This is a genomic window from Rhodanobacter sp. PCA2 (assembly GCF_013620825.1).
GTDB lineage: Bacteria > Pseudomonadota > Gammaproteobacteria > Xanthomonadales > Rhodanobacteraceae > Rhodanobacter_A.
The window spans coordinates 54,694-110,207 of record NZ_NJIC01000033.1; the positions used below are offsets into that span (position 1 = coordinate 54,694).

Here is a 55,514-nt window from a genome sequence, read left to right on the forward strand (position 1 = left end):
GGCCGAGGCCCACGCCGGTGCCGGCATGGAACTGGGTGCCGCGCTGACGCACGATGATGTTGCCGGCCTCGACGGCCTGGCCGCCGTACACCTTCACGCCCAGGTACTTCGGGTTGGAGTCGCGACCGTTGCGGGACGAACCTACGCCTTTTTTGTGTGCCATGACTGTTTACTCCGGCTGTATCAGGCGTTGATGCCCGTGATCTCGACTTCGGTGAAGTGCTGGCGATGGCCCTGCTGCTTCTTGAAGTGCTTGCGGCGGCGGAACTTGACGATGCGGATCTTGTCGGCGCGGCCGTGCTTGCGCACGGTGGCGGACACGGTGGCGCCAGACACGGTCGGCGCACCGACGGTGATCGACCCGCCTTCGCCAACCAGCAGCACCTGGTCGAAGCTGACCGCGGCGCCTTCCTCGGCGTCCAGCAGCTCCACGCGCAGGACGTCGCCCTGCTGCACGCGGTACTGCTTGCCGCCGGTCTTGATGACTGCGTAACTCATGGGAATGGCCCTTCTGTCGTTATTCTCTTGGGTTCCGTCACGACCTTTCGGGCCGGACGAACCGCGGATTGTAGCCGGCCGGCGGCGCGCTGGTCAAATCCTGACCAGCCGGAAACCCGGCGCGCCGAGATCCGGGTTCCATCGGGCAATAACTAACCTGCCCAGTTTGGTATAGTTCACTTTTTCCCCGTTGCGACCCACGCATGGACACCATCCGCATCCGCGGCGCACGTACGCACAACCTCAAGAACATCGATCTCGACCTGCCGCGCGACCGGTTGATCGTGATCACCGGCCTGTCCGGCTCGGGCAAGAGCTCGCTGGCCTTCGACACGATCTATGCGGAGGGCCAGCGCCGCTACGTGGAATCGCTGTCGGCCTACGCGCGGCAATTCCTGTCGATGATGGAAAAGCCGGACGTCGACCACATCGAGGGTCTGTCGCCGGCGATTTCCATCGAGCAGAAATCCACCTCGCACAACCCGCGCTCCACCGTGGGCACGATCACCGAGGTGTACGACTACCTGCGCCTGCTCTACGCCCGCGTGGGCACGCCGCGCTGCCCCGACCACGGCATCCCGCTGGAGGCGCAGACGGTGAGCCAGATGGTGGACGCCACGCTCGCGCTCGATCCCGAGAAGCGCTGGATGCTGCTGGCCCCGGTGGTGCGCGAGCGCAAGGGCGAACACGTGCAGGTGTTCGAGCAATTGCGCGCGCAGGGCTTCGTGCGCGCCCGCGTGGATGGCGCCGTGTACGACCTCGACGCGGTGCCACCGCTGGGCCTGCGCATCAAGCACACCATCGAGGCGGTGATCGACCGCTTCCGCCCGCGCGACGACATCAAGCAGCGCCTCGCCGAATCCTTCGAGACCGCGCTGCGGCTGGGCGACGGCCTGGTGATCCTGGCCGACATGGACGATCCGTCCGCGAAGGAACAGCTGTTCTCCTCGCGCTATTCCTGCCCGGTGTGCGACTACTCGCTGCCGGAGCTGGAGCCGCGGCTGTTCTCGTTCAACTCGCCGATCGGCGCCTGCCCTTCCTGCGACGGCCTCGGCGTGACCCAGGTGTTCGACCCCGCGCGCGTGGTGGGCCATCCGGAACTGCCGCTGTCCGGCGGCGCGATCCGCGGCTGGGACCGGCGCAATCCGCACTACTTCCAGATGCTGCAGTCGCTGGCCGCGCACTACGGCTTCGACGTGGACACGCCCTGGACCGGCCTGCCCAAGGCCACCCAGCAGGCGATCCTCAACGGCAGCGGCAAGGAGAAGATCGCCTTCCGCTACCTCACCGAGCGCGGCGGCCGGGTGACCCGCGAGCACGCCTTCGAAGGCATCCTGCCGAACCTGGAACGGCGCTACAAGGAAACCGAATCCGCCGCGGTGCGCGAGGAGCTGGCGAAGTACATCAGCGACCATCCCTGCCCCGAGTGCGGAGGCCAGCGCCTGAACCGCTCGGCCCGCAACGTGTTCGTGGCCGACCACGCGCTGCCCGCGCTCACCAACCGCTCCATCGACGACGCGCTGGCGTTCTTCGCGGAACTCACGCTCACCGGCTGGCGCGGCGAGATCGCGGCGAAGATCGTGAAGGAGATCCGCGAGCGCCTCACCTTCCTCAACGACGTGGGCCTCAACTACCTCACGCTGGACCGCCAGGCCGACTCGCTGTCCGGCGGCGAGGCGCAGCGCATCCGTCTCGCCTCGCAGATCGGCGCCGGCCTGGTCGGCGTGATGTACGTGCTGGACGAACCCTCCATCGGCCTGCACCAGCGCGACAACGAGCGCCTGCTCGGCACGCTCACCCGCCTGCGCGACCTCGGCAACACGGTGATCGTGGTCGAGCACGACGAGGACGCCATCCGCATGGCCGACCACGTGCTCGACATCGGCCCCGGCGCCGGCGTGCACGGCGGCGAGGTGGTGGCGCAGGGCACGGTGAAGGACATCCTCGCCTCCAGGCGCTCCGTCACCGGCCAGTTCCTCACCGGCGAGCGCGCCATCGAAGTGCCGAAGCAGCGCCGCCAGCCCAACGACGACGCATACTGGCTGCGCCTGCACGGCGCCAGCGGCAACAACCTCAAGAACGTGGACCTGGACATTCCCGCCGGCCTGTTCACCTGCGTCACCGGCGTCTCCGGCTCGGGCAAGTCGACGCTCGTCAACGACACCTTGTTCCGCCTTGCCGCCAGCGAACTCAACGGCGCCAGCGCGCAGGCCGCGCCGTTCAAGTCGGTGGAAGGCCTGAACCTGTTCGACAAGGTGGTCGACATCGACCAGTCGCCGATCGGCCGCACGCCGCGCTCCAACCCCGCCACCTACACCGGCCTGTTCACGCCGCTGCGCGAACTGTTCGCCCAGGTGCCCGAGGCGCGCGCGCGCGGCTACGAGCCGGGCCGCTTCAGCTTCAACGTGCGCGGCGGCCGCTGCGAGGCCTGCGAGGGCGACGGCATGCTGAAGGTGGAGATGCACTTCCTGCCGGACGTCTACGTGCCCTGCGACGTCTGCCACGGCAAGCGCTACAACCGCGAGACGCTGGAGATCCACTACAAGGGCCACACCATCGCCGACGTCCTCGACATGACGGTGGAGGATGCGCTGAAACTGTTCGAGAACGTGCCCACCATCGCACGCAAGCTCGACACCCTGCGCGCCGTGGGCCTGGACTACATCAAGCTCGGCCAGAGCGCGACCACGCTGTCCGGCGGCGAGGCGCAGCGCGTGAAGCTCTCCAAGGAACTGAGCAAGCGCGACACCGGCAACACGCTGTACATCCTCGACGAGCCCACCACCGGCCTGCACTTCCACGACATCGAGCAACTGCTGGACGTGCTGCACCAGCTCGTCGACCAGGGCAACACCGTGGTGGTGATCGAGCACAACCTCGACGTGATCAAGACCGCCGACTGGATCGTCGACCTCGGCCCCGAAGGCGGCGCCGGCGGCGGCCGCATCCTGGTCGCCGGCACGCCGGAAACCGTGGCCGCCACTCCGGGCTCGCACACCGGGCATTTCCTCGCGCCGCACCTCAAGCCGGCGCGTCCCGCCAAGACCGCCGCCAGGCGCGACAAGACCACCCTCAAGCACATCGCCTCGGCCGACAAGCACAAGCCGATGCGCGGAAAGAAAAAGGCCTCATGAGCAAGATCGAAAACGAATCGCCCAAGCCCGCGCGCCGCAGCAGGAAGGCCGAACCCGCCGCTGCGCCGGCAGCCAGCGATGCTGCGCAAACCGCGCCGCAACCGCTGTTCACCGCCGACATCACCGCGCGCTGGCGCGACCTCGACGCCTTCAACCACGTCAACAACTCCAACTACCTCACCTACCTGGAGGAAGCGCGGCTGCAATGGCTGACGCAGGTGCCCGGCCCGTGGTTCGACGAGCACAGCATGCCGGTGATGGCCGCCGTCCAGCTCAACTACCGCCGCCCCATCGAGTGGCCGGCGCAACTGCACGTGCAGCTCTACTGCGAACGCATCGGCAACAGCTCCATGACCATCGCCCACCGCATCGTGGATGCCGGCGACGCCGGGCGCCTGTACTGCGACGGCAACGTGGTGATGGTGTGGATGGACCCGGCCAACGGCAAACCGGTGCAGCTGCCGCAGGCGATCCGCGACGCGGTGGGCTGAGCCCGAGTCCCGGCAACACGAAAGCACCCGCCGCATCATCTATCGTCTTGCCGACAAGCTGAAACAGCTCCAATGGCGCGGCCATGACCTGTTCCTTGTCGGCCGTCTGTGCGGGCGGCCTCTTGCCGAACGTTGGCGGCTCGGCCCGGATGTCGTCGCTGGATGCCCAGATGCCTGCGTCGATTTCGTTCTGACGCCGCGCCTGGATTTGGTCTTGGGCGTCAGCCATCATCTGACAGGGCTGCAGCTTCGTCTGTTCGTTCCGGATCGCGGCCTGTTCGGTCGCTATGCGGCCCGGCTGCTCCGCAACGGACTTTGGACGATCCGTGCCCAGGCAATAAAACGGAACCGGGTCAGTTGGCTGTCGACGCATGATCAAAACCGGCCCGCTCTACGGGCCAGGACGGATTCACGCCTGCGGCAGCGTTTCAATTGCCGTGCGGCGGCGACGGCAACACACGGTACTCCGCACCCAGGCCCTCGACCGCCAGACGAAGCTGTTCGGCTTGTTGAATATTGCCGATCAACGCCAGGTGCAGCAGCGGCAGGAACTGGCCCTTGAAGGTATCCAGTGCCTTGGCCACCGCGGCACAGGTGACGGAATCATTCTCGCCCCCTACCACCAGATAGGTAGGCGACCGCGCTCCCCGTGCCATGAAGTCGGCGATCTGGCGGGTCGCCAGCGACGTGCCCCTGAACGTCCACGTCGGCGTGTCGCTGAGGGCGTCGTCGGTCGCCGGAACCTCGACATACAGGCTCATCTCCTGGTCGGGAAAAGCTTCGGGCAGCAGCGCTTTTCGTTTCCGGGCGTCATCGGGACCCGGTGACTGCCCGAAAACCGCCAGGGCAAGCAGGCCAAACACGATTGCAATGAAAACGCGTCCCCTCATCAATCATTTCTCCATGACGATCATTGCAATCGAAAACCTGCAAACCATGCAAACAACGCAAACCACGCAAACCAGACAGCAATAGATATTCCCGGGAATGCAGCCACTGCACCGTCGGCGTACAAACTCCCGATGGATCGGGAAAATATCGACAACCGCCGGCGACGCATGAGGCGCCCCAATGAAACGGGAAACGGCCCCGGTTGCTCCCACCGCCCATTATTTCGACGAAAAAAAGCCGACCCGGCTTCCGGAATGAAAATCACATTCCCTTTCGGAGAGAAACGGGGCCCATGATTCGAGCGTGCGACTCATGGAATGACGCTATCGGGCCACTTGTCGACGGAATATCGGACAAGGCCTAAATCTCGGGGAAAGTGCCGTGGCAATCGTGACCCGGGCGGGCGACCACGATCGAGCCGGTGCCGAGCGTGCGCCCCTGTCGAGGCGAGCGCCTCCGTGGCCGTCGCTCATTGCATCGTGGATGCAGGCGGCCGCGAACCGTCGCACTGCGGCAGTCAGGCGGGCCGGGGTGGATGACCCCGGCTCGCAAACCGGTTTCGCCTACTTCACCAGGATCTCGTCCGCGAACAGCCAGGTGTCGGCGGCTCCGCCGGGGAAATCGGCCGGCACGGCAAGGTAGCGAGTCGCGACGACACGAACATAGCGCGCGCTCAGCGGCCTGGTCGCCTTGTACGAGAGGTGGTAATCCAGCGGCGCCGCATCCGAAAAATCGGCTTGCGGCTTATCGACCTGCAGCGTGGTCCAGTGTTGGCCGTCGATGGAGGCGAGGAAGCTCACCTGGCGCGGCGGGAGGATGCGCGATCCGGTGTCGCGCAGGAAGTTCATGCTGATCGAATGGATCGTGGTGGGCTGCTGCAGGTCGACGGTGGCGTCGATGTCGCGGTCGTTCCAGCCCGCCCACCGCCCATCGTGGAAATCGCTGCCGCCCAGCACGCCGTCGATCAGCGCGTCGGCGGCGGCATAGCTTGGCGAAGGCGGCTGGGCGAGGTTCAACGGCTTGCCGGCGGCGAGGTTTTCGACCAAGGCGAAACCGGACGGATCGTCGTAGCGCAGCCCCCGGCGGAACGGCACCACCTTCAGGGTGCCGGCATGCGGCACGGCGACCGTGTCGGTGAACGATGGCGAGTCTGCACCGGGCGTGCTGCCGTCCAGCGTGTAGTGGTTCACCAGGTCGTCGAAGCCGCGTTGCGCCTGCAGCTGCCAGCCACCCTGCGCGTTCGGCGCGATCATGTATTTCACCACGCGACGGTCTTCCGGACCGTAGGCCACCCGCCACGCATCCAGCCGCGGGTACTGCGCCTGCAACCGCTGGTGGAAATCCGCCCAGGCCGCGTCGTCGTGCGCGTCGCCGCGCCACAGGTTCTCGGCCAGCGCGAGCACGCGCGGGTACAGCCTGGACTCGGCGTTGTACGGGTTCGCGCGCTCGCTCCACAACGGCGCCTCGGCGCCCAGCAGTTGCGCGCGGTGCGCCGCGAACACCGCGCGGTTCGCCTCGCGCGACTTCGCACCGTCGCCGCCATCGCCTGCGATGTCGGTGCGGAACACCTGCTGCACGCCCAACCGGTCGGGCAGGCGATCCAGGTAGAACGGGCCGGCGACCACCACGCGGTTGCCGTTCGCCAGCGCCTTGGCCTGCTCGTCCGCACCACGCCAGGCCTCGACGACCGCGTGCGTGTCGGCGCCGCCTTCGAGTATCTCGTCCCAGCCGACCAGGGTCTTGCCCTTGCTTTCGAGATAATGCTGGATGCGCTTGATGAAGTAGCTCTGCAGCCCTTCCTCGTCCTTCAGTCCGAGCTTGCGCATCAGCGCCTGGCAGGATGCGCATTCGTGCCAGTTGCCCTTCGGCACCTCGTCGCCGCCGATGTGCACGTAGGGCGACGGGAACAGCGGCAGCACCTCGCCCAGCACGTTCTCGAGGAAGGTGAAGGTGCCCTCGTTGCCCACGCAGTCGATGTTGCCGTGCACGCCCCAGGCAGTCGTCACCGGCACCTGCTTCTTGCTGCAGGACAGCTCCGGGTAGGCGGCGATCGCCGCCACGCTGTGCCCCGGCATCTCGATCTCGGGAATCACTGTGATGTTGCGCCGGCGCGCGTAGTCCACCACGTCGCGGATCTGCGCCTGCGTGTAGAAACCGCCGTAGCGCGTGCCGTCCATCTCGGTGCGCCACGCGCCCACGCTGGTGAGCTTGGGATAGCGCTTGATCTCGATGCGCCAGCCCTGGTCGTCGGTGAGATGCCAGTGGAAGGTGTTGATCTTGTAGTAGCTCAGCAGGTCGAGCTGCTTCTCGATGAAGTCCACCGGGTAGAAATGCCGGCTGACGTCCAGCATCACGCCGCGCCAGGCATAGGCGGGCGCGTCCTCGATGCGCACGGCCGGAATCTCCACCTGCGCGGCCTTCGCCACCGGCAGCAGCTGGCGCAGCGTCTGCACGCCCCAGAACAGGCCCTTGTCGGTGGATGCGCTGATCGTGACCTGCTGCGGCGTCACCGCGAGCCGGTACGCCTCATCGCCCTGCACGGCGGGATCGAGCTTCAGCACGATGCCGTGCGCGGCGCCGCCCTCGTGCACTGCGATGCCAGTCTGCGCGCGGATCGCCTCGCGCAGGAAGGCGGCGATCTCGCCGCTGCGGGCGTCCTTCGGCGCCTCCACGCGGGTGTGCGCGTCCAGCGTGTAACTGCCTTGTTCTTGTTGCAGGTGCCGGGGTTGGGGAATGATCGCGATGCCGGCCGCCAGGGCCGCCACGGGGAGTAGCGCGGACAAGCCGAGCAGGCATCGCACAAGGACCTTCGACATCAATGCATCCCCTCGCATCTGGACGGAGTCCGCCGCCTTGCACATGCCACGCGCCAGGCAGCGGTCGTGAATCAGGGCAGCCAGTTGCTTGCCGGGGCGTGAACCCTTTGCACCAGCCCGCATAATCACTTGTAAATTATCGTTTCATATGTGCACACTAACGTGCAAGGTCTGATACGCCATGCTGCGCGCGAGCAAGCGGCCACGGTCCCATCGCCCGCCAGACCAACGGCATCCGGCAAGCACCCCGCAATTCAGAGTGAAAACATGACGCATGCCAGCGCAAACGCCGCATTGCATCGCTCCGCGGGAATGCCGCGACGCGAGGCCACCCGGCGGTTGCCGCGGCTGTCCTTCGGCGGCGCGCCGATCGGCAACCTGTATGCGGGCGTGACGGAAAGCGACGCCATCGAGACCGTGCAGCACGCCTTGCAATCGGGCGTCCGCCACTTCGACACGGCCCCGTATTACGGCTATGGCCTGAGCGAAACCCGCCTAGGCGCGGCGCTGGCGGGCACTCCACGCAGCGACTACAGCCTGTCGACCAAGGTCGGCCGCCTGCTGCTGGATGCCGACGCCAGCCAGCCGGCGCCCGACGACGGCTTCGCGGTAAGCGGGCGCCGGGCCGTGTTCGACTACAGCCGCGACGGCGTGATGCGCTCGCTGGAATCCAGCCTGCGCCGGCTCGGCACCGACCACGTCGAGATCCTGCTGCTGCACGACATCGGCGCGCTGACCCATGGCGTGCGCCATCCCGCCGTCCTGCGCCAGGCCCTGGACGAGGCGCTGCCGGCGATGGCCGAGCTGCGCAGCCAGGGCGTCTGCAAGGCGATCGGCCTGGGCGTCAACGAGCAGGACGTGTGCCTGCAGGTGATGCCGGAATTCGCGCTGGACGTGATCATGCTGGCCGGCCGCTACACCTTGTTCGAGCAGCGCCACAGCGCGCCGCTGATGGCCGAGGCGGTGCAGCGCAACGTCGCCGTGATGGCGGCCGGCCCCTACAACTCCGGCCTGCTCGGCGCAGACGACGCACCGGGCGCCACCTACAACTACGCCCCGGCCGACGCCGCCACCCGCGCCCGCGCGCAGCGCTACTACGACCTGTGCAGCCGTCTGGGCACCACGGTCGGCGCCGCCGCACTGCAGTTCCCGCTGGCGCATCCCGCGGTCGCCACCGTGGTCTGCGGCCTGCGTTCGCCGGACGAGGTCGACAGCGCCGTGCGACGCATGCAGGCGCCCTTGCCGCCGGCGTTGTGGGACGAGCTGCGCCAGTCCGATCTGCTCGATGCCAGCGCGAGCACGCCGTGAAGTGCGCGCCATGCACCTGATCGACGCCCATCGGCACTACTGGCGCACGGATCGCGGCGACTACGCATGGCTGCGCGACGCGGACCCCGCGCTGCAGCGCGACTTCCTGCCCGCCGACCTGGCGGCGCAGCAGGCGGCCGCGGGCGTGACCGGCAGCGTGCTGGTGCAGGCGGCGGCGACCGAGGCGGAAACGCGCTACCTGTTCGAGCTGGCGCGCGCCGACCCCGGCATCCTGGGCGTGGTCGGCTGGGTCGATTTCGAGGCGCCCGATGCCGCCCTGCGCATCCGCGCGCTGGCCCGCGACGGCGAGGGCCTGCTGCTGGGCTTGCGGCCGATGGCGCAGGACCACCCCGATCCGGGCTGGCTGGCGCGTCCGGCGCTGGACGCGGCGTTCGGCTGCCTGCAGGAACTGGAGCTGGGCTTCGACGCCCTGGTCCGGCCGGCGCAATTGCCGGCATTGCGGCGACGGCTGCAGCGCGAACCGGAGCTGCGCGCCGTGCTCGACCACGCCGGCAAGCCCGACATCGTGCACGACGGTTTCGACGACTGGGCCGCCCGCATCCACGAGCTGGCCGAGTTGCCCAAGATCTGCTGCAAGTTCTCCGGCCTGCTCACCGAACTCGCCCCCGGCATGTCGCCCGATGCGCTCGATCGCTGGGTCGCCCATCTGTTCGCATGCTTCGGCCCCGCACGATTGATCTGGGGCAGCGACTGGCCGGTGCTCACGCTGCGCGGCAGCTACGCGGAGTGGCTGGAGCTGGCCCGCGCGCTGGTGCAGCGGCATGCGCCACATGCGCTGGAACGCGTGTTCAGCCGCAACGCGCTGGCGTTCTACCGGCCGCGCCGCACCCATGCCCAACGCGAGGCAGCCGGAAGCCACCCATGAACCCGCCGACCACACCGGAACCACGCACATGAACGGACGACTCCACGGCAAGCACGCCCTCGTCACCGCAGCCGGCGCCGGCATCGGCCGCGCCACCGCCCTGGCGTTCGCACGCGAAGGCGCGCAGGTGATCGCCACCGACATCGACGACGCCGCGCTGGCCAGCCTCGCGCATGAACACCCGGCGATCGCCGCGCAGCGGCTGGACGTCACCCGCGCCGAGGACATCCGTGCCGTGATCGAAGCCCACCCGGTGATCGACGCGCTGTTCAACTGTGCCGGCTACGTGCACGCCGGCACCATCCTGGACACCGACGAGGCGAGCTGGCAGCGCTCGTTCCGCATCAACGTGGACAGCATGTACTGGCTGTGCCGCGCGGTGCTGCCGGGCATGCTGGAACGCGGCGGCGGCAGCATCATCAACATGTCCTCGGTGGCGTCCAGCATCAAGGGCGTGCCGAACCGCTTCGCCTACGGCGCCACCAAGGCGGCGGTGATCGGCCTGACCCGCTCCGTCGCCGCGGATTTCGTGGGACGCGGCGTGCGCTGCAATGCGATTTGTCCCGGCACGGTGAAGACGCCGTCGCTGGGCGAGCGCGTGCGCGCGCTGGGCGGCGACGAGCAGGCGGTGTGGCGAAGCTTCGCCGACCGCCAGCGCGGCGATCTCTTCGGGCGTGCCCAGGCGCCCCATCGGCTGGCGGTCTACCTCGCCTCGGACGAGTCCTCCTTCACCACCGGCACCGTCCACGTGGTGGACGGCGGCTGGTCCAATTGATGCCAGGGGAAACAACACCGCCATGAAACTGGTTCGTTACGGAGCCGCCGGCCGCGAGCGGCCCGGCCTGATCGACGCGCAGGGCAAGCTGCGCGACCTCTCCGGCCACGTCGGCGACATCGACGCCGCAACCCTGGTCCGCACCGGTCGCGCACGGCTCGCCGCGATCGATCCGGCCAGCCTCCCGCAGGTCGCCGGCACGCCCCGCCACGGCGCGCCGGTGGCGCACACCGGCAAGATGATCTGCGTGGGCCTGAACTACTCCGACCACGCCGCCGAAACCGGCGCGGAGCCGCCCGAGCAACCCATCCTGTTCATGAAGGCGACCAGCGCCATCATGGGGCCGAACGACGACGTGATCATCCCGAAGGGTTCGGTGAAGACCGACTGGGAAGTCGAGCTCGGCGTGGTGATCGGCGACACCGCGCGCAACGTGGCGGTGGAGGATGCGCTGGCCCACGTCGCGGGCTACCTGGTGGTGAACGACCTGTCCGAGCGCGCGTTCCAGCTCGAACACGGCGGCCAGTGGATGAAGGGCAAGTGCTGCGACACGTTCGGCCCGGTCGGCCCGTGGCTGGTCACCGCCGACGAGGTGCCCGACCCGCAGAACCTTGGGCTGTGGCTGGAGGTCAACGGCCATCGCCACCAGCACAGCAACACCCGCAACATGATCTTCGGCGTGGCCGAGCTGGTGAGCTACATCAGCCGCTACATGAGCCTGCAGCCCGGCGACATCATCAGCACCGGCACCCCGCCGGGCGTGGGTCTGGGCCAGAAGCCGCCGCTGTACCTGCGTCCCGGCGACACCATGGAGCTGGGCATCGACGGCCTCGGCCGGCAACGCCAGCGCACCGTCGCCTTCGACGCCGGGGCGTCCGCATGAACCAGCCCGCCTCGTTCCCCGGCCCGCGTCCCGCGCGCATCGTGGCGCTGGACACGCTCGACGTGCGCTTTCCGACCTCGCGCGACCTGGACGGCTCGGATGCGATGAACCCCGACCCGGACTACTCGGCCGCCTGCGTCACGCTGCGCACCGACGATCCGGCGCTGTGCGGCTACGGCTTCGTGTTCACCATCGGCCGCGGCAACGAGGTGCAGACGGCCGCGCTGGCCGCGCTGGCCGGGCACGTCGCGGGCCTGTCCGTCGACGCGCTGGTGCACGACCTCGGCGGCTTCGCCCGCCGCCTCGCCGGCGACTCGCAGCTGCGCTGGCTGGGCCCCGAGAAGGGCGTGATGCACATGGCGATAGGCGCGGTGGTCAACGCGGCCTGGGACCTGGCCGCGCGCCACGCCGGCAAGCCGCTGTGGCGCTTCATCGCGGAGCTGCCGCCGGAGGACATCGTCGCCGCCGTCGACTTCCGCTACCTCAGCGACGCGCTCACCCCGGACGAGGCGCTGCAGCTGCTGCGCGCCGCCGCGCCGGAGCGGCAACGGCGCATCGAGCAGTTGCTGGCCGAAGGCTACCCCGCCTACACCACCTCGCCGGGCTGGCTGGGCTACGGCGACGAGAAAATGCAGCGGCTGGCCCGCGAGGCGGTCGCCGAAGGCTTCCACACGATCAAGCTCAAGGTGGGCCTGGACGCGGCGGACGACGTGCGGCGCTGCCGCCTGGCGCGCGAGGCGGTCGGCCCCGACATCGCGATCGCGATCGACGCGAACCAGCGCTGGGACGTGCCGGACGCGATCGGCTGGCTGCAGCAGCTCGCCGCGTTCGACATCGCCTGGATCGAGGAGCCGACCAGCCCCGACGACATCCTCGGCCACGCGGCGATCCGGCGCGCGGTCGCGCCGATGCCGGTCTCCACCGGCGAACACACCCAGAACCGGGTGATGTTCAAGCAGCTGTTCCAGGCCGGCGCCGTCGACCTGGTGCAGATCGACGCGGCCCGCGTGGGCGGCGTCAACGAGAACCTGGCGATCCTGCTGCTGGCGGCCAAGTTCGGCGTACGCGTGTTCCCCCACGCCGGCGGCGTGGGCCTGTGCGAACTGGTGCAGCACCTGGCGATGGCCGACTTCGTGGCGATCAGCGGCAGCAAGGAAGACCGCGCCATCGAGTTCGTCGACCACCTGCACGAGCACTTCGTCGATCCGGTGGTGGTGCGCGATGGCCGCTACCGCGCGCCGCTCGCGCCGGGCTTTTCCGCGCAGATGAAGCCCGCGTCGTTGCGCGACTATGCATTCCCGCACGGCCGGGCGTGGCAAACCTGACAGACCGGAGCAAGGCGATGAAGATGCCGCGTCGATTCGTGAAATCCGCCTTCGCCTGCGCGCTCGTCGCGGCATGCCACATGGCGTACGCTGCGACGCCGACGGGCACCGGCGCGCATCCCGTCGCGTCCATACAGGACACCGAAACGCCGGCGCAGCGCGACGCGCGCATGGCCTGGTGGCGCGCGGCGCGCTACGGCATGTTCATCCACTGGGGCGTGTACGCGGTCCCGGCCGGCGTCTGGCACGGCAAGCCGGTCGACGGCGCGGGCGAATGGATCATGCACGACGCGCGCATCCCGGTGGCCGACTACCAGCAACTCCCCGCGCAATTCGACCCCACGCGGTTCGACGCGCACGCTTGGGTGTCGCTCGCCAAGGCCGCGGGCATGAAGTACATCGTGATCACCGCCAAGCACCACGACGGTTTCGCGATGTTCGACTCGAAGGCGAGCGCGTTCAACATCGTCGACGCCACGCCGTTCAAGCGCGATCCGCTGCGCGAGCTGGCCGACGAGGCGCAGCGGCAGGGCATCAGGTTCGGCCTCTACTACTCGCAGGACCAGGACTGGACCGCGCCGGGCGGCGCCGCGTTCGGCGGCCACTGGGACAAGGCGCAGGACGGCGACTTCGCCACCTACCTGCACACCAAGGCGATCCCGCAGATCAGGGAACTGCTGGAGAAGTACCACCCGGCCGTACTGTGGTTCGACACGCCCACCCCCGACATGACCCCGCAACTGGCGGCGGAGATCGTGAAGCTGCTCGACCGCTATCCGCAGCTGATCTGGAACAACCGGCTCGGCGGCGGCTACCCGGGCGACACCGAGACGCCCGAGCAGCACATCCCGCCGCAGGGCTTTCCCGGCAAGGACTGGGAAACCTGCATGACGATCAACGGCACCTGGGGCTACAAGTCGAACGACACCGACTTCAAGTCCACCACCGTGCTGCTGCACAACCTGGTCGACATCGCCAGCAAGGGCGGCAACTACCTGCTCAACGTGGGCCCCGATGCGCAGGGCGTGATCCCGCCGCCCGAGGCGGAGCGTCTGCAGGCCATCGGCCAGTGGCTCAAGGTCAACGGCGAGTCGATCTACGGGACCGGCCCCACGCCGTTCGCCGATCCGCATGGCCGCTATTCGGCCACGCAGAAGGATGCCAGCGGCAAGCCCGCGTGGGTGCCGACCTGGGATTGGCGCGCCACGCGCCGGCCGGGCAAGGTCTACATCCACCTGTTCGAATGGCCCACCGGTGCGTTCCACCTCGCCGACGCGAAGCTCCACGCCACCGGTGCCTACCTGCTCGCCGATCCGCGGCACACGCCGCTCGCGTTCGCGCAACACGGCGCGCAGCTGGACGTGCAGTTGCCGGCGAAGCCGCTGGACCCCATCGACACCGTGCTGGTCATCACGACCGCGGACCCGGTCCCGCGCTGACGTTCAGCCGTCGGCGCCACCGCTCCGTGGTGTCGTGCTGCTGCCGGCCAGCGCTTCCTTGAGCGAGAAGATCCCGCGCATGGGCACCCACTTCTCGCCGGGCCGCGCCCACGGCAGGCGCTGCTGGTAGCGGTCCATCAGCCCCTCCCACGCCTGCACGCGCGGATTGTCCGCATCGGTCGCCCGCCGGCTCCCGGCGTCGTAGCCGTCGGGCACCTGCACCACCATCACCAGCCGGTTGCCGGTGCGGAAGATCTCCATGTCCTCGATCCCCGCGGCGCGGATCGAGGCGACGACCTCGGGCCAGACCACGCCGGGCCGGTGCCAGTCCTCGTACTCGGCGATGGCCGCCGGGTCGTCGCGCAGGTCCAGGGCGTAGTAGAGGCGCGGCATCAGGTTCGCGCCCCGCGCGCGTGCGGCAGGCGCCGCCAGGCGAACCACAGCACCACCGCGAAGCTCAGCGCCGGCACCGCCAGCGCGCGCGCGATGCCGGCGACGTCCGACACCGCGCCCATCGCCGCGGTCAGCACCGCGCCGCCGATGATGGTCATCACCAGCAGGGCCGAGCCTAGCTTGCGCTCGTCGTCGTCGCGACCCTCCACGCCCAGCGCGAAGATGGTCGGGTACATCACCGACATGAAGAAGCTGCAGGCCACCAGCGCGCAGGCGCCGTCGCGGCCGGGGTACAGCAGCGCGCACAGGGTGAGCACGATGTTGATCGCGGCGAACGCCAGCAGCAGCCGCACCGGCGCCAGGTATTTCATCAGCGCGGTGCCCACGAAACGCCCGCCCATGAAGCACACCAGTCCCGCAGTGAGGAAGTTCGCCGCCGCCTGCGCCGAGGTGCCGGGCATGCTCGCCTGCACGTAGCGGATGGTGTAGCTCCACACGCCGACCTGGGCGCCCACGTAGAAGAACTGCGCCGCCATCGCGCTGGTGAAATTCCGGTCGCGCAGCAGCCGCGCCAGCGCGCCGTCGCGCCCGGTGACCCGCGTGGCCAGTTCGTGCGGCGCAGCCACCGCGGGGAAGCGCGCCAGCAGCACCAGCGCCGCCCAGCCCAGCACCACCAGACCTATGCACAGGTACGGCCACTGCACCGCGTGCGTCGCCTCCGCGTAGTACGCGGCGCGTTCCGCGGCGCCCATCGCCGCCAGTCGCTGCGGCGTGTGTTCCACGCCCGACAGGATGAAGTGCTGGCCGATCAGGATGCCGGCGATCGAGCCCAGCGGGTTGAAGGCCTGCGCGAAGTTGAGCCGGCGCGCGGCGCTTTCGCGCGGTCCCAGCATGGTCATCAGCGGATTCGCCGAGGTCTCCAGGAAGGCCAGCCCGGCTGCGATCACGAACAGGCCGAACAGGAACATGCCGTAGGTGCGCATCTCCGCGGCCGGCCAGAACAGCAGCGCGCCCGCGCCATACAGCACCAGGCCCAGCACCACCGCCTGCCTGTAGCCGAAGCGGCGCATGAACATCGCCGCCGGCATCGCCACCAGGAAGTAGCCGAGGTAGAACGCGCTCTGCACCAGGCCGGCCTGGAAATCGTTCAGCACGAACGCCTTCTTGAACTGGGCGATCAGCACGTCGTTGAGGTTGTTCGCGCCGCCCCACAGGAAGAACAGGCTGACGATCAGGAACAGCGGCACCCACCGCCGCACGCCTGTCGGCACGCTGGCTGCCGCCGTCGCGGGGACCTCGGTCGTCACTTGCGCATCCACCCTTCCATGCCCTCCATTGCGTAGCGCGGGTATTCGAATATGCGCGGCCGGGAGTGGGCGCGCGTTAGCTCAAATATGAAACCCGTATTTACTTGTATGACCAAGACGCACTGCAACATGTGCGTCAACGTTACGCATGACACATGACCCGCCCCGGGGCAATCTACGAACCTTCCGGGCATCATGCTGCTTCCGCCCGGACCGACCCGGGCCTGTCAGGGGGACGTAGTGGAGAAACCGACTTCCAAGTACCGTGCGCCGGCGCTCGACAAGGGACTGGACATACTCGAGTTGCTGGCCAGCGCCCACAAGCCGCTCAGCATCGTCGAGATCTCCGACGGCGTGGGCCGCTCGCGCGGCGAGATCTTCCGCATGCTGCAGGTGCTGGAGGAACGCGACTACATCGCACGCGCCGAAGGCGACGGCGGCTACTGCATCACCCCGCGACTGTTCCGACTGGCGATGGAACAACCGCCGGTGAGGAATGCCATCGAAGCCGCCCTGCCGGTGATGCACCGGCTGGCCGAGACCACCGAGCAGGCCTGCCACCTGGTCGTGCCGTCGCGCGACCAGATCGTGGTGATCGCCCGCGCCGATCCGCCGGGCGAGATCGCCCTGGTGGTGCGCATCGGCCACCGCCGCCCGATGTCCCAGTCCACTTCCGGCCACGTCCTGCTGGCGTTCCAGGAAGAACAGGTGCGCGAGCACTGGCTGGACCTCATCGCCGCCCAGGAGGCCGACCTCGACCGCAAGAAACTGGGCCGGCAGCTGGCGCAGGTGCGCAGCCAGGGCCACGCCTGCGCGCGCAGCCACGTGGTGGATGCGGTCATCGACCTCTCCGCCCCGGTGCTGGACCACGGTCGCGCCGTATGCACGGTCACCGTGCCGTTCATCGAGCACCGCGCGTCGGGGCAAACGCCGGAGCGCACCATCGAGGCGCTGTGCAAGGCCACGGCGGAGATTTCGGACATCCTGCAATACGGTGCAGTCACGCAGCGACAATGAATGGATGCGCGGCCTCGGCAGGCACGGTCGGAATTCCCGGGCCGCCGACCGGTCGACAGCAGGTATCGTTGCGGATGCCGTCGCCCCCTGTCCGATCCGGAGCCCCACCATGAAACAGCCTGCCCTGCCCGCCCTCGCGCTGGCCTGCGCCGCCGTCGCGGCGCCGCTCGCCGCGGCAACGCCCGGCGTCACCGGCGCCGAGATCACCCTCTACCGCAGCGACAGCAACGCGCTGTACGCCAGCAGCGGCGACGGCAACGTCGACGACGGCTACGCGGTGATCCGCGAGCAACGCGCGCTCACGCTCGCGTCCGGCCTGCAGGACGTCACCCTGGGCGACCTGCCCGACCATATCGATGCCGAGGCGCTGGCGCTGGGCTTTCCCGACGGCGGCGCGAAAGTGGTGTCGCAACGCCTGCTGCTGGGCCAGGGCGCCACGTCGGCCCTGGCCGGGCTGCTCGGCCGCGAGGTCACCGTGCTGGGCGACAACGGCCAGCCGCTGGCCACCGGCACCCTGCTGCGCGCCGGCAACGACGGCCTGATGATAGGCGCCGCCACGGGTACCAGCTGGATCCGCCAGTACGCCGGTGTGCGCGTGGGCAGCGGCGACTTTCCCACCGGCTCCAGCCTGCGCCTGCGCGTCGATGCCGCCCGCGGCGGCCACAGCACGGCCGTGCTCAGCTACCCCACCAGCGGGCTGGGCTGGCGCGCCGCCTACGTGGCCACGCTGCAACCGGGCGAGGCCTGCCGCATGCAGTTCGAATCGCGCGCCAGCATCGCGAACCGCAGCGGTCGCGACTGGCGCGACGCGAAGCTCACCCTGATCGCGGGCCAGCCGAACTTCGCCCGCGCCTCCGCCCCGCGTCCGATGATGATGATGGCCAGCAAGGCGGCCGGGGATGCCACGCCGCAGCAGGCGCAGATGGACAACTACCGCAGCTACACCCTGCCCGCCGCGGTGAACCTGCCGGACGGCAGCGTGAGCCAGGTGCCGCTGTACGCCGCCCGCGAGCTGCGCTGCGAACGCACCAACCTCTACGAGAACGGCGGCACCTGGCTGCCGCCGCAGCCGATGCTGGGCCGCGACTTCAACGGCGGATCGAGCACCGGCAGCATCGTCAGCACGCTCAGGTTCGCCGCCTTCGACAGCCTGCCCGCCGGCTACCTGCGCGTGCTGGCGCAGGACAGCCACGGTACGCCGCAATTCATCGGCGAAGGCCGCATCGAGGACACGCCCAAGGGCAGCGACGCCGCCATCGCCCTGGGCACCGCCTTCGACCTGCACGCCGCGCGCGAGCGTACCGCCTTCCGCGTGGACCAGGCCGGCCGCACGCTGGACGAGGCGTTCCGCATCACGCTCAGCAATGCCGGCGACAGCGCGCGCACCGTCACCGTGCGCGAACACCCCAACCGCTGGCGCGAGTGGAAGCTGGCCTCGTCCAGCCAGAAGCCCGACAAGCAGAACACCGACACGCTGGAGTTCCGCGTGGACGTGCCCGCCAACGGCAAGGCCGTGCTGGACTACGCGGTGCACTACAGTTGGAGCGCGGATCAGCATCCCCAGCCGTAACCGATCCCCGAGGGAACTCGCATGCTCGAAGTCATCCAGCACGACGCCGTCGCCGAGATCCGGCTGGCGCGTCCGCCGGTCAATGCGCTCAATCTGGAATTGCTGCACGCACTGCGTTCGGCGCTGGCCGACGCCATCGCCGGCGGCGCGCGCGGCATCGTGCTTTCCGGCGCGCCCGGCATGTTCTCCGCCGGCGTGGACGTACCTGCGGTGCTGCAGATGGATCGCGTCGGCGCGCGTGCTTACTGGCACGAGTTCTTCGCCACCGCCGCCGCGCTGGCCTGCTCGCCGGTGCCGCTGGCCGCCGCGGTCACCGGCCACAGCCCCGCGGGCGGCGCGGTGCTGGCGCTGATGTGCGACTACCGCGTGATGGCGCAAGGCCCCTACAAGATCGGCCTCAACGAGGTGCAGGTGGGTCTCACCGTACCCGACTGCATCCAGCTCGCGCTGCGCCGCGTGGTGGGCGCGTACCGCGCCGAACGCCTGCTGGTCGCCGGCGCGATGATCGACGCGCAGGAAGCGCTGGCCTGCGGCTTCGTCGACGAGACCACCGGCATCGACCAAGTGACCACGCGCGCGCTGCGCTGGATGGACGAGCTGCTGGCCCTGCCCGCGCACGCGATGCTCGCCACCCGTCGCCTCGCCCGCGCCGACCTCGCCACCACCTTCGCCGACGTCGACGCGCTGCCGCTGGACGATTTCATGGCGGGGTTCTTCCACCCGCAGACCCAGGCCACGCTGCAGGCGCTGGTGGCGCGGCTCAAGAGCAAGGGCTGAGCCGGCTCAAGGCTGCCAGATCATGTGCACGTCAGCGCGCGCGTAATGCGATCCCGCGCGCGGTGCGGGGTGGTGGCGAAAGCCCACGCTTTCATACAAGGCCAACGCGGGCCCGAGGCGGCTGCTCGACTCCAGGAACAGTTCGCGCGCGCCCAGCGTGCCGTACAGCTCCAGCGCCGCATCCATCAGCAGGCGGCCGACGCCGAGGCCGCGCGCCGCAGGCGCCACCGCCATCTTGGTGAGTTCGTAGACGCCGTCGCCCTCGTGCTTCAGCGCGACCGTACCCAGCGCGCGTTCCTCGCCGTCGATGGCGAACAGGATGTGGCCGCCATGCGCGAGGATGTATTTCTCGGGATGGCCCAGCACTTCGCGGTCGTAATCCTCGACCACGAACCAGTGCTCCAGCCATTCGATGTTGAGCGCGGCGAATGCCTCGCGCCAGCGCGGGTCGAAAGCGAGCACGCGGATGCCCGGCGGCGCGGCCACGGTCATCGTCGGCCGCTCATTCGTCGCCGCTCGCCGCCGGCCGCGAGCGGTCGCTGACCCAGCCGCTCCACGATGGCGCATACAGCCGCGAACCGGCAAGGCCCGCGTGTTCCATCGCCAGCAGGTTGTGGCAGGCGGTGACGCCGGAGCCGCACATGTTCACTACTTCGGACGGCACGCGCGGGCCGAGCAAGGCGAGAAACTCGTGCCGGAGTTCCGCAGCACTCTTGAAGCGGCCGTCAGCGGCGAGGTTGTCGGCGAACGGGCGATTCAGCGCACCGGGCACGTGGCCGGCGACCGGATCGAGCGGCTCGGTGTCGCCGCGGTAGCGCGGCGCGGCGCGGGCGTCGAGCAGCAGCGGCGCCGGCGCGGCATGCAGTGTGCCGTGGTCGAGCACCACCATGGCCGGATCGAATTGCACCGCCACCGTGGTCGCCGCGCGCCGCGGTTCGGCGGTTTCCAGCGGAAGGCCTGCAGCCTGCCAGGCGGCAAAGCCGCCATCCAGCACGGCCACGGCGCGTTCACCGGCATGGCGCATCAGCCACCACAGTCGTGCGGCAGCCAGTGCGCCGTTGGCGGCGTCGTAGGCCACCACCTGCAGACCCGGCCGCCAGCCCCAGCGACCGAGCACATCCGCGAACGCCGCGGCGGAAGGCAGCGGGTGGCGGCCCAGGCCCTCGCGCTGGCGCGACAGGTCGGAGAGGTCGGCATCGAGTTCGGCGTAGACCGCGCCAGGCAGGTGGCCTGCAAGATACTCCCGCCGCCCTTTCGCCGGATCGGCGAGATCCTTGCGGCAGTCGACGATCAACACCTCGTCCGATGGCAACGCAGCCAGTTCGGCAACCGAGATCAACGTGGTCTTCATGCGCGTCCCATCCTCTGCAGCAGGTTCAGCAGGATCGCCGCGGTGGCGCCCCAGATGCGGTGGCCGCCGTGCACGAACTCCACCATCTCGCGCCGGTGACCGCGATAGTCCATGACGTAGCGGCGCAGGTTCGCCGGTTCCAGGAAGAACGCCAGCGGCACCTCGAACACCTCCGCCACTTCCGCCGGCGCCGCGTGCAACCGCGCGTCCGGGGCGATCCGCGCCACCACCGGCGTGATGCAGTAGCCGCTGACCGTCTCGAAGCTGTCGAGGTAGCCCAGCGGCGTCACCAGCGCACGGTCCAGGCCGATCTCCTCCTCGCTCTCGCGCAAGGCTGTGGCGAGCGCGTCGGCGTCGCCGGCATCGGTGCCGCCGCCGGGAAACGCCACCTGCCCCGCGTGCGATTGCAGATGGTCGGTACGCACGGTGAGCACCAGCCGCGGCTGCACGCTCTCGCGCAGGCCCAGCAGCACGGCTGCGGGGCGCCGCCGCGTGTCGCCCAGCAGCTCGGTGATGTCGTCGTGGTTCCAGCCCGGCGGCCCGGGCGGCGAGGACAGCGGCCGCAAGGCCATGAGCACCTCGGGGCTCATGGCTGCCCGCGTGCGGGCAGGACGTGACGCATCACATGCAGGCGCTCCGCCTCGCTCATGCTGCGCCAGCGACCGATCTCCTCGATCGTGCGCCGGCAGCCCATGCAATAGCCTCGGTCATCCAGCCGGCAGACGCCGGTGCAAGGCGTGGCCGGAGAGGGTGGCGCGGGAGGAATTTCGTTCGGCATGCCCGGCCATTTTAGCAGCAGGGCCGCGCGCATCCGGCCTAGTCCTGATCCGGCGCGGGCGGCTTGATCGCCAGCAGTTCGATCTCGAACACCAGCGCCTCGTTCGGGCCGATGCGCGGCAAGGCACCCTCCTTGCCGTAGGCGAGCTGCGGCGGGATCACCACCTTCCAGCGATCGCCCACGCGCATGCGCGGGATCACGTCGCGCCAGCCCGGGATCACGTGGTCCACCGCGAAGCTCACCGGCGCACCGTGCGCCCAGGTGCTGTCGAACTCGGTGCCGTCCACCAGCATGCCGCGGTAGTTCACCACCACCGTGCTGGTGACCGTGGGATTGACCGTGCCGTCGCCGCGCTTCAGCACGGAATACTGGATGCCGGACGGCAGCTGGATCACCCCGGGCTGCTTCGCGTTGCGCGCCATGAACGCAGTGCTCTTGCGCGCATTCGCCTGCGCGACCTGCTCGAACTCGGCCTGCGCATTGGTGCGCAGTTGCTGGTTGAACGCGCCCAGCTGCTGGTGCATCGCCCGCATCGACACCGTGGGCTGCCGCTTGCTGTAGGCGTCCTGGATCGCACGCTGCAAGGTGGCGATGTCGATCTCGGGAATGCCCGGCTGGGCCTTGCTGTCGGCGAACTGGCTGCCGATCTGGTAGCCGATCGCGTAGGAGAGCTGGGCCTTGTCCAGCTTCACCGGAGCCGGCGGCTGCGGACGGGTCTGCGCCTGGGCCACGCCGGCCAGCAGCAGGCAGGGCAGCAGCCAACGCAGTCGAGTCATGCCGTTCTCCATCTCGCCTGGCCGCACGTCGCGACCGCTCCGGGATGCCACATCGTAAGGGTTTCGCACCATGCGTGCAGCGTCCTCGCATGAGAACCCCGCTGCGGGCAAAGGTTCCCGCGCTACCATTCGTGCTTGGCATCCCCGGAGTTTCCAGCATGGCCTACCGCAACTTGGAGATCGGCAACCGCGGCGCGGTGCACACCATCACGGTGAATCGCCCCGACAAGCTCAACGCGCTGAACCGCGACACGCTCAACGAACTCGGCATCGCATTCGCGCAGGCCGCGCAGGACGACGCCGTGCGCGCGGTGGTGCTGGCCGGCGCCGGCGACAAGGCCTTCGTGGCCGGCGCCGACATCGCCGAGATGAACGGCTACAGCCCGGTACAGGCGCAGGGCTTCTCGCGCGCGGGCCAGCGCCTGATGACCAGCATCGAACGGCTGGGCAAGCCGGTGGTGGCGCGCATCCAGGGCTTCGCGCTGGGCGGAGGCATGGAACTGGCGATGGCCTGCCACCTGCGCGTGGCCAGCGAGAAGGCGAAGTTCGGCCAGCCCGAGATCAACCTGGGCCTGATCCCCGGCTTCGGCGGCACCCAGCGCCTGCTGCGCCTCGCCGGCCGCAGCGCCGCGCTGGAACTGTGCCTCACCGGCGCGGCCATCAACGCCCAGCGCGCGTACGAGCTGGGCATCGTCAACCGCGTGGTGGCGCCCGAGGCGCTGGACGAGACGGTGAACGCACTGGCCGACCAGCTCGCCGCTGCCGCGCCACTGGCCGCCGCCGGCATCCTTGACGCGGTGCTGCAAGGCGGCGAGGCGGCGCTGGACCAGGGCCTGGAATTCGAGACCCAGGGCTTCGCGCTGATGTTCTCCACCGAAGACATGCGCGAAGGCACCGGCGCGTTCCTGGAAAAGCGCAAGGCGCAGTTCAAGGGCGCTTGACGCCGCCGTTTCCCCTCTCCCCAGAGGGGAGAGGAAGTCGTGGCGGACGCGGCGTGCGCTAACGCACCGGCGCGTTCCCGAAGAAGCGTGCGACGCGGCTCAAGAACGCGTGACGCCGCCGTTCCCCCTCTCCCCTCCGGAGAGAGGGTCGGGGTGAGGGGCGTGCTTGCGAAACACTGGCAAGCGCAAGCGCGGTTCGCAGCGGTGTTCGGGCAAGCCCCGGCCCCTCACCTCAATCCTCTCCCCAGAGGGGAGAGGAAGCCATGCGAGGCGCGGCATGCTTCTGGAGAAGCGCGCGTTGCATTTCAAGAACGCGTGACGCCGCCGTTCCCCCTCTCCCCTCCGGGGAGAGGGCCGGGGTGAGGGGTCGCGCTTGCGAAACGCTGGCAAGCGCAAGCGCGCTTCGCAGCGGCGTTCGGGCAAGCCCCGGCCCCTCACCTCAATCCTCTCCCCGGAGGGGAGAGGAAGTCGTGGCGGACGCGGCGGACGCGAACGCACCGGCGCATTCCCGGAGAAGTGTGGGACGCAGCTCAAGAACGCGTGACGCTGCCGTTCCCCCTCTCCCCTCCGGGGAGAGGGTCGGGGTGAGGGGTCGCGCTTGCGAAACGCTGGCAAGAGCAAGCGAGCTTCGCAGCGGTGTTCAAGCAAGCCCCGGCCCCTCACCTCAATCCTCTCCCCAGAGGGGAGAGGAAGTCGCGCGAGGCGGGTTTCAGTGACCGCTGCCGCGGTACTTCTTCTCGCCTGCGGTCACCGCCAGATCCAGCCGGTTCTCCGGTGGCGCCAGCGGACAGGTGGCGAACGGCGTGAAGGCGCAAGGCGGGTTGTAGGCCTTGTTGAAGTCCAGCACCAGCTTGCCCGGCTTGTCGATGCCACCGGCCGGCAGCGCCGCGTAGAGGAAGCGCGCGGCGCCATAGGTCTGCTTGCCGGAGGTGCGATCGGCCAGCACGAAGAACAGCTCGCCGCCCGGCTCCTCCTGGTAGGGGAGCAGTTCGAACGTGTGGCCGTCGCGGTGGAACACCGCCTTGCCGGGCACCTTCACGGTGTCGATGGTGCCGATCACCGAGCCGATCTGCAGATCGTGCGGCGGCACGAACGGCACCCAGTCGGCCTCGATGCGCCAGGACGGGTCGATCGGGAAGTAGTCGATGCCGACGAAATCGCGACGCGCCTCGGCGTCGCTGTCTTTCACGCGCAGCGCCTTGCGGCCGTCGCGTTCGATCACGTAGAAGTTCGCGTTGCCGAAACGCACCGTGGTGGGCGCGGCGTCGCCCTGCACGTGCATGTCGTCGACCAGCGGGGCGGCGGCGACGGGCTTGCCGTCGACGGTGGCGCCGCTGTCCTTGGCCAGCGCGATGCTGGCGGCGCCATCCGCCGCCAGCGTCACCGTGCCCAGATGCGCCGGGCCGGCCTTCAGCACGATGTCGTTGTCGGCCGCACTGCCCACCCGGTTCGCGCCCTCGTGCAGCCATTCCAGCCCGATCAGGCTGAGCCAGCCGTCCGGTGCGGTGAGCCGCGCGACGCGCGCGGCGCGCCACTGCTCGATTTCGTGGGCATGGGTGGACGGGGCTTCGGCAGCGGACACGGTGGCAACTCCGGCAATCAGGGCGAACAGGAAAACGACGACTCGCGACATGGGGGCGATCCACGACGATGGAGAACCGAGTATGGACGTCCAAACGCGGCGCCGGCAAGCGTTGGCGATGAGCATGGGGCTGTTGCCCCACGCTCGCGGCAACGATCCGCCACTAGCGCCCGCGCATGAACAGCTTGTCCAGTTCGGACAGGGACAACTGCGTCCAGGTGGGGCGGCCGTGGTTGCACTGGCCGGAACGCTCGGTGGCCTCCATCTCGCGCAGCAGCGCGTTCATCTCCGGCAGCGTCAGCCGCCGCCCGGCGCGCACCGAGCCGTGGCAGGCCATGGTGGAGAGCAGTTCGTTCTCCAGCTCCTGCAGTCGGCGCGAGCTGCCGTGCTGGGCGAGTTCCGCCAGCACGTCGCGGGTGAGCTGGCTCACGTCGGCGCCTTCGAGCAAGGCGGGAATGCGGCGCACCACCACGCCGGAGGGACCGCTGCGCGAAAGCTCCAGGCCCCAGTCGGACAATGCCTCGGCATGCTCCTCGGCGGCGGCGGCCTCGCGCGCGCTGACCGCGATGTTGAGCGGCACCAGCAGCAGTTGCGAACGCAGGTTGCTGCAGGCGCGGCCGGCCTTGAGCTGTTCGTAGGTGATGCGCTCGTGCGCGGCATGCATGTCCACCAGCACCAGGCCCTGCGCATTCTCGGCCAGGATGTAGATGCCCTTGAGCTGGGCGACGGCATAGCCCAGCGGCGGCGCGTCGCCCGCTTCGACGGTCGGCATCGGCGTCGGCGCACCGGGCGCGCGCGGCGCTTCGCCCAGCAGCGCGGCATAGCCCGCCAGCGGTTCGTCGCGCACGCCCAGCGCCAACCGGTTCTGGCCGGCGTGCACGGGCCACGAGGCGGCGCGCGCGACCGCCGGCAAGCCGGGCGCGGACGCATGCGCGGTGCTCATGTGCAGGCGCCCGCCCTCGGCTTCCGCATGCGACTCCACCTGCCCCGCGCGGGTCTGTGCGAGGGCCTCGTGCAGGGTGCGGAACAGGAAGTCGTGCACCAGCCGCTGCTCGCGGAAGCGCACCTCGTGCTTGGCCGGGTGCACGTTCACGTCCACGCCGGCGGGATCGAGTTCGAGGTACAGCACGAAGGCCGGATGGCGCCCGTGGAACAGCACGTCGGCATAGGCCTGGCGCACCGCATGGGCCACCACGCGGTCGCGCACCAGGCGTCCGTTGACGTAGAAGTACTGCTGGTCGGCCTGGCTGCGCGAGGCGGTGGGCAGGCCCACCCAGCCGGACAGGCGCATGCCCGCGGCGGCATGGTCCACGCGCAGGCTCTGCGCCGGGAAATCCTCGCCCAGCACCTCGGCAACGCGGCGCAGCTGCGCCTGCTCGTCGCGCGCCGCCTTCCAGATGCGCACCGGCTTGCCGTTGTGGACCAGCCGGAATTCCACGCCGCCGCGCGCCAGCGCCAGCGACTTCAGCAGGTCGTCGATGTGGGCGAACTCCGTGCGCTCCGCGCGCATGAACTTCTTGCGCGCAGGCACGTTGTGGAACAGGTCGCGCACTTCCACGCTGGTGCCCGGCGGATGTTGCGCGGGCCGCGCCGCCTGCAGCCTGCCGCCGTCCACCTCGATGCGGAACGCGGCCTCGGCGTCGCGCAGGCGCGAGGTGAGCGCGAAGCGCGCCACCGAGGACACCGAGGCCAGCGCCTCGCCGCGGAAACCCATGCTGGCGACGTGTTCCAGGTCGTCGAAGCTGCCGATCTTGCTGGTGGCGTGCGAGGCCACGGCCAATGGCAGCTCGTCCGGCGCGATGCCGCCGCCGTCGTCGCGCACGCGGATCAGTCGCGCGCCGCCGGCCTCGATCTCCACCTCGATGCGGCTGGCGCCGGCGTCGAGGCTGTTCTCGACCAGTTCCTTGACCACGGACGAGGGACGCTCGATCACCTCGCCGGCGGCGATCTGGTTGATGAGTTCGGGAGGCAGCGGGCGGATGACGGGCATCCGCGCACTTTATCAGCTGTGCCGGATGCGCCGCGGAAACGGCGCCGCTCAGCCCGCCGGAATCGCCAGCACGGTGCCGGTGCGCACCGCGTTGCCGTCGATGTGGTTCGCGCTCTTCAGCGCGCCTACGCTGATGCCGTACTGCCGCGCGATGCTGCGCAGGCTTTCGCCGTCGCCCACGCGATGCAGGTCGCGCACGTTCGCGTCGGCAACGGGCGTGGCGGCGTCGGCCAGCGCCACGGTGGCCGACGCCGTGGCTGCCGGTTTGGCCGATGCCAGCTCGGTGCCGTTGCGGCGCGCGGCCTGGGCCGCGAACCAGGTGCCCGGCGGCGGCGTGGATTCGAAATAGTTCCTGACGCCGCCCATCACCGCCTCGGCCAGCGACTTCTGGTGCGCCGGATCGCGCAGCTTGCGCTCTTCGGTCGGATTGCTGATGAACGCGGTCTCGACCAGGATCGAGGGCACGTCGGGCGAGCGCAGCACCACGAAGTTCGCGCGCTCCACGTAGCCGCGGTGGGTGGGACCGAGCTGGCCCAGTGCCTTCAGCACGTTGCCGGCCACCGAGTCGCTGGCCTGCACCGCCCAACCCTGCTGCATGTCCAGCAGCACCTTGGCGAGGCCGTCGCTCTTGTCGTCCAGCGAGACGCCGCCGATCAGGTCGGCGCTGTTTTCGCGGTCGGCCAGCACGCGCGCCGCCACCGAGCTCTTGCCGCGCGAGGACAGCACCCACACCGAGGAACCGCGCGCGTCGCCGCTGGTGAACGCGTCGGCGTGGATGGAGACGAACAGGTCGGCGTCGTGCTCGCGCGCGATCTGGTAGCGGCGCGCCAGCGGGATGAAGTAGTCGCCGTCGCGGGTGAGGATGGCCTTCATGCCCGGCTGCTTGTTGATCTGCGCCGCGAGGTCGCGCGCCACCGCCAGGGTGACGTTCTTCTCCAGCGTGCCGCCCGGGCCGTGCGAGCCGGGGTCCTTGCCGCCGTGCCCGGCGTCGATGCACACCACCACCTTGCGCTGGCCGTCCAGCAGGGCCGCGGCCTGCTGGGTGATCTGGCGGCTGGCGCCCACGGCCCTGCCGCCATGGCGGCCGCTTACCGTGGGAACGGTGACCGCTATCTGCCGCGGCGCGGCAGCCGGTTCGGCCGCCGGCGTGCTGGCGGGCTTCACGGCGGCGACGGTGCGGGCATTGTCCGCCGCGTCGCCGTTGCCCGGCAGCAGGTCCAGCACCAGCCGGTAATGGTCGCCCGCGCCGGGCTTGAGCACGAAGCTGCGCACCTTGCTGCCGGCCGCCATGCGCGTGACCAGCTGCAGGCGATTGCCGTCGCGGTTCGGGCTCATGCCACGGTACAGGCCTTGCGCGGCCGGATTGGCGAAACCGGCGGCCAGCTTGCTGCTGGCGAAGTCCACGGTCACCTGGTCGTTGCCGCGGTCGATGCGGTAGTCCGGCGCCCCGGCCAGGTCGAACACCAGCCGGGTATGGCTGGCGTCGGCCCAGACCCGCACCGCCTTCACGTCGGCCGCATGCGCGCTGCCTGGCGCCCAGACAGACGCCAGCGCAACGATCAGGACTCCGGCCAGGTTGTTCAGGTAGGCGCGCATGAGGCGCATTGAATCTCAGGCGCACTTGGAATGCAAGAAGTTTTCCCTTGAATTTCCATAACCTGCGACTGGTTCGTCAGCCGTTGTCTAGGTAGGGGCTGCAAGTTGCCGATGTCACTGGCGTTGCACGCGGAAAGCCCAGCCCGACGCCAAGTCGTGCTTTTCCATCAAAAACAGCGGCTTGCGCTCGCGGCTCAGTGCAGCCGTGCGAGCAGCTCGCGGCCCCGCGCGGTCTCGGCCTGCAGGCGCGCCTGACGGCCGCCATCGGCATAGTCCAGGTGCAGGATCAGGTCTGCCGCCGGCAGCGCGCCCCGGCCGCGCTCCGGCCACTCCACCAGCACCAGCGCGGCCGGATCGGCCAGCGCGTCCAGGCCCAGCCATTCGAGTTCGCCCGGATCGGCGATGCGGTACAGGTCCAGGTGCCAAGCTGACCGGCCTTCGGCGTCGTAGCGTTCGACCAGGCTGTAGGTGGGGCTCTTGATGCGCTCGCCCACGCCCAGCGCGCCCAGCAGCGCGCGGGCGAACGTGGTCTTGCCCGCCCCCAGCTCGCCGTGCAGGTGGATCACCATGCCGTCCCGATCCAGCGCCGCGGCGATCCGGCGGCCCAGGGCCAGCGTGGCGGCCTCGTCGGGCAGGGTCCAGCGCGCCTCGCTCATGCGTCCAGCCCGTTGCCCAGCGCGCGCAGCGGCGCCAGCAGGTCGCTGGCGAGCAGGCCGCGCTCGCCCTGCTGCGCCGCGCGGTCGCCGGCACGCGCATGCAGCCCCACGCCAAGGCAAGCCGCTTCCCAGGCATCGCAGCCCTGCGCGAGCAAGGCGGCGACGATGCCGGTGAGCAGGTCGCCCATGCCGCCGCCGGCCATGCCGGGATTGCCCCACGGACAGACGTCCAGACGTCCATCCGGCGAGGCGATCAGGCTGCCGGCTCCCTTCAGCACCACGGTGGCGTGGTAGCGGATCGCCAACGCGCGGGCGGCGGCGAAACGGTCGGCCTCCACCTCGGCCACCGTGCTTTCCAGCAGCCGTGCCGCCTCACCCGGATGCGGCGTCAGCACGGCCGGCTGCGTGAAGCGCCGCGACTCGCGCGCCAGCAGGTTGAGTCCGTCGGCGTCCAGCACCAGCGGCTTGCCGCTGTCCAGCGCGGTGAGCCACAGCGCGTGGCCCCACGCGCCCTGCCCCAGCCCCGGCCCCACGGCCAGCACGCTGGCGCGTTCCAGCAACGGTTCCAGCGCCTGCGGACCGTCCACGCCGTGCGCCATCAATTCCGGCCGCGCCGCGTTCAGCGCGAACAGATGCTCCGCGCGCGTCGCCACGCTGACCAGCCCCGCGCCGGCGCGCAGCGCGGCCTCGCCGCACAGGCGGATCGCGCCGGCCATGCCGTGCTCGCCGCCGATCGCCAGCACGTGGCCGTTCGTGCCCTTGTGCGCGTCGCGGGGGCGCGGCGGCAACTGCGCCGAGACCAGCAGCCGGGCATCGGGCGACGCGCCCTGCCACAGCGCCTCCGGCAAGCCCAGTGCGTCGAGTTCCAGCACACCCACGTGGCCGGCGGCATGCCCGGTGTACAGGCCACGCTTGGCCGCGATGAAACTCGCGGTGACGGCAGCGCGGATCGCCGCTCCCGGCACGCGGCCGGTGTCGGCATCCAGCCCGGAGGGCACGTCCAGCGCCAGCACCGGCACGCCGCTGGCATTGATCGCCTCGACCAGCGTCGACGCCAACGCTTCGGGCGCCCGGCGCAGGCCGGTGCCGTACAACGCGTCGACGTGGACGTCGGCCTCGGGCAAGCCATCGTCCTCGCGCCACACCTGCACGCCGCCGCCCGTTTCGTTCCATGCCTGTCGCGCAAGCGCGGCGTCGCCCGCGGACGCGTCACTCAGCGCGAGCACCACCACGTGCAAACCGGCCTCGCGCGCCAGCGCCGCCAGCAGGAAACCGTCGCCGCCGTTGTTGCCGGGCCCGCAATGCACCGCGATGCGCTGCGCCTGCGGCCAGTGCCGGCGCAGGCTGGACAGGCCCGCCCAGGCCGCGCGGCGCATCAGCTCGAAACCCGGCACGCCGAGCACGTCGATCGCGCGACGATCCAGCGCGCGTACCTGGGCGACGGTGTAGAGCTCGTGGCGGTGATTCGACATGTACGGATTATAGGCATGCCGCCTGCGCCACCCGCCTACAATGTGCGCATGTCCGTCAGCAGCCCCATCGACTACGCCGCCCTCGCCCGCGAGATCAAGCAGTGGGCGCGCGAGCTGGGCTTCGCCGACACCGGCATCAGCGGCGTGGCGCTGGACGAGGACGAGCGTCACCTGGAACGCTGGCTGGGCGACGACCACCACGGCGAGATGGAATACATGGCGCGCCATGGCACGAAGCGCGCGCGTCCCGCCGAACTGGAGCCGGGCACGCGGCGCGTGATCTCGGTGCGCATGGACTACGTGCCGCCCGGCACGCGCAATGCCTGGGACGTGATCCGCGACGGCGAGGCCGGCTACGTGGCGCGCTACGCGCTGGGCCGCGACTACCACAAGCTGATGCGCAACCGCCTGCAGAAGCTGGCCGAACGCATCCACGACGCGATCGGCGACTTCGGCTACCGCGCCTACGTCGATTCCGCGCCGGTGCTGGAAAAGGCGCTGGCGCGCGACGCGGGGCTGGGCTGGATCGGCAAGCACACCGTGCTGATCAACCGCCACGCCGGCTCGTACTTCTTCCTCGGCGAGCTGTACACCGACCTGCCGCTGCCGGTGGACGAACCGGCCAGCGCGCATTGCGGCTCCTGCCGCCGCTGCATCGACATCTGCCCCACGCAGGCGATCCTGGCGCCGTACACGCTCGACGCGCGCCGCTGCATCTCCTACCTCACGATCGAGCTCAAGGGCTCCATCCCCGAGGAGCTGCGCGCGCCGATGGGCAACCGCATCTTCGGCTGCGACGACTGCCAGCTGGCCTGCCCCTGGAACAAGTTCGCGCAGGACGCCGCGGAGCCGGATTTCGCGCCGCGCCACAGCCTTGACGGCGCGAAGCTGGTCGAGCTGTTCGCGTGGAGCGAGGAGGAATTCCTCAAGCGCACCGAAGGCATGGCGATTCGCCGCACCGGCTACGAAGGCTGGCTGCGCAACATCGCGGTGGCCCTGGGCAACGCGCCGAAATCGGCGGCGATCCGCGCTGCGCTGCATGCACGCGCAGACCATCCCTCGCCCGTCGTGCGCGAGCACGTGGCCTGGGCGCTGGCGCGGCAACCGGACTGAAGCCTCAACCCTGCGTGGCGGGTATCCCGAATACCTGGCGCAGATAGGTCACGTAGGCTTCGTCCTCGCACATGTTCTTGCCCGGCGAGTCGCTGAGTTTGGCCACCGGCTGGTCGTTGCAGCGGATCATCTTGATCACGATGTTGAGCGGCGTCGGCCCGGTGTCGTTGCTGAGGTTGGTGCCCACGCCGAACGCCAGCAGGCAGCGCCCGCGGAAGTGCTCGTAGAGCTGCATCACCTTGGGGATGTCCAGGCCGTCGCTGAACACCAGCACCTTGCTGCGCGGATCGACGCGGTTGGCCCTGTAGTGCGCCAGCATGCGTTCGCCCCAGTCGAACGGATCGCCGGAATCGTGGCGCGCGCCATCGAACAGCTTGCAGAAATACATGTCGAAATCGCGCAGGAACGCGTTCAGGCCGTACACGTCGGAAAGCGCGATGCCGAGGTCGCCGCGGTACTCCTTCGCCCAGGTCTCCAGCGCCGCCACCTGCGAGTCGCGCAGGCGCGGACCCAGCGCCTGGTGCGCCTGCAGGTATTCGTGCGCCAGCGTGCCGAGCGGAACGAGGCCGAGCTTCCACGCGTACCACACGTTGCTGGTGCCGGCGAGCTGGCTGCCCAGCCCGTCGCGCAAGGCGATCAGCACCTCCTCGTGCCAGGTCCGCGAGTAACGCCGGCGCGTGCCGTAGTCGGCGATGTGGCATTGCTCGTAACCCTGCGTGCCGTGCAGCAACGCGATCTTGGCCTGCAGGCGTCGCCGCCCCTCGGCAAGGTCGTGGCCCGGCTGCGTGTTGCGGAAGTACACCTCGTTGACGATGGCCAGCAACGGCACCTCGAACAGGATGGTGTGCAGCCACGGCCCCTTGATGCGGATCTCGATCTCGCCGTTGCCCGCTTCCGCCGGCGCGATGGTCACGTACTTCGCGTTGAGCTGGAACAGGCCAAGGAAATCCACGAAGTCGCTCTTGATGAAGCGCATCGCGGCCAGGTAGTCGAGTTCCTCGCTGCTGAAGCGCAGGGTGCACAGCGCCGCCAGCTCTTCGCGGATCTCGGCGATGTACGGCACCAGGTCGATGCCCGGGTTGCGGCACTTGAAGCGGTACTCCACCCGGGCGGCCGGGTAGTGATGCAGCACCACCTGCATCATCGAGAACTTGTAGAGGTCGGTGTCCAGCAGCGATTCGATGATCATGCGTCGTCCGTTCGGCGCGATGGCGCAACGGGCGCCAACGGCGCGATTATCCACGCTGGCGGTGCGTCAACGCGAATCGCGGGCATAAAAAATCCCGGTAGCCAGGGGAGTAGCTACCGGGACTCGTCAGGTCGGCGCGTCAAGAGGGGAGAGAGGGGCCGACCCCCCGACGGTGCGATGGATTGCCCCGTCTCCTGTCGCCTCACGGCGATACGTGTGCTTAGTGTAGCCGCTGCGGCGGAAGTTCAAGGCGACCGCACGAAATGATTCAGTTTCCAGCCAGCCACACGCTGCGTCGTTCAACCACATGGGGACGGGCCGGCGTCTCTACAATGCCCCGTCGCCACGGAGGTCACCATGAAAACGCTGCTGCGCTGCTGCCTGCTCTGGCTGTGCCTGCCGCTGCTGGCCCACGCGGCCGAGCTGCGCATCGACCTCGGCCGCGGCGCGACCACCTGGACCACCGCGCAACTGCTGGCCCGCGCCGACGCGTCCTCGGTGGCGATTCCCGACGACGTGGCGTTCGGCCATCCGATGCGCTACCGCGCCGTTCCCTTGCGCGCGCTGCTGCCCGGGTTGCGCCCCGACCAGCATCTGCAGTTCGTGGCCGGCGACGGCTTCGCCGCCGAGATTCCTGCCGACGCGATCCTCAACCACCAGGGCGCGCAGGCGTGGCTGGCGATCGAAGACCCGGCACAGCCCTGGCCCACGCTGGCCGAAAACAGCAAGGGCGCCGGCCCGTTCTATCTGGTGTGGACCGATCCGAAGGCTGCTCACATCAGCCCGGAGCAATGGCCGTACCAGCTCGCCGCGATCCGCCTGCTCTCCGGCGTGGAGGCGCGCTTCCCCGCCATCGTTCCGCAAGCCGGCGCCAACGCCGACGTGCGCAAAGGCTTCGCGGTATTCAAACGCACCTGCTTCGCCTGCCACACGATGAACGGCGCAGGCGACGCGAAGCTGGGGCCGGACCTCAACATCCCGCACAACCCCACCGAATACCTGCGTGCCGACCTGCTGCGCGGCTTCATCCGCAACCCGCAATCGCTGCGGCGCTGGCCGGAAGCGAAGATGCAGGGCTTTCCCACGCAGGAGGCGCTGTCCGACGACGACCTCGACGCGGTGCTGGCCTATCTGCGCTACATGGCGAAGCACAAGGCGGCGCATTGAAACCGCGATCACCGGTGGCGAACTGCCCGCCTGACGATCAGGGCGACAGCGCCTGCAACGCAGCGTCGCGCTTCGCCTTCGGTTCGCACGCCAATGCCCGGACCTGCGTGTAGAACGCCGGCCATTGGCCGCCACTCTTGCGAAACAGCACACCGAAGGCCGGCGTCCACTGGTCGTACAGGCCGAACGGCAGCAAGCGCGCATTGTTGATCGGCTTCGCCACCCAGGCGTCGTAACGGCGATCCTGCGGCCAGTGCGTATCGCGCCACTCGGCGTATTCCGCGCGGAAATCGGCGATCTCGCGCTGCTTGCCCGCCTCCATCGCCTCGGCGTCCACGCCGCTGGCGTACAGCATCTTCAGGCGACCGCGCAGCGCCAGTACGAGCCTGGTGAAGCCGTCGTCCATCGCCTGGGCGTGGCCGTCGCCGGACGGCAGTCCGCGCGAGGCACGCCACTCGCGCAAGCCTTCGGTCTGCACGAAGGTGGCGAAGGACTCGTTGAATGCGGTGTCGTCCTTCGCATAGATCAACTGGTGCGCCAGTTCGTGGAAGATCGTGCCGGCCAGTTCGTCGTCGTCCCAGCGCAGCATGCTGCTCAGGATGGGATCGGCGAACCAGCCCAGCGTGGAATACGCCGGCACGCCGCCTACCCACACGTCGTCGCCCTGGCGCTGCATGCGCGCGGCGTCGGCCTCGGCCGCGGCTTCGCTGAACCAGCCGCGATAGGCCACGCAGCCGGCGACGGGAAAGCAATGGCGAACGGCCTCGACCGAATAGCGCGGCGTGGCGAACACGTTCCACACCACGTAAGGCCGATGCAGGGCCACGTAGGTGGTGTAGCTGCGGTTGTCGGGCAGGCCGAGATGGCTGCTGGCGTACTCGCGCGCGGCCAGCGCCAGCGACAGCCGCGCGGCAAGTTTCGGGTCAGTCGCCGGATCGCCCAGCAGCTTGCGCACCGGCTGCCGCTTCAGCACCAGCTCGCCCTGCCCGTGCGCCGCCTGCGCGTAGTAGCGGATGCTGCCGCAGGCACACAACAACAGGCTCATCGCGGCGAGCACGATGAGCCTGGACAGGTTGCGACGCGCATTCGACGGCAGCTGGGGCATGCCGCCATCATGCCGCAGCCCCCGGCCCGGCAATCAAGGTTCAGTGATGATGATCGCCGCCGCGGCGACCATCGCCGCCGTGGCCGTGGCCGCCACCCCAGCCGCCACCCGCATGCCCCCGGCCACCGCCGCGGTTGCCGCCGTGCCAGTCGCCGCGGTTGCCGCCGCGCCATTCGCCACCGCGGCCGCGGTAATGGCGGTAGCCGCCGCGGTCGTACCACACGCCACCGATCGTCACGCCCGGCGCATAGCAGCAGCCATAGCCGTAGCCGCCGTCGTACCAGCCGCCGTACCAGGAGGGCGAGGCATAGTAGGCGTCGCCGTACACCACGCCGTTGCCGTAATAGGCGGGACCGGCGTAGGGGCTGGAGCGCACGTAGCTGTAGCCCGGGTCGTAGTAGCAACCCGAGAGCAGCGCGGTCAGCGCGACGAGAACAAAACCGGCAAGCAGGCGTTTCATGGCGGGGCCTCCACGGGAGACGACGACGCCAGCTTGCATCCGCCTGGTTGAACCGGCGCTGATGGCCCGCGCAGCCGGAAATTCAGAAACTTGGCCGCTGCAACGCGTCCAGGAAATGCGACAGCACCCGCGGATTCACCAGCAGCGTGAACGCCACGCCGTAGGCCGCACCCCACAGGTGCGCGCTGTGGTTGACGTTGTCGCGGCCGTTGCGGTCCATGTAGATCGAATACGCCGTGTACAGCACGGCGTAGATGATCGCTGGCATCGGTATCACCAGCACGATGATGCGCTGCCACGGCGCCAGCAGGATGTAGCTGAACAGCACCGCCGATACCGCACCCGAAGCGCCGAGGCTGCGGTAATTCGGATTGTCGCGGTTCTTCAGATAGGTGGGCAGGATCGAGACCACCAGGCCGCCGAGGTAGAACAGCGCGAAGCCGAACGTGCCCAGCGCGCTGGCGTAGAACCGCTCCATGACCTGCCCGAAGAAGAACAGGGTGACCATGTTGAACAGCAGGTGGACGAAATCCGCGTGCACCAGGCCGTAGGTCACCAGCCGGTGGTATTCGCGCTGGCGGCTGATCGCGGGCGGCCAGAGGATCAGGTCGTTCATCAACCGCCCGTTCTTGAACGCCATGAACGAGACGATGCAGGTGATCGCGAGGATGATGAGGGTGATCGGCATGGACGGTTCCGGCCCGGCGACGGAGTGGTGGCGCATCTTGGCGGCAGCGCGGCCGCTTGTCGAATCCGTACCGTTCACGGCCGACGCGGCTATCATGCGCGCTCCGCCACGAATCCGCCCGCCATGCCCGCGCTGCGCTATCTGCATTTGGACGTCTTTGCCGCCACTCATGGCGGCGGCAACCACCTCGGCGTGGTGATCGGCGCGGAGCACTGGAGCGGCGAGGCGATGCAGCGCTACGCGCGCTGGACCAACCTCGTCGAAACCACGTTCCTGCTGCCGCCCTCCACCAGCGGCGCGAGCTACCGCGTGCGCATCTTCACGCCGCACAAGGAAATCCCGTTCGCGGGCCATCCCAGCGTGGGCAGCGCGCACGCCGCGCTGGCCTGCGGCCTGGCCCAGCCGGTGGACGGCTTGCTGTGGCAGGAATGCGGCGCAGGCGTGCTGCCGATCCGCGTGGAAGGCAACGGCGCGGATCGGCGCCTGCTCCTGAAATCCCCGGGCGAGCGGGTGGTGCACACCGGCCGCGACGCGCATCCGCTGCTTGCCGCCGCCCTGGGCGGCATTGGCACCGGCGCTCTGCCGCCCGCACTGGTCGACGGCGGTCGCTGCTGGTGGCTGGCGGAAGTCGAAAGCGAGGCGGCGCTGCGCGCTTGGCAGCCCGACCACAGCGCGATCGGCGCGCTGGCACACGCCAGCGACAGCATGGGCCTGTGCGCGTTCGCGCGCAGCAGCCACCCCGATTACCAGCTGGTGGTGCGCGCCTTCCCGGCCGGCGTGGGCATCATCGAGGACCCCGCCTCGGGCGCCGCCAACGGCCTGATCGCGGCATACATCGCGCAGGCCGAACCGCACGGCCCGCTGGCAGGCGGCTACACCGTGAGCCAGGGTCGCGAGATCGGCCACGACGCCCAGCTCGTCGCCCACATCATGGACGGCACCGTGTGGATCGGCGGCCGCACCCACACCATCATCGACGGCACGCTGGACTGGAACGACGCGTGAGCAGCGACGCGCAAATCCTGGTGGATGCCGACGCCTGCCCGGTCGCCATCAAGGAGATCCTGTTCCGCGCCGCCGAACGCGCGCAGGTATCGGTGACCCTGGTGGCGAACCAGTACCTGCGCACGCCGCCCACGCGCTTCGTGCGCGCGGTGCAGGTGCCAGGCGGCTTCGACGTGGCCGACCACGAGATCGTGCGCCGCGTGGCCGCCGGCGACCTCGTGGTGACGCAGGACATACCGCTGGCCTCATTGGTGATCGAAAAGGGCGCACTGGCGTTGCACCCGCGCGGCGAACTGTTCACGGCCGAAACCATCGCCCAGCGCCTGGGCATGCGCAATTTCATGGAAGAGCTGCGCGGCGCCGGGGTCGACACCGGCGGCCACGCGCCGTTCCATCCGCGCGACAAGCAGGCCTTCGCCAACCAGCTCGATCGCTGGCTGCAGCAACGCCGCCATCCGTGATGCCTACGCCACCTCGCCCGCCGCACGGCCCGAGGCCCAGGCCCACTGGAAGTTGTAGCCGCCCAGCCAGCCGGTGACATCGACCACCTCGCCGATGAAGTACAGGCCGGGCACCTGCTTCGACTGCATCGTGCTGGAGGAAAGGCCGTCGGTATCCACGCCGCCCAGGGTAACCTCGGCGGTGCGGTAGCCCTCGGTGCCGCTGGCGACGATGGGCCAGTCGTGCAGTTGGCGGCCGATCTCGTGCAGCTCGGCATCGCGGTACTGGCGCATCGGCCGACTCGGGAACCACAGCTCGCACAGGCGCTGCGCAAGACGCCTGGGCAAGGCATCGGCCAATACGTTCTTCAGCTCGGCGGCCGGGCGCGCGGCACGTTGCGCCAGCAGCCAGTCGCCAAGTCCGGCGTCAGGCGCGAGATCGAGGCGCAGTTCGTCGCCCGGCTGCCAGTACGAGGAAATCTGCAGGATCGCGGGGCCGCTGAGTCCGCGGTGGGTGAACAGCAGGCTTGCACGGAACGCGCGCTTGCCCACGCGCGCCTCGGCCAGCGGCAAAGCCACGCCAGCCAGATCCTGGTAATGCTCCTGATGCTTGCCGCTCAGGGTCAGCGGCACCAGCGCCGCGCGCACTGGCAGCACCGCGTGGCCGAACTGCCGCGCCAGCTCGTAGCCGAAGCCGCTGGCGCCCATGCTGGGAATCGACAGGCCGCCGCTGGCCACCACCAGCGACTCGGCATGCACTTCGCCGCGTGCGGTGAGCACGGCGAAGCCTTCGTCCGTCCTGCGCACGCGCTCGACGCCGCAACTGGTCTCGATGCGCACGCCGGCTGCGGCGCATTCGTCCAGCAGCATGCGCACGATCTGCTTCGACGAGTCGTCGCAGAACAGCTGGCCCAGCTCCTTCTCGTGGTAGGCGATGCGGTACTGCTCCACCAGCGCGATGAAATCCGCGGGCGTGTAGCGCGCCAGCGCGGACTTGGCGAAATGCGGATTCGCGCTGAGGTAGTTCGCCGGCGTCGCGCCGAGGTTGGTGAAGTTGCAGCGGCCGCCGCCCGACATCAGGATCTTCTTGCCGACCCGGTTCGCGTGATCGACCACCAGCACGCTGCGGCCGCGCTGCCCCGCCGCGATCGCGCACATCAGGCCCGCGGCGCCCGCACCGATGATCAGCACATCCGTTTTCAAGATTCCACCACGGCCGGTACCTCGCCAAAAGCGTCATTCCGGCGAAGGCCGGAACCCAGCGGCACCACTGTGCACGAAGACACTGGATCCCGGCCTTCGCCGGGATGACGAACATGAAGGCGCGCATTATCGCGCAGCGCCATCGCTTACACTTCCCGCATCATCCATCCGCGAGCCGCCGCCATGCCCTCCTTCGATGTAGTCTCCGAAGTCGACAAGCACGAACTGACCAATGCGGTCGACCAGGCCAACCGCGAACTGGCGAACCGCTTCGACTTCAAGGGTACGGACGCGAAGTTCGCACTGGACGAATTCGTGATCACGCAGAGCGCGCCCAGCGATTTCCAGCTGCAGCAGATGCTGGACATCCTGCGCGCCCGGCTCATCTCGCGGAAGATCGACGTCCGCGCGCTGGACATCGGCGAGGTGGAGACCAACCTCGCCGGCGCGCGCCAGAAGATCACCGTGAAACAGGGCATCGAGCAGCCGGTCGCGAAGAAGCTGGTGGCCACGCTGAAGGAGGCCAAGCTCAAAGTCGAGGCGCAGATCAACGGCGACAAGCTGCGCGTCACTGGCAAGAAGCGCGACGACCTCCAGGCTGCGATGGCGGTGCTGCGCAAGGCGGAGGTGGAACTGCCGTTGCAGTTCGACAATTTGCGGGATTGAGGCGCCTTCTCGCGCTTGCCTTGCTTCTACGACTTGGGCGACAGAGCAAAAGCGCATTGCTGATTGTCGGGAAAGCGCCTTCCTGCGCTTGTTTCGACGACCTGCGCGATAGAGCAGAAGCGCGTTGCCGATTGTCTGGAAAGTGCTTTCCTGCACTTTCCAGACTCGCCGTATCCGGCCTGCGCCGGATCCGGCTCCGCCCACCAAGCGCAGGCGCTTGGTGGGCGTGCGAGCCCTCCATGGCTCGCAGGGCGCATCGAACGTTCTCTTCGATGTGCCCTACCCGCCCATCCCCGCCACGATGTTCACCGTGATCGCGATGATGAACACGTTGAAGAAGAACGCGATCACGCTGTGCAGCAAGGCCACGCGGCGCAGGTAGCGGCTGCTGATCTGCACGTCGGAGACCTGGAAGGTCATGCCGATCACGATGGCGAAATAGGTGAAGTCCCAGTAGTCGGGTTCGGGCGTGTCGGGAAACTCCAGCCCGGAGTGCTTGTCGCCGAAGTCGCCGTAGAAACCGTGCGCGTAGTGCAGCGCGAACATGACGTTGAGGAACAGCCAGCTCAGCACCACGCTGAGCGCGCCCACGCCCAGCGCGGGCAGGCCGCCGCCCTTCGCGGCGTGCAGCTCGGTGCCCAGCGCCACCAGCACCACGCCGGAGAGCACTACCGCGCTCCACAGGATGCCCCAGCGGCCGGTGTCCTGCGCCTTCGCCTGCACGCGCATGCGTGCGGGCGTGGATTTGCCGAACATCCGCGCCAGCGCGACCAGATAGACCACCGCGGCAAGGTCGAAACCCAGCAGGATCGACGTGGCGACGCGCAGGCCCAGCGCCATCAGCGCCGCGCCGGCGATCACGAAGATCGCGAACGAGATGCTGAGGCGCGGCCGTGCCGTGACGTAGCGGAACGGCCGCCAGCGCCGCCGCTTCGCGTTGCGTTCGCTCAAGCGCGCAGGTCCGCGTACTCGGGATGCCGCGTCATCCATGCGTCGGCGTACGAGCACAGCGGCGCCACCTTCCAGCCTTTGGCGCGGGCGTAATCCAGCGCCGTGCGCACCAGCTCGCCGGCCACGCCACGGCCGCCGGCCTCGGGCGGCACCAGGGTGTGGGTGATCGCCATGCCGCCCTCGGCCAGCGTGTAGTCGAGCACGCACAGCGTGCCTTCCACTTCCACCTCGAAACGCTGCGCGGCGCGGTTGTGCTGGATGTCCAACGTCATGGCGGTCTCCCGGGAGGATGCCGCAAGCATACGCGTCAGGCGGCGATCTCGTCCCGCGCCACGTCGCGGCGCCGGCGCACCGCCGCGGCCAGCCGTTCCAGCACGCGCACCGAATCGTCCCAGCCTATGCAGCCGTCGGTGATGCTCTGGCCGTAGGTCAGCGGGCGATCCGGCAGCAGGTCCTGGCGGCCACCCACGAGGTGGCTTTCCACCATCACGCCGACGATGCGCGACTCGCCCGCCTCGAGCTGGGCGGCGATGTCCGCGATCACGCGCGGCTGGTTGTCCGGGTTCTTGCCGCTGTTCGCATGGCTGGCGTCGACCATCACCCGCGCCGGCAGCCCGGCCTTGCCGATCGCGGCGCAGGCGGCCTCGACGCTGGCCGTGTCGTAGTTCGGCTGCTTGCCGCCGCGCAGGATCACATGGCAGTCGCGGTTGCCGCTGGTGGCGGCGATGGCGGCCTGGCCCTGCTTGGTCACCGCGAGGAAATGGTGCGGGTGCGAGGCCGCCTGCACCGCGTCCACCGCCAGCTTCACGTTGCCGTCGGTACCGTTCTTGAAGCCCACCGGGCAGGACAGGCCGGAGGCGAGTTCGCGGTGCACCTGGCTCTCGGTGGTGCGTGCGCCGATCGCGCCCCAGGCCACCAGGTCCGCGAGATACTGCGGCGAGATGATGTCCAGGAACTCGCAGCCGGCCGGCACGCCCAGCGCGTTGATGTCGCGCAGCAGCTTGCGCGCGACGCGCAGGCCGTGGTTGATGCGGAAGCTGCCGTCCAGGTCCGGGTCGTTGATCAGGCCCTTCCAGCCCACCGTGGTGCGCGGCTTCTCGAAATACACCCGCATCACGATCTCCAGCTCGCCGCCCAGGCGCACGCGCTGTTCCGCCAGCCGCTGCGCGTACTCCAGCGCGGCGCGCGTGTCGTGGATGGAGCACGGGCCGATCACCACCGCGAGGCGGTCGTCCGCGCCCTCGAGGATGCGGTGCACGGCGCTGCGCGCCTGGCCCACGGTGGCGAGCGCGGCGGGCGTGGCGGGACACTCCTCCATCACCTCGGCGGGCGTGGCGAGCGGGTTGATCGTGCGGATGCGCAGATCGTCGGTGGCTGACTGGGGCATGGCGGCGGCTCTCTTCTCGGGTGGGGTGCCAGCGGCGGCCATGAAAAAAGCCGCCTGTGCTGCTGGCGGCTTTCGGAATGGGGTTTCAGGACTTCAGGACAATCGCACCCATGCCTCCGCCAGCGGCTTCGGATAGCCATAAAACCAAAAGTACTGGCGGGCGTGGGCGGAGTGCATGGAGCTATTGATAGCACAATGGACGTCCAAATCAAACCCCGCGCCGGACTCACGCCGGCAGCGGGCATGCCGGCGCAACATCCTCCGCCGCCACCACGCGGTTGCGACCGGCCCGCTTGGCCGCGTACAGCGCCGCATCGGCACGTTGCAGCAACGCCGCCGCATCGTCGGCGCCGGGCACGGCCTCGGTGACGCCCGCGGAGACGGTCATGCCCAGCGCATGCCCGTCGACCACCACCTGCATGCAGGCAACCTCGGCGCGGATTCGCTCGCCCAGCGCCCGCGTGGCGGCCACGCCGTTGCCGGGCGACAGCACCACGAATTCCTCGCCACCCACCCTGCCGATCACGTCGCCCGCGCCCAATCCGCGCTGGATGCGCTCCACCAGCGACAGCAGCACGCGGTCGCCGCCGCCGTGCCCGAAACGGTCGTTCACCGCCTTGAAATGGTCGACGTCCAGCATCAGCACGCCCAGCGGCCGGCCGTTGCGCCCGGCGGCATCCAGCAGGCGCCCGATCGCCTCCACCAGCGCCAGCCGGTTGTTCACCCCGGTCAGCGGGTCGATCCGCGCCAGCAGCTTCAGCTCCGCCTGCATGGTCTCGTTGTAGAGCAGCAGGAAGCCGATGCTGGTGAACAGCGGCTGCATCACCAGGAACATCAGGTAGACCGCATTGACCGACGTGGGAGCGAGCAGCCCCGTCGACGGGCGGGTCGAAAACAGCAGGTCGGCGTCGCGCCACAGCACCATGGCGACGGCGATGAGCAGCGTCGCCAGCAACACCCCCTTCGCCGCCGAACCGTCCCGGCGCAGGCTTTCGCACAACGGCACGATCAGCAACGCGAGATCCAGCAGGACGACCGCCGAGGCGCACAGCACCCGTGCCTGGAAATTCGGCGTCACCAGCGCGAACCAGGCAATTCCCAGCCAGGCCGCCACGCTGGCGACGGCCACCACCCGCAGCCGCGACGGCGCCCCGAGCAGCATGCGCAAGGCCTGCACGGCCATGGCGTAGGCCAACAGCATCACCGCGTTCGCCACCAGGATGGACAGCCAGTCGCCCACGCGTCCCCGCAGGCCCAGCAGCACCCAGGCGACCGCCTCCACCGCCTGCGCCCCGGCGCGCAGCCGCAGGCTGGCCCGCGCCACGCCGGCATAACTGCCGGTGGCGACCCACAGTATCACCGCCATCACCAGAGCCTGGACGGCACCCATCAAGGCCAGCGTGGCCATGTCAAAGGACATCGACGTGCTTCCCCCGTGGCCCGGGCGCCTTGGCCCTGCGGGGGCCAGCGGCAAGCCGGACGATCAGCCGGGAAGTATCGATCAACGCGACCCGGACTTGAACGTTGACAGCCGCCCGCGTTTCGCTACTTTCCATTGACGCCCCCGCCCGGATTGCCCATGGCCACCCTCGTTCCGACACGCAACAGCTGCCTGCCGCGGATGACCGGCGGCGAAAAGCGCGTATCCGAGCGCCTGGAGCAGAAGCTGGAGGACGACTACCTGCTCTGGTACGACGTGCCCATCGGCCTGAAGCAGCGCCAGCCGGATTTCGTGGTGTTCCACCCGCGTCGCGGCCTGCTGGTGCTGGAGGTGAAGGACTGGAAGGCCGACACCATCCGCCAGGCCGACAAGACCCAGTTCACCCTGGTCACCGAGCGCGGCCTGGCGAAGGAAACGAACCCGCTGCTGCAGGCGCGCGCCTATGCGCTGGAGATCGGCGTGGTGCTGGAGCGCGATCCGGCGCTGCGCCAGCCCGAGGGCAGCCGCCACGCGGGCAAGCTGGTGATGCCGTGGGCCTGGGGCGTGGTGCTGGCCAACATCACCCGCAGGCAGTTCGACGAAGGCGAACTGGGTGCGGTGATCCCCGCGCACCTGGTGCTCTGCCGCGACGAGCTGTACGAGACGGTGGATGCCGAGGCGTTCCAGGAGCGGCTGTGGGCGATGTTCCCGCAGGTGTTCCCGGTGGCGCTCACCCTGCCGCAGATCGACCGCGTGCGCTGGCACCTGTTCCCCGAGATCCGCGTGGAACCGGGCAGCGGCCAGTTCGGCCTGTTCGCCGCCGAAGGCAAGGACGCGCGCGCGCTGGAGATCCCCGAGCTGGTGAAGGTGATGGACGCCCAGCAGGAGCAGCTGGCGCGGTCGCTGGGCGACGAGCACCGCGTCATCCACGGCGTGGCCGGCTCCGGCAAGACCATGATCCTGGGCTTCCGCGCCATGCAGCTGGCCCGCGCGATGAGCCGGCCGATCCTGGTGCTCTGCTACAACAAGACGCTGGCGGCGCGGCTGGAACAGCTGATCGGCGAGCGTGGCCTCGGCGACAAGGTGCAGGTGTACAACTTCCACCGCTGGTGCCGGCGCATGCTGGACAGCTACCACGTCGAGCTGCCGCCCCGGGGCGAGCGCTTCTTCGAGGCGATGGTGGAGCGGGTGATCGAAGGCGTGGACAAGGGACAGATCCCGCGCTTCCAGTACGGCGCGGTGCTGATCGACGAAGGCCACGACTTCGAGCCCGACTGGTACAAGCTGATCGTGCAGATGATCGATCCCGCCACCAATTCGCTGCTGGTGCTGTACGACGACGCGCAGAACATCTACGGCCAGCCCAGCCGCCGCAAGCTGAGCTGGAAGAGCCTCGGCGTGCAGGCGCAGGGCCGCACCACCATCCTCAAGCTCAACTACCGCAACACCCTGGAAATCCTCGCCGTGGCGCGCAACTTCGCCAGCGAGCTGCTGGCCGCCCGCGTCGAGGACGACGACGGCGTGCCGCTGGTGGCGCCGGAAAGTGCGGGACGGCGCGGCCCGCTGCCCGAGCTGATCCGCACCGACACCGCCGCCGCCCAGCTCGACGTGCTGATCGCGCAACTGCGCGACGAACACGCCCACGGCCGCCCGTGGGACGAGATGGCGGTGATCTACCGCGCGAGCTGGGAAGGCGAGAAGCTGCACGAGGTGCTGCAGCGCATCGGCATTCCCTCCAGCCTCGCCGACGAACGCGGCAAGCAGGCGCTGTTCGTGGTCAGGGACAGCGTGAAACTGCTCACCATGCATTCCTGCAAGGGCCTGGAATTCCCGTTCGTGATCGTGCCGGGGCTGGGCTCGCTGCCGCGCGAGGGGCAGCGCGAGATCGACGAGGCGCGCCTGCTCTACGTGGCGATGACCCGCGCCACCGAGCGGCTGCTGCTGATCCATCATCTGGACTCGGTGTTCTCCAAGCGCATCCGCGATTCGATCAACGAAGTGCAGGCACAGCTGGCGCGGGCGTGACGGGACGCTAGACTGCGCGCAGCATCCACAGGGGAACCCGCCACATGCGCCGTCTGCTGCTCGCCGCCACGCTCGCCCTCGCCGCCGTCGCGCTGCCCGCACGGGCCGCCGACAACGTCACCCAGCTGCAGAAGATCGACCGGGTGGCGGGCACCGGCACGGTGGCGCGCGACGGCGACGTGGTGCAGGTGAACTACACCGTGTGGCTGTACGACGCGAACGCGGCGGACCACCACGGCAAGGAAGTCGACAGCTCGCTGGACAGCGGCGAACCGATCAGCTTCACGCTGGGCTCGGGCCAGGTGATCGCCGGCTGGGACCAGGGCATCCGCGGCATGCACGTGGGCGGCAAGCGCACCCTGGTCATCCCCGCCCGGCTGGCCTATGGCAGCCGCGGCGCCGGTGCCGACGTGCCGCCGAACGCCAGCCTGGTATTCGACGTGGAACTGGTCGGGGTGCATTGAGCCCGGCCCGGCGCGTCACGCCTCGACAAGATCGCCCACCTCGGCATTGGCCATCACGCGGTTGCGGCCGGCGCGCTTGGCCCGGTACAGCGCGGCGTCGGCTTCCCGGCACAGTCGCCGCATGTCGTAGCCGAAGACCCCGGTGAACGCCACGCCGACGCTGGTGGAGATCTCCACCGCGGGGCCACCGCCCTGCACCCGGGCGTCCTCCACCGCCTGGCGGATGCGCTCGGCGATCGCCATGCCCTGCTCGCGCGAGCACTCGACCAGCAGGATGCCGAACTCCTCGCCACCCAGGCGACCGAACAGGTCGGCCGGGCGCAGCTGCTGCCGGCAGATCGCCACGACGTGGCACAGCACGTCGTCGCCCATGGCGTGGCCGTGGGTGTCGTTGACCCGCTTGAAATGGTCGAGATCGATGAAGACCAGGCAGGCGGCGCCCGCCCGCTTCTCCAGCAGGTGCAGGCTGCGCTCGGTCTCGGCCATGAAATGCTGGCGATTGAAGATCGCGGTCAGCCCGTCCTGATGGGACAGTTTCTTGAAGCGCAGCTGCGAGCGCTTGAGCCGGAACATCCACAGCAGGACGAACCCCAGCACCATCAGCAGCAGCGCGACATACAGGCGCGCGGCCTCCGACTTCTTCGCATCCAGGGTCTGCTGCATGCGCAGCAGCACGTTCTGCTGGCTCAGCTGTTCGGTTTCCAGTTTCTGCGCCAGCACATGCTGCTGCACCGTCTCGTACGCCATCGTCCTGGCGTTGACGTCGTCGAGATAGGCCTTGTCCAGTTCGGCGTATTTTTCGTAGTAGCCAAGCGCGGCGGCTGCATGGCCTTGCTTCTTCTCGATGCGGTAAAGCAGCTCGTAGGCATCTTTCAGCCAAGTCCCGAAATCGCCCGATGACCGCGTGGCGATAATGGCCAGAGATATCTTCCTCGCTTCACCATCATCTCCCAAGGCAGCCAGCGCCTGCGCCCGGGTCACCATGGCCGTCAGTTTGTTGGGCGCATAGCCATTGGCATCGACCACAGCCGCGACCCGATCGAGCAGGGCGAGTGCCTTGTGCGGCTGTCCTTCCTGCATATACAACTGGGCGAGCGTGAGCGTCAGGTCCGCGTTGTATATCGGTTCATTGGTCAGCGGACACGCCACCAATGCCTGCTGCAACTCCGGGCTGTCAGGTTTGAGTCGATGGCCGCCGAACAGTGCTACGACCAAACTGGAAGCCGAGTAGCACGGACTCTCCCCATCAGGAACAGCGCCCATCGCCATACGTGCATAGTGCACGGCCAAATCGGTCTGCCCAGCCAGGCCCAACGCCTGTGCCAAGTTCAGCAACACTCTGGAACGTGTTTTCGTATCTGAAATCTGCGGCAAACGTGCCGCAAGATGATTGGCCAGTTCGAATGCTTCAGTGTAATGACGAGTAACTCCGAACTGGCTAAGCAGCAACGCAGAAGCACGGTCGCCCCAGATCGGATTACCAGAGTGTTGGATGATTTCCTGAAACAGCGCTTCTGATTTGGCGTAGTCACCTTCGTACATGGCCTCCCACGCATTCAGGTAACGCAGATGCCACTGCTGATCCGGCGTCAACCGAGTAGCTTCTTGGTTAAGCCGGACCAGTTGCTGCAAGGATCGCGAATGTGCGGTGAGTTGCAGCACCTCGACCTGCTTGAGGGCGGCATCCGCGTCGATGATCGACGGCACAGCAAACCCAACCTGCCAGCATAAGCAACTGGCAAGGACGATCCATGCTGTGTGTCGCCATGGGCTGCTCGGCCAACGGAACATACCGTCACACCAAGCGCTCGTCAGCGCGTGGAGCCTCGTTTGGCAGGGGGGCGTCGAGGGGAAGGATCGGGTTCGGGCCGCTCCGGCAAGGGGAGATCTGCCTCCTCTTCCTCTTCGTCCCCGTGGCTGGGTGCCTGAGTCTGCGGCACCCCCTGAATACCCAACTTCACCCGCAGTGGCGCACAATCGCCTTTCGTCACCGCCATTTTGAGCTCGACACTCGCCCCGGCCTTGTCCAGCACGTACTTCAGCTCGCTGGGTGGCGCATAGCGCAACGACGCGTCGCTGCCAATGACTATCAGCAATTCGATCGTATCGGTCATGTTGTTCCCCTTACATCCCATGTCCGGTCGGCGCCATTGCGCCGCACCGCCTCGCCCCGCCTCAGGCTCCCGTGCCTGCGTGCTGCGACGCATCCAGCGCCTGCAACCGTACTAGCATGGCACGGTTCGGCTGCAAGGTCACGGCCGGGGGCAGTACCACCGTTTCCTCGGCGGTCAACGGTATCCCGGCCAGCTCGCGCAGCGCGATGCGCTGGATGCGCGGCTGCTCGACGGGCAAGGTTGCGCCGCGATAGATGATGACTTCGTGATCGGGCGGGTAATCCTGCTCCAGCCGCTCCACCAGCAAGGCCCGGTAGGCCGGCGCGGCGTCGAAACGCCCTACGGAACGGTTGCCGACCACGCCCACCTGCCACAGCACCAGGTAGCCGGCGGGATCGACGCGCCGATCGCAGTACAGCAGCTGGCTGGCTTCGAAGTGCTGGCAGCCGTAGCGGCCGGGATCGAAGCCCAGGTCGGCGTAGAGGCAATCCTCGGCCGAGATGCCCGGCTCCATGTGCGCCTCGTAGCCTTCCGCGCGGGCCTCCTCGATGACCTTGTGCGGCGACCACGCGAAGATGCCGGGGTGGCCGTAGAACACGCCGCACACGCGCTTGTCCGCGCGCAGCTCGGCCATCATCAGCGCGACCCATTCGCGGTAGGTCCGCATGCGCGGCTTGCCCTCGGCGTAGCAGGGCTGCAGGCTGCGCACGTCCGGGTGCATGCGCTTCAGCCATTCTTCCGCGATGGCGTCGGACAGCGCCGCGAACACCACGTCCGCCTGCACGATGTGGCTGCGCGCCAGCGGCGTGAGGTGGGAACCCAGGGTCATGCCCAGCCCTACGCAACTCAGGCGGCCACGGCGGGGGACGTTCGGGGATGGCAGGCTGATTGGCGGCATGGCGCGATGATAGGGCAAGTACCGGATGGCGCCACGGGCCGCCCCTTCCACGGGAGCGGAGTCGGAAACCGCGGCACGCCGGCCCATCCATGCCTTCAGGCACGGTCGCAGCGCACCCCTCGTCGCTAGGCTAAGGGCTTTCCCCCGCGAGGACGGACCTGTGCGCAAGCCGCTGCAGACGAGCTTGCTGGCAGCACTGCTGCTGGCCGGATTCCACCACCCGATACTGGCCGCCGATGCCAAGCCGCCCGCCGCGGCGGAGGCGCCGGGCGCCAGCGACGGCTTCCATCTGCCTGCCTTCCCCGCCGACGCGCATGTTTCGCAGTCCGTCACGGTGGGCGGCCGCACGCTGAAGTACACCGCCACGGTGGGCTCGCTGCCGGTGCGCGACGAGAAGGGCAAGGTGATCGCGCAGGTGATGTTCACCGCCTACACCATGCCAGGGAAGAACCGCCCGGTGACCTTCGCCTTGAACGGCGGCCCCGGCGCCTCCTCGGTCTACCTCAACCTCGGCGCGATCGGCCCGAAGAAGGTGAACTTCGGCGTCGAGGGCGACAACCCCTCCGATCCGGCCGTGCTGCACGACAACCCCGGCACCTGGCTGGGCTTCACCGACCTGGTGTTCATCGACCCGGTGGGCACCGGCTTCAGCCGCGCGCTGGTGGACGACAAGCAGGCCACCAAGGATTTCTACAGCACCGGCACCGACATCAAGTACCTCTCGCGCATCGTCTACGACTGGCTGGTGAAGAACGGCCGGATGGAGTCGCGCAAGTACCTGGTGGGCGAGAGCTACGGCGGCTTCCGCGGCCCGCGCATCACCGACTACCTGCAGACCCAGCTCGGCGTGGCGATGAACGGCGTAGTGCTGCTGTCGCCCTACCTCGACCCGGCCGCGTCGGACGACGAGAACGTCTCGCCGCTGCCCTGGATGCTCACCCTGCCCTCCATCGCCGCCGCGCACCTGGAGCGCGAGGGCAAGCTCAGCGCGCAGGCGATGCAGTCGATCATCGACTACACCCGCACCACCTACGCCACCACCCTGATGCAGGGCCGCAGCAACCCGGCCGCCACCGACGCGATGATCAAGAAGGTCGCCGCGCTCACCGGCCTGGACCCGCTGTTCGTGCAGCGCTCCGGCGGCCGGCTGGAAACCCAGGCCTACCTGCGCGAGGTCTACCGCGCCGAGGGCAAGCTGGGTAGCCGCTACGACTCCAACGTCACCGCCTGGGACCCGTTCCCCTACGCGCCGCACCAGCGCTCGGGCGATCCCATCCTCAACGGCATCATCGCGCCCACCACCACGGCCATGGTGAACTTCGTGACCCAGACCGTGGGCTGGAAATACGACGGCCGCTACAACGCGCTCAGCTACGACGTGAACCGCCTGTGGCACGAGGACGAGGACGCGAACCTGGGCTCGGTGAAGCAGTTGCGCGAATCGGTGGCGAACGACCCCGGCCTGCGCGTGCTGATCGCCCACGGCTGGGACGATCTCTCCTGCCCGTTCATGGCCTCGGTGCTGATCGTCGACCAGATGCCGGCGATGGGCGACCCCACCCGCGTGCAGGTGAAGGAATATCCCGGCGGCCACATGTTCTACGCCCGGCCGTCCAGCCAGTCCGACCTGCTGCGCGACGTGAAGGCCTTGTACGGCGTGCAGTGACCCTTGCATGCGGCGCCCCGGCCCGCCCGGGGCGCGGGGCGCGCAAGGGCCATTCCGGGAAGCCGCCCGCTTCCCGGAACGGGCGGCCGGGCGCGCACGGCGCGTGGTATCGTGACGGCGCGTCACGATCCACCACATCAGCCGATGAGGTGTCGCCATGAAAGCCGTCCTGACCAGCCTGTTCGTGGTCCCGTTCGCGCTTGCGGCCCTGCCCGCCGCCGCCGGGACCAAGCCGCGAGCCCCCGCCTACACCCCGCTGCGCCCGGTCGCCGACTGCCTGCGCACCGACCGCATCAACGAGTGGCATATCGTCGACGCCCGCACGATCACGGCGCGCACCGGCCCGGTCCGCTACCTGGTGAAGTTGCAGACCGCCTGTCCGCGGCTGAGTTACGGGCCGCCGGTGCTGCTGTTCCATTCCAACGCGGCCAACCAGGCGGTGATCCCGTTCAGCATCTGCGGCGAGGCGGGCGAATCGGTGCGTGCGCGCGACCAGCCGCCGTGCGCGATCCAGTCGGTGCGCAAGATCGACAAGGCCGAGTTCGACAAGCTCGGCGCGCACGCCGGCCGCAGCGGCAGCGGCGCGAACCAGCCCACCCAGCCCTGACCTGAGCCAAGCCGCCCCACCACAACGAAAGAGCCCGGCATTGCCGGGCTCCTGCTTCGTCCATCGTCGCGGCGCGGGTCAGTCGCCGTCGTAGTCCCCGTCCTCGCGCACGTAGCGCGCGGGGTAGCCGTCGTCGTACACCACGGTGCGGGTGACCACGCGGCGGGTCACCACCGGCGCGCTTTCATACACCACGGTGGGCGGCCCGTAGACCACCGGAGCCGGCCCGTAGTAGACCGGTGCCGGCGCCAGCGCATTGCTGACCAGGCCGGCCACTGCACCGGTGACGATGGCACCGGCGATCCAGCGGCCGCCGCTCCAGTGACCGCCATGGTAGCCACCGTGGTAGCCGCCGCGGTAACCGCCATGGTAGTAGCCGCCGCCGTGGCCCCAGCCACCGCCATGACCCCAGCCATGCGCGGACGCACTCAGCGGCATTGCCACTGCGGCAGCCACGGCCAGACCGATCGCCATCCACTTGCCGACATTGCGCTTGGACATGACACCTGCCTCGGGTTGGTTTTGCGGGGTTGATGCTCGGCTTCCGGCACTTAATGTGGACTGAAGGGTTCAGCTTTTTGGGCGGGCCTCGTCCCACGGGTTGAACGCCGCTTCAGCCTTGCGATGGCGGAGCAGCCAGCAGCCGTGGATGTCGGCGCGGCGGGCGAAGTCGAACGGGATGCTGGCGGCGCTCCAGTCCTCGATCTCGAAGTGCTCCGCCAGGGCCGTTTCGTCCAGCTTGAAGCGGCGAAAATTGTTGGAGAACACGATCACGCCGTCGTTGACCAGCCGCTCGCCGCAGGCTTCCAGCAGCGCCACGTGATCGCGCTGCACGTCGAAATCGTCGGCGCGCTTGGAGTTGGAAAACGTCGGCGGGTCGACGTAGATCAGGCCGTAGTGCCCGCGGTCCTGACGCAGGAAGCTCAGCGCGTCGGCCTGCATCAGCCGGTGCTTCGCGCCGGTGAAGCCGTTCAGCGCGAGATTGCCCGAGGCCCAGTCCAGATAGGTGGCCGACAGGTCCACGCTGGTGGTGTCGCGCGCGCCGCCCGCCGCCGCGTACACGCTGGCGGTGGCGGTGTAGGCGAACAGGTTGAGGAAGCGCCTGTTCGCCGCCAGCTCGCGCAGCCGGGCGCGCACGAGGCGGTGGTCGAGGAACAGGCCGGTATCCAGGTAGTCGGTGAGGTTGACCAGGAATTTCAGGCCGCCCTCCTCCACTTCGACGAACTCGCCGCGCTGGTCGAACTGGCCGTACTTGGAGCCGCCCTTGCCGCGCTCGCGGGTCTTGATCGCGATGCGTTCGCGCGGCACCGCAAACACCTCGCCGGCCACGCGGGCGATCTCGCGCAGGCGGAGGCGCGTGGTTTCGGGCGGCACCTCGGCCGGCGCGCGGTATTCCTGCACGTGCAGCCAGGTATCGCCGCCGTCGCGCGCGTAGACGTCGATGGCGGCGGCGTACTCGGGCAGGTCCTGATCGTAGGCGCGCCAGCAATGGATGCCTTCGCGTACGAGGCGCTTGCGCAGGTGCCTGTGGTTTTTCTCCAGCCGGTTCTTCAGCATCTGTGCGCCGGCGGAGAGCGGCTTCGGCTCGCGCGGAGCCTCGTCGCGCGCGCGGATTTCGAAGGTGAGCAGCTGGGTTTCCAGCGCGCCGTTGTACAGCGCGTATTTCTTCTCCGCATGCAGGCCCAGTGCGCGGCCCAGTTCCGCATCGCCCGCCAGCACGGCGGCGCGCCAGCCGGCGAACCGCATGCGCAGGCTCTCGCCCAGCGCGTGGTACAGCGCGGGCATCTGCGCGCGCTCGCCCAGCCGCTCGCCGTACGGCGGATTGGTGATGACCAGGCCGCGTTCCACGCCGGCCGGCGGCTCGGCATGCGCCACGTCGCGCTTCTCCAGCGCGAGGAAGCCGGCCACGCCGGCCTCCTGCGCGTTGCGCTTGGCGGTCTGCACCATGCGCGGGTCGGCGTCGCTGCCGAAGAAGCACGGGCGCAGTTGCGTCAGGCCGGTTTCGGCGCGCTGGCGCGCCTCGTCCAGCAGGCCGCGCCACAGCGCGAGATCGTGCTGCTGCCAGCCGAGGAACCCGTAGTAGTCGCGGCGCCAGCCCGGCGCCACGTCCGCCGCCATCAGCGCGCCCTCGATCAGCAAGGTGCCGGAGCCGCACATCGGGTCGAGCAGGGCGCCGCCCGCCGCGTAGATCTCCGGCCAGCGCGCGCGCAGCAGCATCGCGGCGGCGAGGTTCTCCTTCAGCGGCGCCTCGCCCTGCAGTTCGCGCCAGCCCCGGCGATGCAGGGGGCTGCCGGCGAGATCCAGCGACAGCGTGGCGCGGTCGCGCTTCAGGCGCAGGTTGAGGCGCACGTCCGGCTCCTCGGTGTCCACGCCGGGACGGGTGCCGCCCTGCTGGCGGAACTGGTCGACCACGGCGTCCTTCACCCGCTGGGCGATGAACTGGCTGTGCGTGAGCTTGCTGAGCGCGGTGTGCGCATCCACCGCCAGCGTGGCGTGCGCGGCGAGGTGCTGCGACCAGTCGATGGCCTGCACGCCGGCGTACAGCGCGTCGTCCGTCGCGGCATCGAACTCGGCCAGCGGCAGCAGGATGCGGCTGGCGAGCCGCGACCACAAACATGCGCGGTAGGCGGTTTCCAGCGGCCCCTCGAAATGCACGCCGGCCAGCGCCTCGTGCGCGTCCTGCGCGCCCAGCGCCGCCAGTTCGTCGCGCAGCAGGTATTCCATGCCCTTGGGGCAGGTGGCGAACCAGCGGCTCATGCCAGCGCTCCCAGCAAGGTGTCGAACTGCGCGGCGATCATCTCCATGCTGGCCAGCAGGCGATGGTCGTCGTCCAGCAGCAGCAGCGGCAGGCGGTGGCTGGCGGCAAACGCCTGCACGGCATCCACCGGGCACAGCTCGTCGCGCCAGCCGTGGACCAGCAGCGTGGGCACGCCGGCACGCAGTGCCAGCGCCTGCCCGCTGCCGGGAACCGCCGGCGGGGTGGCGAGCAGGAACAAGGCCGCCACCGGCGCTGCCAGCGAGGCCAGCGCCGAGGCGAACGCCCCCATGCTGGAACCCACCAGCACCGGCGGCGTGGCGCAGGCCGCGATGGCCGTGCGCAGCTGCGCCACGCGCGGGGCCACGGCATGCGCGTAGCCGCCGTCGTCGTGTGCGCGGAAATCCGGGCGCTGCGTGCGCCAGCCCTGCGCCTCGGCGCGGGCGGCCAGGGCGCTGATCTTGGAGGCCTCCGGGCCGGAGCCGGAGCCGTGCGAAAGGATGATGTGGCCGCGCATGGCGGTCTCCGTGGGTGATGGGTGCGCGTGCCGCGGTTGTCCATGATAGCGGGCCGCATGCGAGACTCCGCGCATGCCCATGCTCGCGATCCACGACCAGCCCCTGCCCTACGTGGCGAAACTGCCCGAGCGGCCCGCCGCCGCGGTGACCCTGGCGGTGATCCACTGCACCGAACTGCCCGACCTCGCCGCCGCCCGCGAATACGGCGAAAAAGTGCTGTACGACAGCGGCGCCGGCAACAGCGGCCACTACTACATCGACCGCGACGGGGCGGTATACCGCTATGTGCCCGGCACGCGCACGGCGAACCACGTGCGCGGCTGGAACCCGCAGTCCATCGGCATCGAACTGGTGAACACCGGCCGCTACCCCGACTGGTTCGACTCGCGCCGGCAGACCATGACCGAGCCCTACACCGCGGCGCAGATCGCCGCCCTGCGCGCCCTGCTGGCGCAACTGCGCACCGAATTCCCCAACCTGCACGAGATCGCCGGCCACGAGGACCTGGACACCGCCCGCGTGCCGGCCAGCGACGATCCCGGCAGGACCGTGGCGCGCAAGCTCGACCCGGGCCCGCTGTTCCCGTGGGACCAGGTGCTGGCAGGCAGCGGGCTGCAACGGATCGCGGCAGCTTCCACGGCGGCCGACGGCAAGTAAAAAGGCCGCGTTCGGAACCCCGCAAGTCCGCCCCGGCTCCGGGCAGGGAATCGCGCACCGCTATAATCGGCGCTTTCGTCCCGCAGGAACCGGTCACCGCATGCGCGAAGCACACGTCAAAGAACTGGTCGAACTGCTGCAGCTCGAGCGGCTGGAGGACAATCTGTTCCGCGGGCAGAGCCGCGACATCGGCACCCGCTTCGTGTTCGGCGGCCAGGTGCTGGGGCAGGCGCTGTCGGCGGCGCAGCAGACCGTCGACCCTTCGCGCGAGGCGCACTCGCTGCATGCTTACTTCCTGCGCGCCGGCGACATCGACGCGCCGATCGTCTACAGCGTGGAGCGCGCCCGCGACGGCGGCTCGTTC

The 55,514-nt window shown here is 69.2% G+C and carries 52 protein-coding genes and 2 pseudogenes (2 of these 54 only partly in view); 23 read left to right on the forward strand and 31 right to left on the reverse strand.

Annotated elements, in window-relative coordinates; genetic code table 11:
• Both rpmA and rplU read right to left on the reverse strand, forming a co-directional pair.
• Positions 1 to 163 carry the 5' portion of a 50S ribosomal protein L27 gene (gene rpmA, locus PCA_RS11240; protein ID WP_181302705.1) on the reverse strand. The gene continues 95 nt to the left of window position 1, outside the view, so only the first 163 of its 258 coding nucleotides appear in the window; its start codon is at positions 161 to 163; its stop codon lies off the left edge, out of view.
• 20 nt (positions 164 to 183) lie between these two features.
• The gene (gene rplU / locus PCA_RS11245) at positions 184 to 498 is read right to left on the reverse strand and encodes a 50S ribosomal protein L21 (protein ID WP_181302706.1); all 315 of its coding nucleotides are present in this window, start codon (positions 496 to 498) and stop codon (positions 184 to 186) included.
• 203 nt (positions 499 to 701) lie between these two features.
• Between rplU and uvrA the strand changes: the two genes are divergently transcribed.
• Together uvrA and PCA_RS11255 are read left to right on the forward strand one after the other, a co-directional pair.
• On the forward strand, positions 702 to 3,632 hold the full coding sequence (uvrA, locus tag PCA_RS11250) for an excinuclease ABC subunit UvrA (protein WP_181302707.1): 2,931 nt from the start codon (positions 702 to 704) through the stop codon (positions 3,630 to 3,632).
• Complete coding sequence (locus PCA_RS11255; protein WP_181302708.1) at positions 3,629 to 4,123, forward strand: thioesterase family protein; 495 nt, start codon at positions 3,629 to 3,631, stop codon at positions 4,121 to 4,123. Before uvrA ends, PCA_RS11255 begins: the two co-directional genes overlap by 4 nt.
• A 202-nt stretch (positions 4,124 to 4,325) precedes the next feature.
• Here PCA_RS11255 and PCA_RS11260 read toward each other — a convergent pair.
• The 3 genes and pseudogenes from PCA_RS11260 to PCA_RS11270 form a co-directional block, all read right to left on the reverse strand.
• Positions 4,326 to 4,496, reverse strand: a pseudogene (locus PCA_RS11260) (type IV secretion system protein); the annotation flags it as partial.
• 55 nt (positions 4,497 to 4,551) lie between these two features.
• The gene (locus tag PCA_RS11265; RefSeq protein WP_181302709.1) at positions 4,552 to 5,013 is read right to left on the reverse strand and encodes a hypothetical protein; all 462 of its coding nucleotides are present in this window, start codon (positions 5,011 to 5,013) and stop codon (positions 4,552 to 4,554) included.
• A 564-nt stretch (positions 5,014 to 5,577) separates the two neighbouring features.
• Positions 5,578 to 7,830, reverse strand: a complete 2,253-nt coding sequence (locus PCA_RS11270; protein ID WP_181302710.1) for a family 20 glycosylhydrolase — start codon at positions 7,828 to 7,830, stop codon at positions 5,578 to 5,580.
• Between the two features lie 312 nt (positions 7,831 to 8,142).
• Here PCA_RS11270 and PCA_RS11275 point away from each other — a divergent pair, with 312 nt between their 5' ends.
• The 6 genes from PCA_RS11275 (at position 8,143) to PCA_RS11300 (ending at position 14,446) form a co-directional block, all read left to right on the forward strand.
• The gene (locus tag PCA_RS11275; protein ID WP_181302711.1) at positions 8,143 to 9,138 is read left to right on the forward strand and encodes an aldo/keto reductase; all 996 of its coding nucleotides are present in this window, start codon (positions 8,143 to 8,145) and stop codon (positions 9,136 to 9,138) included.
• A 10-nt stretch (positions 9,139 to 9,148) separates the two neighbouring features.
• Positions 9,149 to 10,024: an amidohydrolase family protein gene (locus tag PCA_RS11280; RefSeq protein WP_181302712.1), complete on the forward strand. Its 876-nt coding sequence runs from the start codon at positions 9,149 to 9,151 to the stop codon at positions 10,022 to 10,024.
• 28 nt (positions 10,025 to 10,052) lie between these two features.
• The gene (locus tag PCA_RS11285; protein ID WP_181302713.1) at positions 10,053 to 10,799 is read left to right on the forward strand and encodes an SDR family oxidoreductase; all 747 of its coding nucleotides are present in this window, start codon (positions 10,053 to 10,055) and stop codon (positions 10,797 to 10,799) included.
• 22 nt (positions 10,800 to 10,821) lie between these two features.
• The gene (locus PCA_RS11290; protein WP_181302714.1) at positions 10,822 to 11,682 is read left to right on the forward strand and encodes a fumarylacetoacetate hydrolase family protein; all 861 of its coding nucleotides are present in this window, start codon (positions 10,822 to 10,824) and stop codon (positions 11,680 to 11,682) included.
• Positions 11,679 to 13,007 carry an enolase C-terminal domain-like protein gene (locus tag PCA_RS11295; protein ID WP_181302715.1) on the forward strand — a complete coding sequence of 443 codons (1,329 nt, stop codon included), beginning with the start codon at positions 11,679 to 11,681 and terminating at the stop codon, positions 13,005 to 13,007. The genes PCA_RS11290 and PCA_RS11295 overlap by 4 nt, the downstream gene beginning before the upstream one ends.
• Positions 13,008 to 13,087: 80 nt before the next feature.
• Positions 13,088 to 14,446, forward strand: a complete 1,359-nt coding sequence (locus tag PCA_RS11300; RefSeq protein ID WP_181302716.1) for an alpha-L-fucosidase — start codon at positions 13,088 to 13,090, stop codon at positions 14,444 to 14,446.
• Positions 14,447 to 14,449: 3 nt separating this feature from the next.
• Here the strand turns inward: PCA_RS11300 and PCA_RS11305 are convergent, their stop codons facing one another.
• Together PCA_RS11305 and fucP are read right to left on the reverse strand one after the other, a co-directional pair.
• Positions 14,450 to 14,839 carry an L-rhamnose mutarotase gene (locus tag PCA_RS11305; protein WP_181302717.1) on the reverse strand — a complete coding sequence of 130 codons (390 nt, stop codon included), beginning with the start codon at positions 14,837 to 14,839 and terminating at the stop codon, positions 14,450 to 14,452.
• A complete protein-coding gene (gene fucP, locus PCA_RS11310) occupies positions 14,839 to 16,110 on the reverse strand; it encodes an L-fucose:H+ symporter permease (protein ID WP_181302796.1) in 1,272 nt (423 codons plus the stop codon). The genes PCA_RS11305 and fucP overlap by 1 nt, the downstream gene beginning before the upstream one ends.
• A gap of 276 nt (positions 16,111 to 16,386) precedes the next feature.
• Between fucP and PCA_RS11315 the strand changes: the two genes are divergently transcribed.
• From PCA_RS11315 to PCA_RS11325, 3 genes are all read left to right on the forward strand, one after another.
• Positions 16,387 to 17,163, forward strand: a complete 777-nt coding sequence (locus PCA_RS11315) for an IclR family transcriptional regulator (protein ID WP_343204441.1) — start codon at positions 16,387 to 16,389, stop codon at positions 17,161 to 17,163.
• Between the two features lie 109 nt (positions 17,164 to 17,272).
• Positions 17,273 to 18,733 carry a DUF4139 domain-containing protein gene (locus PCA_RS11320; RefSeq protein WP_181302719.1) on the forward strand — a complete coding sequence of 487 codons (1,461 nt, stop codon included), beginning with the start codon at positions 17,273 to 17,275 and terminating at the stop codon, positions 18,731 to 18,733.
• 21 nt (positions 18,734 to 18,754) lie between these two features.
• The gene (locus PCA_RS11325) at positions 18,755 to 19,510 is read left to right on the forward strand and encodes an enoyl-CoA hydratase/isomerase family protein (protein ID WP_181302720.1); all 756 of its coding nucleotides are present in this window, start codon (positions 18,755 to 18,757) and stop codon (positions 19,508 to 19,510) included.
• Between the two features lie 6 nt (positions 19,511 to 19,516).
• Here the strand turns inward: PCA_RS11325 and PCA_RS11330 are convergent, their stop codons facing one another.
• From PCA_RS11330 to PCA_RS11350, 4 genes and pseudogenes are all read right to left on the reverse strand, one after another.
• Positions 19,517 to 20,002 (reverse strand): GNAT family N-acetyltransferase, encoded by a 486-nt coding sequence (locus PCA_RS11330; protein ID WP_181302721.1) that lies wholly within the window; start codon positions 20,000 to 20,002, stop codon positions 19,517 to 19,519.
• Between the two features lie 10 nt (positions 20,003 to 20,012).
• Complete coding sequence (locus PCA_RS11335; RefSeq protein WP_181302722.1) at positions 20,013 to 20,861, reverse strand: sulfurtransferase; 849 nt, start codon at positions 20,859 to 20,861, stop codon at positions 20,013 to 20,015.
• Positions 20,858 to 21,639 (reverse strand): annotated as a pseudogene (locus PCA_RS11340) (CoA pyrophosphatase). The gene PCA_RS11335 and the pseudogene PCA_RS11340 overlap by 4 nt, the downstream one beginning before the upstream one ends.
• Positions 21,640 to 21,677: 38 nt before the next feature.
• Complete coding sequence (locus PCA_RS11350) at positions 21,678 to 22,415, reverse strand: FKBP-type peptidyl-prolyl cis-trans isomerase (RefSeq protein ID WP_181302725.1); 738 nt, start codon at positions 22,413 to 22,415, stop codon at positions 21,678 to 21,680.
• 158 nt (positions 22,416 to 22,573) lie between these two features.
• Here PCA_RS11350 and PCA_RS11355 point away from each other — a divergent pair, with 158 nt between their 5' ends.
• Positions 22,574 to 23,356 (forward strand): enoyl-CoA hydratase-related protein, encoded by a 783-nt coding sequence (locus PCA_RS11355; protein ID WP_181302726.1) that lies wholly within the window; start codon positions 22,574 to 22,576, stop codon positions 23,354 to 23,356.
• Positions 23,357 to 24,065: 709 nt separating this feature from the next.
• Here the strand turns inward: PCA_RS11355 and PCA_RS11360 are convergent.
• The 5 genes from PCA_RS11360 to PCA_RS11380 form a co-directional block, all read right to left on the reverse strand.
• Entirely contained in the window at positions 24,066 to 24,989 is a 924-nt protein-coding gene (locus tag PCA_RS11360; RefSeq protein WP_181302727.1) for a DUF1684 domain-containing protein, read from the reverse strand.
• Positions 24,990 to 25,101: 112 nt separating this feature from the next.
• On the reverse strand, positions 25,102 to 26,928 hold the full coding sequence (mutL, locus tag PCA_RS11365; protein ID WP_181302728.1) for a DNA mismatch repair endonuclease MutL: 1,827 nt from the start codon (positions 26,926 to 26,928) through the stop codon (positions 25,102 to 25,104).
• Between the two features lie 48 nt (positions 26,929 to 26,976).
• On the reverse strand, positions 26,977 to 28,524 hold the full coding sequence (locus PCA_RS11370) for an N-acetylmuramoyl-L-alanine amidase (RefSeq protein WP_181302797.1): 1,548 nt from the start codon (positions 28,522 to 28,524) through the stop codon (positions 26,977 to 26,979).
• Between the two features lie 194 nt (positions 28,525 to 28,718).
• Positions 28,719 to 29,180 carry a tRNA (adenosine(37)-N6)-threonylcarbamoyltransferase complex ATPase subunit type 1 TsaE gene (gene tsaE, locus PCA_RS11375; RefSeq protein ID WP_181302729.1) on the reverse strand — a complete coding sequence of 154 codons (462 nt, stop codon included), beginning with the start codon at positions 29,178 to 29,180 and terminating at the stop codon, positions 28,719 to 28,721.
• The gene (locus PCA_RS11380; RefSeq protein ID WP_181302730.1) at positions 29,177 to 30,652 is read right to left on the reverse strand and encodes an NAD(P)H-hydrate dehydratase; all 1,476 of its coding nucleotides are present in this window, start codon (positions 30,650 to 30,652) and stop codon (positions 29,177 to 29,179) included. Before PCA_RS11380 ends, tsaE begins: the two co-directional genes overlap by 4 nt.
• A 48-nt stretch (positions 30,653 to 30,700) precedes the next feature.
• On the opposite strand from PCA_RS11380, the gene queG reads away from it, so the two are divergent.
• Positions 30,701 to 31,765: a tRNA epoxyqueuosine(34) reductase QueG gene (gene queG, locus PCA_RS11385; RefSeq protein ID WP_255436801.1), complete on the forward strand. Its 1,065-nt coding sequence runs from the start codon at positions 30,701 to 30,703 to the stop codon at positions 31,763 to 31,765.
• A gap of 4 nt (positions 31,766 to 31,769) precedes the next feature.
• Here queG and pncB read toward each other — a convergent pair whose 3' ends face one another.
• On the reverse strand, positions 31,770 to 32,954 hold the full coding sequence (pncB, locus tag PCA_RS11390; protein WP_181302732.1) for a nicotinate phosphoribosyltransferase: 1,185 nt from the start codon (positions 32,952 to 32,954) through the stop codon (positions 31,770 to 31,772).
• A gap of 357 nt (positions 32,955 to 33,311) precedes the next feature.
• Between pncB and PCA_RS11395 the strand changes: the two genes are divergently transcribed.
• Positions 33,312 to 34,121: a cytochrome c gene (locus PCA_RS11395; protein ID WP_181302733.1), complete on the forward strand. Its 810-nt coding sequence runs from the start codon at positions 33,312 to 33,314 to the stop codon at positions 34,119 to 34,121.
• A gap of 37 nt (positions 34,122 to 34,158) precedes the next feature.
• Here PCA_RS11395 and PCA_RS11400 read toward each other — a convergent pair whose 3' ends face one another.
• The 3 genes from PCA_RS11400 to PCA_RS11410 all read right to left on the reverse strand — a co-directional run bounded on the left by PCA_RS11400 (position 34,159) and on the right by PCA_RS11410 (position 36,374).
• Positions 34,159 to 35,166: an aminopeptidase gene (locus tag PCA_RS11400; RefSeq protein ID WP_181302798.1), complete on the reverse strand. Its 1,008-nt coding sequence runs from the start codon at positions 35,164 to 35,166 to the stop codon at positions 34,159 to 34,161.
• Positions 35,167 to 35,266: 100 nt separating this feature from the next.
• Positions 35,267 to 35,686 (reverse strand): hypothetical protein, encoded by a 420-nt coding sequence (locus tag PCA_RS11405; protein WP_181302734.1) that lies wholly within the window; start codon positions 35,684 to 35,686, stop codon positions 35,267 to 35,269.
• Between the two features lie 82 nt (positions 35,687 to 35,768).
• A complete protein-coding gene (locus PCA_RS11410) occupies positions 35,769 to 36,374 on the reverse strand; it encodes a rhomboid family intramembrane serine protease (protein WP_181302735.1) in 606 nt (201 codons plus the stop codon).
• 123 nt (positions 36,375 to 36,497) lie between these two features.
• On the opposite strand from PCA_RS11410, the gene PCA_RS11415 reads away from it, so the two are divergent.
• Together PCA_RS11415 and PCA_RS11420 are read left to right on the forward strand one after the other, a co-directional pair.
• Positions 36,498 to 37,379, forward strand: coding sequence for a PhzF family phenazine biosynthesis protein (locus tag PCA_RS11415; protein ID WP_181302736.1), 882 nt, complete (start codon positions 36,498 to 36,500; stop codon positions 37,377 to 37,379).
• Positions 37,376 to 37,840, forward strand: coding sequence for a YaiI/YqxD family protein (locus PCA_RS11420; RefSeq protein ID WP_181302737.1), 465 nt, complete (start codon positions 37,376 to 37,378; stop codon positions 37,838 to 37,840). The genes PCA_RS11415 and PCA_RS11420 overlap by 4 nt, the downstream gene beginning before the upstream one ends.
• Before the next feature lie 3 nt (positions 37,841 to 37,843).
• Here PCA_RS11420 and PCA_RS11425 read toward each other — a convergent pair whose 3' ends face one another.
• Entirely contained in the window at positions 37,844 to 39,022 is a 1,179-nt protein-coding gene (locus tag PCA_RS11425) for an NAD(P)/FAD-dependent oxidoreductase (protein WP_181302738.1), read from the reverse strand.
• Between the two features lie 183 nt (positions 39,023 to 39,205).
• Here PCA_RS11425 and PCA_RS11430 point away from each other — a divergent pair, with 183 nt between their 5' ends.
• Positions 39,206 to 39,688, forward strand: coding sequence for a YajQ family cyclic di-GMP-binding protein (locus PCA_RS11430; RefSeq protein WP_181302739.1), 483 nt, complete (start codon positions 39,206 to 39,208; stop codon positions 39,686 to 39,688).
• Between the two features lie 279 nt (positions 39,689 to 39,967).
• Here PCA_RS11430 and PCA_RS11435 read toward each other — a convergent pair whose 3' ends face one another.
• The 4 genes from PCA_RS11435 to PCA_RS11450 form a co-directional block, all read right to left on the reverse strand.
• Positions 39,968 to 40,678 carry a DUF1345 domain-containing protein gene (locus tag PCA_RS11435; protein ID WP_181302740.1) on the reverse strand — a complete coding sequence of 237 codons (711 nt, stop codon included), beginning with the start codon at positions 40,676 to 40,678 and terminating at the stop codon, positions 39,968 to 39,970.
• Positions 40,636 to 40,911, reverse strand: coding sequence for a GNAT family N-acetyltransferase (locus tag PCA_RS11440; protein ID WP_181302741.1), 276 nt, complete (start codon positions 40,909 to 40,911; stop codon positions 40,636 to 40,638). The genes PCA_RS11435 and PCA_RS11440 overlap by 43 nt, the downstream gene beginning before the upstream one ends.
• A 35-nt stretch (positions 40,912 to 40,946) precedes the next feature.
• The gene (locus tag PCA_RS11445) at positions 40,947 to 42,026 is read right to left on the reverse strand and encodes a 3-deoxy-7-phosphoheptulonate synthase (protein ID WP_181302742.1); all 1,080 of its coding nucleotides are present in this window, start codon (positions 42,024 to 42,026) and stop codon (positions 40,947 to 40,949) included.
• 226 nt (positions 42,027 to 42,252) lie between these two features.
• A complete protein-coding gene (locus tag PCA_RS11450) occupies positions 42,253 to 43,446 on the reverse strand; it encodes a GGDEF domain-containing protein (RefSeq protein WP_181302743.1) in 1,194 nt (397 codons plus the stop codon).
• A 159-nt stretch (positions 43,447 to 43,605) separates the two neighbouring features.
• On the opposite strand from PCA_RS11450, the gene PCA_RS11455 reads away from it, so the two are divergent.
• Complete coding sequence (locus PCA_RS11455; protein WP_181302744.1) at positions 43,606 to 45,471, forward strand: 3'-5' exonuclease; 1,866 nt, start codon at positions 43,606 to 43,608, stop codon at positions 45,469 to 45,471.
• A gap of 44 nt (positions 45,472 to 45,515) precedes the next feature.
• Entirely contained in the window at positions 45,516 to 45,935 is a 420-nt protein-coding gene (locus PCA_RS11460) for an FKBP-type peptidyl-prolyl cis-trans isomerase (protein ID WP_181302745.1), read from the forward strand.
• 15 nt (positions 45,936 to 45,950) lie between these two features.
• Here PCA_RS11460 and PCA_RS17790 read toward each other — a convergent pair whose 3' ends face one another.
• From PCA_RS17790 to PCA_RS11475, 3 genes are all read right to left on the reverse strand, one after another.
• Positions 45,951 to 47,642, reverse strand: coding sequence for a GGDEF domain-containing protein (locus PCA_RS17790; RefSeq protein WP_181302746.1), 1,692 nt, complete (start codon positions 47,640 to 47,642; stop codon positions 45,951 to 45,953).
• Positions 47,643 to 47,746: 104 nt separating this feature from the next.
• Entirely contained in the window at positions 47,747 to 48,049 is a 303-nt protein-coding gene (locus tag PCA_RS11470) for a hypothetical protein (protein ID WP_181302747.1), read from the reverse strand.
• A gap of 61 nt (positions 48,050 to 48,110) precedes the next feature.
• The gene (locus PCA_RS11475; protein WP_181302748.1) at positions 48,111 to 48,947 is read right to left on the reverse strand and encodes an SAM-dependent methyltransferase; all 837 of its coding nucleotides are present in this window, start codon (positions 48,945 to 48,947) and stop codon (positions 48,111 to 48,113) included.
• Between the two features lie 160 nt (positions 48,948 to 49,107).
• Between PCA_RS11475 and PCA_RS11480 the strand changes: the two genes are divergently transcribed.
• Positions 49,108 to 50,613 (forward strand): peptidase S10, encoded by a 1,506-nt coding sequence (locus PCA_RS11480; protein ID WP_181302749.1) that lies wholly within the window; start codon positions 49,108 to 49,110, stop codon positions 50,611 to 50,613.
• A gap of 157 nt (positions 50,614 to 50,770) precedes the next feature.
• Positions 50,771 to 51,220 carry a DUF6491 family protein gene (locus PCA_RS11485; protein ID WP_181302750.1) on the forward strand — a complete coding sequence of 150 codons (450 nt, stop codon included), beginning with the start codon at positions 50,771 to 50,773 and terminating at the stop codon, positions 51,218 to 51,220.
• Positions 51,221 to 51,298: 78 nt separating this feature from the next.
• On the opposite strand, the gene PCA_RS11490 is transcribed toward PCA_RS11485, so the two are convergent.
• The 3 genes from PCA_RS11490 to PCA_RS11500 all read right to left on the reverse strand — a co-directional run bounded on the left by PCA_RS11490 (position 51,299) and on the right by PCA_RS11500 (position 54,492).
• Positions 51,299 to 51,721, reverse strand: a complete 423-nt coding sequence (locus tag PCA_RS11490) for a hypothetical protein (protein ID WP_181302751.1) — start codon at positions 51,719 to 51,721, stop codon at positions 51,299 to 51,301.
• Between the two features lie 69 nt (positions 51,722 to 51,790).
• The gene (rlmKL, locus tag PCA_RS11495) at positions 51,791 to 53,977 is read right to left on the reverse strand and encodes a bifunctional 23S rRNA (guanine(2069)-N(7))-methyltransferase RlmK/23S rRNA (guanine(2445)-N(2))-methyltransferase RlmL (protein WP_181302752.1); all 2,187 of its coding nucleotides are present in this window, start codon (positions 53,975 to 53,977) and stop codon (positions 51,791 to 51,793) included.
• Positions 53,974 to 54,492: an alpha/beta fold hydrolase gene (locus PCA_RS11500; protein ID WP_181302753.1), complete on the reverse strand. Its 519-nt coding sequence runs from the start codon at positions 54,490 to 54,492 to the stop codon at positions 53,974 to 53,976. The genes rlmKL and PCA_RS11500 overlap by 4 nt, the downstream gene beginning before the upstream one ends.
• A 73-nt stretch (positions 54,493 to 54,565) precedes the next feature.
• Between PCA_RS11500 and PCA_RS11505 the strand changes: the two genes are divergently transcribed.
• Positions 54,566 to 55,150: an N-acetylmuramoyl-L-alanine amidase gene (locus tag PCA_RS11505; protein ID WP_181302754.1), complete on the forward strand. Its 585-nt coding sequence runs from the start codon at positions 54,566 to 54,568 to the stop codon at positions 55,148 to 55,150.
• 100 nt (positions 55,151 to 55,250) lie between these two features.
• On the forward strand, positions 55,251 to 55,514 hold the beginning of the coding sequence (gene tesB, locus PCA_RS11510) for an acyl-CoA thioesterase II (protein ID WP_181302755.1). Its footprint extends 603 nt past the window's final position; only the first 264 of its 867 coding nucleotides appear in the window; it begins with the start codon at positions 55,251 to 55,253; its stop codon lies beyond the right edge, outside the window.

Bases quoted from the DNA above. Each gene is read 5' to 3' on its own strand.
- rplU (WP_181302706.1), bottom strand. From the start codon at position 498: ATGAGTTACGCAGTCATCAAGACCGGCGGCAAGCAGTACCGCGTGCAG.
- uvrA (WP_181302707.1), top strand. From the start codon at position 702: ATGGACACCATCCGCATCCGCGGCGCACGTACGCACAACCTCAAGAAC.
- PCA_RS11255 (WP_181302708.1), top strand. From the start codon at position 3,629: ATGAGCAAGATCGAAAACGAATCGCCCAAGCCCGCGCGCCGCAGCAGG.
- PCA_RS11265 (WP_181302709.1), bottom strand. From the start codon at position 5,013: ATGAGGGGACGCGTTTTCATTGCAATCGTGTTTGGCCTGCTTGCCCTG.
- PCA_RS11270 (WP_181302710.1), bottom strand. From the start codon at position 7,830: ATGTCGAAGGTCCTTGTGCGATGCCTGCTCGGCTTGTCCGCGCTACTC.
- PCA_RS11275 (WP_181302711.1), top strand. From the start codon at position 8,143: ATGCCGCGACGCGAGGCCACCCGGCGGTTGCCGCGGCTGTCCTTCGGC.
- PCA_RS11280 (WP_181302712.1), top strand. From the start codon at position 9,149: ATGCACCTGATCGACGCCCATCGGCACTACTGGCGCACGGATCGCGGC.
- PCA_RS11285 (WP_181302713.1), top strand. From the start codon at position 10,053: ATGAACGGACGACTCCACGGCAAGCACGCCCTCGTCACCGCAGCCGGC.
- PCA_RS11290 (WP_181302714.1), top strand. From the start codon at position 10,822: ATGAAACTGGTTCGTTACGGAGCCGCCGGCCGCGAGCGGCCCGGCCTG.
- PCA_RS11295 (WP_181302715.1), top strand. From the start codon at position 11,679: ATGAACCAGCCCGCCTCGTTCCCCGGCCCGCGTCCCGCGCGCATCGTG.
- PCA_RS11300 (WP_181302716.1), top strand. From the start codon at position 13,088: ATGGCGTACGCTGCGACGCCGACGGGCACCGGCGCGCATCCCGTCGCG.
- PCA_RS11305 (WP_181302717.1), bottom strand. From the start codon at position 14,839: ATGCCGCGCCTCTACTACGCCCTGGACCTGCGCGACGACCCGGCGGCC.
- PCA_RS11320 (WP_181302719.1), top strand. From the start codon at position 17,273: ATGAAACAGCCTGCCCTGCCCGCCCTCGCGCTGGCCTGCGCCGCCGTC.
- PCA_RS11325 (WP_181302720.1), top strand. From the start codon at position 18,755: ATGCTCGAAGTCATCCAGCACGACGCCGTCGCCGAGATCCGGCTGGCG.
- PCA_RS11330 (WP_181302721.1), bottom strand. From the start codon at position 20,002: ATGACCGTGGCCGCGCCGCCGGGCATCCGCGTGCTCGCTTTCGACCCG.
- PCA_RS11335 (WP_181302722.1), bottom strand. From the start codon at position 20,861: ATGAAGACCACGTTGATCTCGGTTGCCGAACTGGCTGCGTTGCCATCG.
- PCA_RS11350 (WP_181302725.1), bottom strand. From the start codon at position 22,415: ATGACTCGACTGCGTTGGCTGCTGCCCTGCCTGCTGCTGGCCGGCGTG.
- PCA_RS11355 (WP_181302726.1), top strand. From the start codon at position 22,574: ATGGCCTACCGCAACTTGGAGATCGGCAACCGCGGCGCGGTGCACACC.
- PCA_RS11360 (WP_181302727.1), bottom strand. From the start codon at position 24,989: ATGTCGCGAGTCGTCGTTTTCCTGTTCGCCCTGATTGCCGGAGTTGCC.
- mutL (WP_181302728.1), bottom strand. From the start codon at position 26,928: ATGCCCGTCATCCGCCCGCTGCCTCCCGAACTCATCAACCAGATCGCC.
- PCA_RS11370 (WP_181302797.1), bottom strand. From the start codon at position 28,524: ATGCGCGCCTACCTGAACAACCTGGCCGGAGTCCTGATCGTTGCGCTG.
- tsaE (WP_181302729.1), bottom strand. From the start codon at position 29,180: ATGAGCGAGGCGCGCTGGACCCTGCCCGACGAGGCCGCCACGCTGGCC.
- PCA_RS11380 (WP_181302730.1), bottom strand. From the start codon at position 30,652: ATGTCGAATCACCGCCACGAGCTCTACACCGTCGCCCAGGTACGCGCG.
- queG (WP_255436801.1), top strand. From the start codon at position 30,701: ATGTCCGTCAGCAGCCCCATCGACTACGCCGCCCTCGCCCGCGAGATC.
- pncB (WP_181302732.1), bottom strand. From the start codon at position 32,954: ATGATCATCGAATCGCTGCTGGACACCGACCTCTACAAGTTCTCGATG.
- PCA_RS11395 (WP_181302733.1), top strand. From the start codon at position 33,312: ATGAAAACGCTGCTGCGCTGCTGCCTGCTCTGGCTGTGCCTGCCGCTG.
- PCA_RS11400 (WP_181302798.1), bottom strand. From the start codon at position 35,166: ATGAGCCTGTTGTTGTGTGCCTGCGGCAGCATCCGCTACTACGCGCAG.
- PCA_RS11405 (WP_181302734.1), bottom strand. From the start codon at position 35,686: ATGAAACGCCTGCTTGCCGGTTTTGTTCTCGTCGCGCTGACCGCGCTG.
- PCA_RS11410 (WP_181302735.1), bottom strand. From the start codon at position 36,374: ATGCCGATCACCCTCATCATCCTCGCGATCACCTGCATCGTCTCGTTC.
- PCA_RS11415 (WP_181302736.1), top strand. From the start codon at position 36,498: ATGCCCGCGCTGCGCTATCTGCATTTGGACGTCTTTGCCGCCACTCAT.
- PCA_RS11430 (WP_181302739.1), top strand. From the start codon at position 39,206: ATGCCCTCCTTCGATGTAGTCTCCGAAGTCGACAAGCACGAACTGACC.
- PCA_RS11435 (WP_181302740.1), bottom strand. From the start codon at position 40,678: ATGGATGACGCGGCATCCCGAGTACGCGGACCTGCGCGCTTGAGCGAA.
- PCA_RS11440 (WP_181302741.1), bottom strand. From the start codon at position 40,911: ATGACGTTGGACATCCAGCACAACCGCGCCGCGCAGCGTTTCGAGGTG.
- PCA_RS11445 (WP_181302742.1), bottom strand. From the start codon at position 42,026: ATGCCCCAGTCAGCCACCGACGATCTGCGCATCCGCACGATCAACCCG.
- PCA_RS11450 (WP_181302743.1), bottom strand. From the start codon at position 43,446: ATGTCCTTTGACATGGCCACGCTGGCCTTGATGGGTGCCGTCCAGGCT.
- PCA_RS11455 (WP_181302744.1), top strand. From the start codon at position 43,606: ATGGCCACCCTCGTTCCGACACGCAACAGCTGCCTGCCGCGGATGACC.
- PCA_RS11460 (WP_181302745.1), top strand. From the start codon at position 45,516: ATGCGCCGTCTGCTGCTCGCCGCCACGCTCGCCCTCGCCGCCGTCGCG.
- PCA_RS11470 (WP_181302747.1), bottom strand. From the start codon at position 48,049: ATGACCGATACGATCGAATTGCTGATAGTCATTGGCAGCGACGCGTCG.
- PCA_RS11475 (WP_181302748.1), bottom strand. From the start codon at position 48,947: ATGCCGCCAATCAGCCTGCCATCCCCGAACGTCCCCCGCCGTGGCCGC.
- PCA_RS11485 (WP_181302750.1), top strand. From the start codon at position 50,771: ATGAAAGCCGTCCTGACCAGCCTGTTCGTGGTCCCGTTCGCGCTTGCG.
- PCA_RS11490 (WP_181302751.1), bottom strand. From the start codon at position 51,721: ATGTCCAAGCGCAATGTCGGCAAGTGGATGGCGATCGGTCTGGCCGTG.
- rlmKL (WP_181302752.1), bottom strand. From the start codon at position 53,977: ATGAGCCGCTGGTTCGCCACCTGCCCCAAGGGCATGGAATACCTGCTG.
- PCA_RS11500 (WP_181302753.1), bottom strand. From the start codon at position 54,492: ATGCGCGGCCACATCATCCTTTCGCACGGCTCCGGCTCCGGCCCGGAG.
- PCA_RS11505 (WP_181302754.1), top strand. From the start codon at position 54,566: ATGCCCATGCTCGCGATCCACGACCAGCCCCTGCCCTACGTGGCGAAA.